The organism is Croceivirga sp. ABH4_376, from assembly GCF_056160685.1.
Genome location: NZ_JBSWXQ010000009.1, coordinates 1 through 57,671, shown reverse-complemented (window position 1 = coordinate 57,671; position 57,671 = coordinate 1). Strand labels below are relative to the sequence as shown.

At 37.0% G+C, this 57,671-nt stretch carries 36 protein-coding genes (1 of these 36 running past the window's edge); 10 read left to right on the top strand and 26 right to left on the bottom strand.

Annotated elements, in window-relative coordinates; translation table 11 throughout:
• The 9 genes from ACXAGS_RS14690 to ACXAGS_RS14650 form a co-directional block, all read right to left on the bottom strand.
• Positions 1 to 205, bottom strand: the start of a protein-coding gene (locus ACXAGS_RS14690; RefSeq protein WP_474907821.1) for an alpha-L-fucosidase. The gene continues 1,211 nt to the left of window position 1, outside the view; 205 of the gene's 1,416 nt are visible here — the first part of the coding sequence; its start codon is at positions 203 to 205; its stop codon lies beyond the left edge, outside the window.
• Positions 206 to 242: 37 nt separating this feature from the next.
• Positions 243 to 3,575 (bottom strand): VCBS repeat-containing protein, encoded by a 3,333-nt coding sequence (locus ACXAGS_RS14685; RefSeq protein WP_474907819.1) that lies wholly within the window; start codon positions 3,573 to 3,575, stop codon positions 243 to 245.
• Between the two features lie 113 nt (positions 3,576 to 3,688).
• Entirely contained in the window at positions 3,689 to 5,197 is a 1,509-nt protein-coding gene (locus ACXAGS_RS14680; protein WP_474907817.1) for a SusD/RagB family nutrient-binding outer membrane lipoprotein, read from the bottom strand.
• A 10-nt stretch (positions 5,198 to 5,207) separates the two neighbouring features.
• The gene (locus ACXAGS_RS14675; RefSeq protein WP_474907816.1) at positions 5,208 to 8,297 is read right to left on the bottom strand and encodes a SusC/RagA family TonB-linked outer membrane protein; all 3,090 of its coding nucleotides are present in this window, start codon (positions 8,295 to 8,297) and stop codon (positions 5,208 to 5,210) included.
• A gap of 273 nt (positions 8,298 to 8,570) precedes the next feature.
• Complete coding sequence (locus tag ACXAGS_RS14670; protein WP_474907815.1) at positions 8,571 to 10,955, bottom strand: glycoside hydrolase family 3 N-terminal domain-containing protein; 2,385 nt, start codon at positions 10,953 to 10,955, stop codon at positions 8,571 to 8,573.
• Positions 10,956 to 10,957: 2 nt separating this feature from the next.
• Positions 10,958 to 13,288 (bottom strand): beta-N-acetylhexosaminidase, encoded by a 2,331-nt coding sequence (locus ACXAGS_RS14665; protein ID WP_474907813.1) that lies wholly within the window; start codon positions 13,286 to 13,288, stop codon positions 10,958 to 10,960.
• Positions 13,289 to 13,309: 21 nt separating this feature from the next.
• Positions 13,310 to 14,434 carry a family 10 glycosylhydrolase gene (locus tag ACXAGS_RS14660; RefSeq protein ID WP_474907811.1) on the bottom strand — a complete coding sequence of 375 codons (1,125 nt, stop codon included), beginning with the start codon at positions 14,432 to 14,434 and terminating at the stop codon, positions 13,310 to 13,312.
• Positions 14,431 to 15,510 (bottom strand): carbohydrate-binding family 9-like protein, encoded by a 1,080-nt coding sequence (locus ACXAGS_RS14655; protein WP_474907809.1) that lies wholly within the window; start codon positions 15,508 to 15,510, stop codon positions 14,431 to 14,433. The genes ACXAGS_RS14660 and ACXAGS_RS14655 overlap by 4 nt, the downstream gene beginning before the upstream one ends.
• Before the next feature lie 25 nt (positions 15,511 to 15,535).
• A complete protein-coding gene (locus ACXAGS_RS14650; RefSeq protein WP_474907807.1) occupies positions 15,536 to 17,794 on the bottom strand; it encodes a GH92 family glycosyl hydrolase in 2,259 nt (752 codons plus the stop codon).
• 416 nt (positions 17,795 to 18,210) lie between these two features.
• Between ACXAGS_RS14650 and ACXAGS_RS14645 the strand changes: the two genes are divergently transcribed.
• Both ACXAGS_RS14645 and ACXAGS_RS14640 read left to right on the top strand, forming a co-directional pair.
• The gene (locus tag ACXAGS_RS14645) at positions 18,211 to 19,023 is read left to right on the top strand and encodes a sensor histidine kinase (RefSeq protein WP_474907805.1); all 813 of its coding nucleotides are present in this window, start codon (positions 18,211 to 18,213) and stop codon (positions 19,021 to 19,023) included.
• Positions 19,013 to 19,711, top strand: a complete 699-nt coding sequence (locus tag ACXAGS_RS14640) for a LytR/AlgR family response regulator transcription factor (protein WP_474907803.1) — start codon at positions 19,013 to 19,015, stop codon at positions 19,709 to 19,711. The genes ACXAGS_RS14645 and ACXAGS_RS14640 overlap by 11 nt, the downstream gene beginning before the upstream one ends.
• 18 nt (positions 19,712 to 19,729) lie before the next feature.
• Here the strand turns inward: ACXAGS_RS14640 and ACXAGS_RS14635 are convergent, their stop codons facing one another.
• Positions 19,730 to 20,713: a sialidase family protein gene (locus ACXAGS_RS14635; RefSeq protein WP_474907801.1), complete on the bottom strand. Its 984-nt coding sequence runs from the start codon at positions 20,711 to 20,713 to the stop codon at positions 19,730 to 19,732.
• A gap of 216 nt (positions 20,714 to 20,929) precedes the next feature.
• Here ACXAGS_RS14635 and ACXAGS_RS14630 point away from each other — a divergent pair, with 216 nt between their 5' ends.
• The gene (locus ACXAGS_RS14630; protein ID WP_474907799.1) at positions 20,930 to 22,954 is read left to right on the top strand and encodes a thioredoxin domain-containing protein; all 2,025 of its coding nucleotides are present in this window, start codon (positions 20,930 to 20,932) and stop codon (positions 22,952 to 22,954) included.
• A 95-nt stretch (positions 22,955 to 23,049) separates the two neighbouring features.
• Here the strand turns inward: ACXAGS_RS14630 and ACXAGS_RS14625 are convergent, their stop codons facing one another.
• The 11 genes from ACXAGS_RS14625 to ACXAGS_RS14575 form a co-directional block, all read right to left on the bottom strand.
• Positions 23,050 to 23,763 (bottom strand): gluconate 2-dehydrogenase subunit 3 family protein, encoded by a 714-nt coding sequence (locus ACXAGS_RS14625; protein ID WP_474907798.1) that lies wholly within the window; start codon positions 23,761 to 23,763, stop codon positions 23,050 to 23,052.
• A gap of 3 nt (positions 23,764 to 23,766) precedes the next feature.
• Complete coding sequence (locus ACXAGS_RS14620; RefSeq protein ID WP_474907796.1) at positions 23,767 to 25,488, bottom strand: GMC family oxidoreductase; 1,722 nt, start codon at positions 25,486 to 25,488, stop codon at positions 23,767 to 23,769.
• Positions 25,489 to 25,719: 231 nt separating this feature from the next.
• Complete coding sequence (locus ACXAGS_RS14615) at positions 25,720 to 27,618, bottom strand: monovalent cation:proton antiporter-2 (CPA2) family protein (RefSeq protein ID WP_474907795.1); 1,899 nt, start codon at positions 27,616 to 27,618, stop codon at positions 25,720 to 25,722.
• A 3-nt stretch (positions 27,619 to 27,621) separates the two neighbouring features.
• Positions 27,622 to 28,215 carry an NAD(P)H-dependent oxidoreductase gene (locus tag ACXAGS_RS14610; RefSeq protein WP_474907793.1) on the bottom strand — a complete coding sequence of 198 codons (594 nt, stop codon included), beginning with the start codon at positions 28,213 to 28,215 and terminating at the stop codon, positions 27,622 to 27,624.
• Positions 28,216 to 28,249: 34 nt separating this feature from the next.
• Positions 28,250 to 28,855: an MCP four helix bundle domain-containing protein gene (locus ACXAGS_RS14605; protein WP_474907792.1), complete on the bottom strand. Its 606-nt coding sequence runs from the start codon at positions 28,853 to 28,855 to the stop codon at positions 28,250 to 28,252.
• A 149-nt stretch (positions 28,856 to 29,004) separates the two neighbouring features.
• The gene (locus ACXAGS_RS14600; protein WP_474907791.1) at positions 29,005 to 30,648 is read right to left on the bottom strand and encodes a RagB/SusD family nutrient uptake outer membrane protein; all 1,644 of its coding nucleotides are present in this window, start codon (positions 30,646 to 30,648) and stop codon (positions 29,005 to 29,007) included.
• 21 nt (positions 30,649 to 30,669) lie between these two features.
• Complete coding sequence (locus ACXAGS_RS14595; protein ID WP_474907790.1) at positions 30,670 to 33,732, bottom strand: SusC/RagA family TonB-linked outer membrane protein; 3,063 nt, start codon at positions 33,730 to 33,732, stop codon at positions 30,670 to 30,672.
• 283 nt (positions 33,733 to 34,015) lie between these two features.
• Complete coding sequence (gene uxuA / locus ACXAGS_RS14590; RefSeq protein ID WP_474907788.1) at positions 34,016 to 35,197, bottom strand: mannonate dehydratase; 1,182 nt, start codon at positions 35,195 to 35,197, stop codon at positions 34,016 to 34,018.
• Positions 35,198 to 35,206: 9 nt separating this feature from the next.
• Positions 35,207 to 36,343, bottom strand: coding sequence for an acyltransferase family protein (locus tag ACXAGS_RS14585; RefSeq protein ID WP_474907787.1), 1,137 nt, complete (start codon positions 36,341 to 36,343; stop codon positions 35,207 to 35,209).
• Positions 36,344 to 36,352: 9 nt separating this feature from the next.
• Positions 36,353 to 37,933, bottom strand: coding sequence for a solute:sodium symporter family transporter (locus tag ACXAGS_RS14580; RefSeq protein WP_474907785.1), 1,581 nt, complete (start codon positions 37,931 to 37,933; stop codon positions 36,353 to 36,355).
• A 93-nt stretch (positions 37,934 to 38,026) separates the two neighbouring features.
• Complete coding sequence (locus ACXAGS_RS14575) at positions 38,027 to 38,899, bottom strand: inositol oxygenase family protein (protein WP_474907783.1); 873 nt, start codon at positions 38,897 to 38,899, stop codon at positions 38,027 to 38,029.
• Positions 38,900 to 39,163: 264 nt separating this feature from the next.
• Here ACXAGS_RS14575 and ACXAGS_RS14570 point away from each other — a divergent pair, with 264 nt between their 5' ends.
• Positions 39,164 to 41,302: an alpha-N-acetylglucosaminidase gene (locus ACXAGS_RS14570; RefSeq protein ID WP_474907781.1), complete on the top strand. Its 2,139-nt coding sequence runs from the start codon at positions 39,164 to 39,166 to the stop codon at positions 41,300 to 41,302.
• A gap of 3 nt (positions 41,303 to 41,305) precedes the next feature.
• Here the strand turns inward: ACXAGS_RS14570 and ACXAGS_RS14565 are convergent, their stop codons facing one another.
• From ACXAGS_RS14565 to ACXAGS_RS14550, 4 genes are all read right to left on the bottom strand, one after another.
• Positions 41,306 to 45,304: a hybrid sensor histidine kinase/response regulator transcription factor gene (locus ACXAGS_RS14565; RefSeq protein WP_474907779.1), complete on the bottom strand. Its 3,999-nt coding sequence runs from the start codon at positions 45,302 to 45,304 to the stop codon at positions 41,306 to 41,308.
• A 110-nt stretch (positions 45,305 to 45,414) separates the two neighbouring features.
• Complete coding sequence (locus ACXAGS_RS14560) at positions 45,415 to 48,387, bottom strand: glycosyl hydrolase 115 family protein (RefSeq protein WP_474907778.1); 2,973 nt, start codon at positions 48,385 to 48,387, stop codon at positions 45,415 to 45,417.
• 3 nt (positions 48,388 to 48,390) lie between these two features.
• A complete protein-coding gene (locus ACXAGS_RS14555; RefSeq protein ID WP_474907776.1) occupies positions 48,391 to 49,914 on the bottom strand; it encodes a glycoside hydrolase family 28 protein in 1,524 nt (507 codons plus the stop codon).
• A 32-nt stretch (positions 49,915 to 49,946) separates the two neighbouring features.
• Positions 49,947 to 52,268, bottom strand: coding sequence for a GH92 family glycosyl hydrolase (locus tag ACXAGS_RS14550; protein WP_474907774.1), 2,322 nt, complete (start codon positions 52,266 to 52,268; stop codon positions 49,947 to 49,949).
• A 235-nt stretch (positions 52,269 to 52,503) separates the two neighbouring features.
• Between ACXAGS_RS14550 and rluF the strand changes: the two genes are divergently transcribed.
• From rluF to ACXAGS_RS14535, 3 genes are all read left to right on the top strand, one after another.
• Positions 52,504 to 53,229 (top strand): 23S rRNA pseudouridine(2604) synthase RluF, encoded by a 726-nt coding sequence (gene rluF / locus ACXAGS_RS14545; RefSeq protein ID WP_474907773.1) that lies wholly within the window; start codon positions 52,504 to 52,506, stop codon positions 53,227 to 53,229.
• Positions 53,230 to 53,324: 95 nt separating this feature from the next.
• A complete protein-coding gene (locus ACXAGS_RS14540; RefSeq protein WP_474907771.1) occupies positions 53,325 to 53,804 on the top strand; it encodes a MarR family transcriptional regulator in 480 nt (159 codons plus the stop codon).
• Positions 53,801 to 54,049, top strand: a complete 249-nt coding sequence (locus tag ACXAGS_RS14535) for a YgjV family protein (RefSeq protein WP_474907770.1) — start codon at positions 53,801 to 53,803, stop codon at positions 54,047 to 54,049. The genes ACXAGS_RS14540 and ACXAGS_RS14535 overlap by 4 nt, the downstream gene beginning before the upstream one ends.
• Before the next feature lie 9 nt (positions 54,050 to 54,058).
• Here the strand turns inward: ACXAGS_RS14535 and ACXAGS_RS14530 are convergent, their stop codons facing one another.
• Positions 54,059 to 54,436 carry a hypothetical protein gene (locus ACXAGS_RS14530; RefSeq protein WP_474907768.1) on the bottom strand — a complete coding sequence of 126 codons (378 nt, stop codon included), beginning with the start codon at positions 54,434 to 54,436 and terminating at the stop codon, positions 54,059 to 54,061.
• A gap of 67 nt (positions 54,437 to 54,503) precedes the next feature.
• Here ACXAGS_RS14530 and xerA point away from each other — a divergent pair, with 67 nt between their 5' ends.
• From xerA to ACXAGS_RS14515, 3 genes are all read left to right on the top strand, one after another.
• Positions 54,504 to 55,631, top strand: coding sequence for a site-specific tyrosine recombinase/integron integrase (xerA, locus tag ACXAGS_RS14525; protein WP_474907767.1), 1,128 nt, complete (start codon positions 54,504 to 54,506; stop codon positions 55,629 to 55,631).
• Between the two features lie 74 nt (positions 55,632 to 55,705).
• Positions 55,706 to 56,500 carry a cation efflux transmembrane domain-containing protein gene (locus ACXAGS_RS14520; protein WP_474907765.1) on the top strand — a complete coding sequence of 265 codons (795 nt, stop codon included), beginning with the start codon at positions 55,706 to 55,708 and terminating at the stop codon, positions 56,498 to 56,500.
• A gap of 162 nt (positions 56,501 to 56,662) precedes the next feature.
• The gene (locus ACXAGS_RS14515; protein ID WP_474907763.1) at positions 56,663 to 57,571 is read left to right on the top strand and encodes a hypothetical protein; all 909 of its coding nucleotides are present in this window, start codon (positions 56,663 to 56,665) and stop codon (positions 57,569 to 57,571) included.
• Positions 57,572 to 57,671: the final 100 nt, after the last annotated feature.

The following is a 57,671-nucleotide window of genomic DNA, read 5'->3' as shown; positions in this document are numbered from 1 at the left end:
GCTGCCAAGATTCTATAATTCCAGGTACGGCGTATACGCCCCAGTGAATTAGTATTCCAAATTTTAAATCCTGCCACTGCTCTAATTTTGCCAAGACCTGGGGGTCTTTTGGTGGAACATAAATAGAGGAGGTTTTGTGGGTGTTGTCTTGTTGGGCCAACATTCCTTTTACCACAAATACTAAAAGGAAAAGTAAGCTTCTCATCTTCATTTTTTGGTTTGGTCTCTTCATCAAATTCTAATTATGATTTTCTTTTAAATATTTGCAGTTTAGCATTGTTGTTAGCAACTAGAATATAGTTTTTACCGTTTATAGTAATGGCTTCTATTTTTTTGGCATCTAAAGGTGCAAAAAAGCCGGATTCCAAATGGGAAACTGCATTAAAACCACCTTTTCCATCACCCAAAAGGCATACACCTATCCCCGCATCGTTACGTGGTGTTTCAATTTCTGAAACGTACAAATTACCTATACCTAAAATATCCAGATTACCGTCTTGGTTAACATCCAATACCTTAAAATCATTTAAGTTACTGGTTTGTGCTCCTCTTGGTAATTCTTTTAAATTGAATTGGCCATTGCCCAAATTTTCTAAATATACAGATGCAAAGGTATTGGCAACATAATGCAATGATTTTTGTAATTTTTCTTCACCATAAATTTGGTCAATTTCCATGGTGGCAAAAATATCATACTTACCAATGTCTTTTTTAAGACCTGGAATTTGTTGTGAAGAACAAGAAAAACCTCGTAATGGAAAATGATTGTCTTCATCATGATAGCCTAATACAATATCAAAACTACCGTTTTGGTCAAAATCATTATAATACACATCAAAAGGTTCTTCTATTGAGGTTTTGTATTTGTAATTTAACCCAAGGTTACCCAATACAAAATCCATATCTCCATCTTGGTCAAAATCTGCTTGCTCTATACTAGACCACCAGCCAACGGTAGCGGTCAAATTTTCATCTTCTACTTTAGAAAACTGCCCAGAATCGTTTTTTAAAATAGTTACCGGCATCCACTCACCTACCAGAATTAAATCTAAATCGCCATCCAAATCGTAATCTGCCCAAGTAGCATCCGTAACCATACCGATATTCTCTAAACTGGGGGCCATTTCTTTTGTTTGGTTTACTAGTTGCCCGTCTATATTTAACAATAGCATACTGCTTGCCGGCATTGGGTATTGTTGTGGCCATAACCTGCCACCCACAAATAGGTCTATATCGCCATCTGCATCAAAATCTGCTGCCTTTACAATACTACCACTGTCCCTACCTATATTTTGAATAGCACCTTTGGAAAAATTACCCGAGCCATCATTTAAATACAATCTATCGGTATAATGAAAGGCATTTACAGGATATTCATTACCGCCACTCACCACATATAAATCTAAAAACCCGTCTTGGTTTATATCTACAAAAGCTGCATCTACATCTTCATAGGCTTTTTCTTTGGCCCAAAAATCTGAGTTAATCGCAGTAAAATTTCCATCTTTTTGTTGTAGCATCAATTTGGCCTCAAAGCCGGTTGCAGCGCCAAAAAACAAATCTTCCAGACCATCACCATTTACATCACCCTTAGCCATTGCCGGACCAAATTGCGACATTTTATGGGGCAAGAGTACTTGATGCGTATAATCGTCAAAATCATTTTCTTGGTGTGTTAAGTCAAGTACATTGGTATCGGTTACGTCCAAAAACCATTTAGCGGTTGCATCGGGTTCTGAAATACCAGTGTTCTGTATGGCTTCTGTCATTTCCAAACTTAATACTTGGTTGGTCTTAACCTTTTTTAGTTTTGTGGTGGTAGCATTAGGCCATACAACCACTAGGCTATCTACCATTTTAGCATCTCCTAAACCAAAGTGGGCGATCGGTTCGCTAGTAGAGTAAATACCCCTAACGTTTGTGGTTTCTACTAACTGCTTACTGCCATTTACATATGCATATAACCGTGTTCCAAAAGTGGTTTTATTTTCTTTATGGTTTAGTTTTACACGCAAATAATTGGTTGTGCCACCTGTTGCATTATTTTGATAAACAAATGCTGGGGAGTTGATGTTATTAACCACCAAATCCAAATCGCCATCGTTATCTAAATCTGCATATGCCGCCCCATTTGAAAAGGATTCTTGATCAAGCCCCCAATCTTCTACTGATTTTGTAAAACTTAAATCGCCATTATTTTTAAAAGCATAATTTTTTAAAGGCTGTGAAGGGATAAGCGGCACTACCTTGTCTACGTCCAAAATTTCCCATATACTTTTTAAATCACCACCATTAGGGTTCTCCTTTACGTAGTTAAAAGTAAGGTCATTGATGTATTTAGCTACTTTTTTATCGGCATCGGTATTTCTAATATCCCGTAGCAAACCGTTGGTTACATAGGTATCCTTTAGACCATCGTTATCAAAATCAGCAATAAGATTAGCCCAACTCCAATCCGTAGTAGCCATACCGGTCATCTGTGCTACATCACTATAAGTTCCGTTTCCATTATTTAAATGAAACGCATTGTACATGTATTGGTAATGACCTCCGTTGTTTACCACATCCCAAAAGGCATCAGGATTCATACCACTCATGTTACTTTTGGACCTAAAATTGTCTTCTGCGGCCATATCCAAGGTAAAAATATCCAATAGACCATCATTATTAATGTCTGCCACATCTACACCCATGCTGTAGAAAGACATATGTTTAACCGAATGGTCTATGGTGTTGGTAAACGTACCATCTTGGTTATTTATAAAAAGCCAATCTGGAGCGTCAAAATCATTGGCTATATAAATATCCGTATAGCCATCATTATTAAAATCTGATGTAGAAACCGCATTTGGATATCCAGACTTAAATACACCTGCTTGTTGGGTAACTTCTTTAAACGATTGGTTACCTAAATTTTTATATAATTTTATATGGTACTCTGGCTTTATAAGCTCTTGACCAGCAAAATCTGAATAACTACCTGGGTTAGGTGGTTGTGTAAGTAATAGTAAGTCTAATAAACCATCTTTGTTATAATCAAAAAAAGTGGCATGTCTGGTACGTTGGGTATCTGCTATACCATATTCTTCTGCACTTTCCGTAAATGTTAAATCGCCATTGTTTATGTACAAAAGGTTTTTACGCAGCGCTGGTTCGTAATCATATAATTCCCTACTAAGGTAAATATCCAAAAAACCATCGTTGTTTACATCCGCAAGGGTAACACCAGATGTCCACCCGCCATCATCTGCTATTTTGGCTGTTTTTGTTATGTCTTTAAATTTAAAATCACCCTCATTAACATACAGCTGGTCTGCCACTAGGTTACCTGCAAAATAAATGTCTTGTAGGCCATCATTATTAAAATCGCCGATACCTACACCAGCACCGCCATAAAAATTATCATATAATAAAATATTGGACGCTTGGGTATCTTTAATTTCGTTGTTAAAAGTTATACCTGTTTGTTTTTTCTTGAGTAAGGTGAATTGTTTTTCTTGACCATTTAATGCAATAGAAATAAAGGAAAGAAAGCCTATTGCCCATTTGGAAGCATGTGTTTTTTGACCAAGCATATGTTTAAAATTAGATAAGAAAAAATACAAAAAACAAAGGAGAGTCTCCCCTCCTTTGCTTGAACTAAACTAACTTAACATTAACTAAAATTCATGAAATCTGAATTACGTTACTATTGATCCCACCACATTCTTGTGGTTAACAAATCAGCACCTTGAGAAGCTATTACAGCATCGTAATTCTCCTTGTTCAAAGCCTGCTCGTTTGTAGGATATATCAATCTCCTTGGTATTGTACCATTTGTTTGGTTACCAGGGTAGTTAACCGGAGTTAGATTTGGAAACCCAGTTCTTCTCCAGTTAGCGTATGTTTCATATTCATTTAAGAATGTTGCTTTGTAATATTCCGTATTGATTTGCTCTAAAGCATTTGCAGCATCAAACGGATTTGCGGATAAATAATCTGCTATTTCAGTTGCATCTATAGCAGCGCCTGCATTATACATTTCTAAGTACTCCATTGCAGCGGTAACACCAGCTTCATAATGTGCAGCTGGATCACCGGCCAATCCCCATCTTACACCTGCTTCTGCCAACATAAACTCTACCTCTGCATAGGTTTGCCAGAACATTGGAGCAGCTTCGCTCATTAAGTATTTGGAGTTAGGCTCAGAATACGTGGCTAAGTCATCTCCACCCTCATAATCTTGAATAGTTGTACCATCCAAACCATTAGGTAGGCCTTTCTGTGCCGCAGGATCGTCATTTACAAAACCAGTATCTTCATCTGGTGGTAATGCTGCATAAACGCGCATTCTAGGGTCGTTTTCCAACAATCCTAAAAAGGTTGTAGAAATACGTGCAGAACGGTCTGCAGTAAATACCTCACCGTTGGCGTTTTGTAAGATACCATTACCATCTTCGTGCTGTACATAAGCAATATCTGCGTTAGATTCCATTACCCCACCGTTAATTGCCTTGGTAGCCCAAGCTTGTGCAGCAGTCTCATCAACCTTAACCATTCTTAGGGCTAAACGAAGCATTAAAGAGTTACCCCATTTTTTCCATTGATCTTGATTACCCAAGAACAATATATCAGAAGTACCAATCTCTGCGGTACCCGTACCCAAAAGGGCTACGGACTCTTCTAACTCTTTAAGCATATCTGCATAGATGTCTTCTTGTGCATCATAACTAGGTCTTGTATTGCCTTCTATAAAAGCTTTACCCGCTTCTGAATAAGGAATATCTCCATACAAATCTGTAAGTCTGTGGTAGATAAATACACGTAGTATTCTTACCATAGCGTATTCAGGAGAACTGGTTAATTCTTCAGTTTCTAATTGAAACTTCATATCTTCTACAGTCTTAACCGCCTGTGGATACATGGCATCCCAAAACGCTGAAGAGTAAGCAGCATTCCAAAAATACTTATCTCCACTCCAATATCCTTGCGTATTGGCCAAGTGCTGCATCATGGTAGAACAGTAAATTAAATTACCCCTCCACGTTTCGTAACGTTGGCCAGATGCAAACAATATTGTATTTGGAAATTTGAATTTTACATCGATTTGTGATGCTTTTGTCGGGTCTTCGTTTAAGTCCTCGAAGCCCTCATCACAGGATACCACCATCGCTAAAGCGAAGAGTGCCAATACCCCTTTGTAAATTAAATTTTTCATATTGATTTTTTTAGAACTTAACATTTAAACTTAGTCCGTAACTTCTTGTAGAAGGTAATCCAAAACGCTCAATACCATTAGCAAAAGTATTGTTGTAAGCGGATTCTGGGTCAATATTTTCCGTTTTACGCATTAAGAAGAATAAATTTCTACCTATTAAGGAAATAGATGCATTCTTAATAAAAGTATTTTCTAGCATGGCAGATGGAAATTGGTAACCAAGACTTACTTGTCTAAACTTGATAAAATCTGCATCTTGCACATTAGCCTCGGCAATACTATACAATCTCTGGTAGTAAATATTTACATTCTCTGCAGGTATAGTAGTGCTAAAAGCATTACCATCTGCATCTACACCAGAAACTGGCAAACCGTTTTCCCTACCAACCAAAGTATTTTTACTTGCTCCGTAGAAATTGGCAAAAGCACTAGTTCCAGAGAAAATGTCGCCTCCAAATTTGGCATCAATCAAGAAAGATAGGTTTACGTTTTTATAACGCAATGTGTTGGTAAGACCCATTATCCAAGGTGCAATTCCATTACCAATAACATCATTATCACCTACAGTTGGGGTACCATCAGAATCGTACTGTATGTTACCCTCTTCATCCCTAACAAAAGTAGATCCGTAAATTGTACCAACTGAGTATGTTTCTAAAGAACCTGATTGAGAGTTTACACCATAAGCTGCATCACCTGGGAAAACAGGATTTCCGTCAGGGGTTGTAATAACCACTTCATTTTTGTTGTAAGTCATGTTATAGCTAAAGTCCCAACTAAAGTTTTCTGAAACTAAGGGCTTTCCTGTTAATAATACTTCCAAACCCTTGTTGGTAAGTTCACCAATGTTAATAATAGAACTATTATAACCAGATGCCTGAGAAATGTTAATATCAACAATTTCATTGGTTATTTTATTGCTATAATAAGCTAGGTCCAAGCCCAGTCTATTATCAAGGAATCGTACATCAAAACCAACTTCATATTCCTTCTTACTACGAGGCTTTAAATTTTCATTAGGTACTTTGCTACTACTAATACTACCAATAGAAACACCAGTACCACGACCATTATAGGTATCGTTGATAGCATAATTAAGGGAAAGCTGATAGGCCTCATTGGCACCCCCACCAACATCTGCAAAACCTGCTCTAACCTTACCAAAGTTAAACCAAGATGGCAACTCAAAGGCATCTGAGAATACAAAACTAGCATTTGCAGATGGGTATAAATAGTTATTTGGCGCGCTTTTACCCGCTTTAGATAAGGTAGAGAACCAGTCATTTCTACCGGTAACCGTTAGGTACAAATAGTTTTTATACGCAAATTCTGAAGAGAAATACAAACCGTTACGCTTAATTCTTGAATCTGAGTAACTGTATTGTCTGTTTGCCACATTAGCAATATCTTCTAAAGAAGGAATCACGAATTCATTACCTACTAATTGAATAAACTCGTTTTTAATAGTATTACTGTTTGCACCCAAAATAGTGGTGTTAGAGAAATTCTCCGTAATATCTTTTTCTACACCTATAATAAAATCCGCATCTACCGTACTTACATTAAAAGTTTGTTCTTGCATACCCCCTAAAGGCTTGTACGCCGTACCAAAGGGCTCTACAGATGTAATTCTAGCCGTATAATTATCTATACCGGCCCTACCCATTAAATACAACCAATCTGTAACTTGGTATCTTAGCGTACTAGAACCGATAAATCTATTTTTTCTACTCTCGTTAGAAAAACGATACGCTGTCCAATATGGGTTTTGTTGAAATGTATTGGATGAAATTCTAAATTCCGTACCATCTTCTGCAATTCCCGGTTGGTAATCCAAAACATTGACATTAGAAGGAGATAATACAACAGAGAAATTACCATTTCCTGGAGAATCTGAAGATCTAGGTCTATTGTTAACCTTTTCTACAACAAATTTACCCGCAACATCCAATGTTAATTTGTCTGCTAAAACAGCACCACCATTTAATGAAAAGGATTTTCTATTTAAACCAGAATTTGGTGTTATATCATTATTGTTTAAGTCTGTAGCAGAAAAACGCAAGTTATAACCCTCATCTGCTTGACTAATAGCAACGGTATTAATCAATGTATTTCCTGTTCTGTAGTAACGACTAACATTATCACCGGTATCTACGTAAGGTCTGTTTACACCATCAAACTGGGTTGCCGTACTAACACTTCCCAATCTAGCCCCCCACGATTGCATACCTGCATCCAAAGCTTCTTGTTGGGTTGTTGGCGCAACACCATTTAAACCTTGACCGTATTGATTTTGAAACTCATATATATTTGTATTTACAGATTCTAACTGAACCGAACTAGACAATTCTACCCCTAAACCTTTTTGTTTTTTACCAGATTTAGTAGTAATTATGATTACCCCGGCAGATGCCCTAGAACCATACAATGCACCAGCTGTACCACCTTTTAATACACTTACACTTTCAATATCATCTGCATTAATACTAGAGATACCATCACCATAATCAGAACCACCCCATCTACTGGCAGAACCTAAGTTTTGGTTGTTAATTGGAATACCATCAACAATATACAAGGGTTGCGATGCACCATTTAAAGAAGAAACACCACGAATAACCACTTTACTGGTACCAGACGGACCTGTTGCAGCACCAGTTACGTTAACACCGGCTACTTGCCCTTGTAATGCATTGATTGCATTTACTTGCTTAACTTCAGATAGCTTTTCACCGCCTACCTCTGTTAAAGAGTAACCTAAGGCCTTGGTTTCTTTTTTGATACCCAAAGCGGTTACTACCACTTCACCAAGTAATTCTGCATCTTCTGCTAGAGTTACATTAAGGCTAGCTCCGCTAACACTTTTTTCAGTGGTTTTAAAACCTAAAGCAGAAAATACCAATACGGCATTATCGCTAGAAACATTAATGGCATAATTACCATCAAAATCTGTAGAAGTACCATTAGAGGTACCCTTTTCTACAACATTGACGCCAGGTAATGGCATACCGGCCTCATCAGATACGGTACCAGTAATTGTCTGGGCTACGGCACCTTGAATACCTAAGCAGGCCAGAGCAATTAGTAGATACTTTGTCATTTGATTCATACTAGTTGTTTTTTCGTTAGTAATTTGAATGAGTCAGTTAATTTGAAGTTAACATCCGACCCTAATTTTCGAATAACTCTAAGGTTTTCGAAACTTTTTCGACCAACAACGAAGCCGAAAAGCTAAATGCGGCATTTTTGGACCACATTACGTTAACGTTTACATAACTTTTAGGATATCACAATTGCCAAAACCCCCGTTAAATAAAAAGCCGAATCAGTTATTGAACTGATTCGGCTTTCTGTTAATTTTTTATAATATTAACTACTCTACCTTAATGGAATTAACAATTTCAAAATCTTGTTCTAGCCTAATATCTTCTGAAGAACCGCCTACCATTACCTTAAATGTTCCTGCTTCTACAACAAAATCCATAGTACTAGTATAAACAGCTAAATCTTCTTGACTCAACCAAAGGGTTAATTGTCTAACCTCTCCCGGTTCTAACGCCACCCTTTTAAACCCTCTTAAATTCAGCAAAGGTTGCACGGTACTTGCTTTTAGGTCTTTTACGTATACTTGCACAACTTCTTCACCAGCTAACTCCCCTGTATTTTGTAGGGTAAGTGTACATTTTATAGCCAACTCCTCTTCTTGTGAAACATCTATTTCTAAATTGGAATATTTAAACTGTGTGTAACTTAGACCATAACCGAACGGCAATAACGGCTTTGCCGTTTCTTCTACATAATCTCTTCTTGCAGGGTTCCAATTATTATAATAAACTGGAAGTTGCCCTACAGACCTAGGTATAGAAACAGGTAATCTACCAGCAGGATTGTAATCTCCAAACAATACATCTGCAATGGCATTACCACCTTGTTCCCCAGGGTACCAAGCATCTAATACAGCTTTGGCGTTCTCCATAGGCCAATTAATCAAAAGTGGCCTACCTTTTATAAAAACCACAACGGTAGGTGTACCCGTTGCCACTACTGCCTGCAGTAATTCATTTTGTTTACCCATTAAATCTAACGTAGCACGGTCATAACCCTCGCCACTTTCCATATCCCCTATAATTTCCTCTTTTTTAGTTTTGGCCACAGTGGCCGCACCTGTTTCTAAATACTCGGTTTTAAAATCTCTTGCGCTAGACCCACCAAGAACCACAACCGCTACTTCGGCGTTTTTTGCTGCTGCTACTGCGGCTTTAATATCCGTTAGTGTGGTATCCCTTACCGCAGTACCTTTTACATACTTAATCTTGGTATTGGGTAATTTGTTTTGTATACCTTCCAAAACGGTAACAATTTGCTCTGGATCTTGTGGTGCCGTATAATCTCCTAATTGATTATAGGTATTGTCTGCATTGGGGCCAATTACGGCGATTGTTTTAAGATTTTTAGACAACGGTAATAGCTGCGCTTCATTCTTAAGCAGTACTATTGATTTTTGGGCAACTTTTCTTGCTAAATGCTTATGATCGGTACTTCTTACGATTTTGTTAGCCTTCTTTACATCCACATAAGGAGTATCAAAAAGACCCATTTCAAATTTTAAACGCAATACCCTAGCTACAGCTTCATCTATACGTTTTGTTGAAACATTGCCTTTTTCAACTTCGTCTATCAATAACTGAAAAGCATTACTGCCCAAATCTACATCTACACCGGAGTTGAGGCTTAAAGCTGCTGCTTCTGCATTACTACTAACAATTTTATGATCACCCAATAACCCCTCTATACTTCCTAAATCTGAAACTACATAACCTTTAAACCCCCATTTATCTTTTAGAACATCTTGTAAGAGGTATTTGTGAGATGTACTTGGTATGCCATCTATAGAACTATAGGCCGTCATAACTGAAAGTGCACCAGTTGCAATAGCTTCTTTAAAAGGAAACAAATATGATTGAAACAATTCCCTTTCACCCAAATGAACGGCAGCCCCGTTATGCCCACCTTCTGATACTCCGTAGGCAGCAAAGTGCTTTAACGTAGATAATACCCTATCCGGATTAGAAATTCCCTCTCCTTGAAAACCTTTAATAACTGCCTTACCCATTTTGGAAACCAGATACGGGTCTTCTCCAAAAGTTTCCTCTACCCTAGACCATCTTGGTTCCCTTGCCAAATCTAAAATGGGACCATAACCTATATGTGCGCCTTGAGCCCTTAACTCTTTGGCGGTGGCTTCTGCCATTTCTTCTAACAAATCTACATCCCAAGTGCTAGCTTGCCCAATGGCCGTAGGGAAAACGGTAGCGCCAATACCCATATGCCCATGCATACTTTCTTCTGCCAAAAAAATAGGTATACCCAAACGTGTTTCTTCTTTGGCATATTTCTGCAGGGCATTAGTTGCCTTAGCGGCCAACGATGGGTTAAGTCCTGTTTTTAATGTTTTCTTTGTCCAAGGATCTGCCCGTAAAAATCCCCAAAGCATCCCAATATGACGCTCTTCAATGTCCGTTCTAAAATGTTCGCTTACCTGTACCTCATCCCCTGTTTTTTCATACATTTTCCAACCTAAGGGAGACAACAATTGACCTACTTTTTCTTCAAGTGTCATTCTTGGTAGTAAATCGTTTACCCGTTCTTCTATGGTTAAAGAGGCATTTTTATAGGGTGCTTTTTTACTTGGTTTATTTTGCCCTTGTATGCCTAGTGTACTAAAGGTTAACAGTAGTATTACAAAATTTTTAATCATAATTACTTTACCAGTATTTCATCTACAAATATGAATGTACCACGACCTTTACTGGATTTTTTTATGGGAGAAATTTCAATTTTCACAATCTTGGCTTCATGTGGCTCAAATGCCAGTTTAAAACCTTCTATGGCAGCATCGCCGTTGACGACCTCTGGTCTTTCTATACTTACCTTATTGGCAAAATGTACACCATCCATAGAAGTACTTACTTTAATTTTGTTGGGAAAATAAATGTCTGCCCCTTGGTTTTCCAACGCGTTAACCACTACGGAACTTATATTTTCCACATCAGGTAATTCCATAGTTAACGTAACCTCTTTGTTGTACCAACCCAACCATTTACCATCACCAAAGTTTTTACTACCCTTGCGAATGTCTATCAAAGTACTTGCACCTTCTCCTTGGTAATTTTTATGCGGATTTGGACTCATGGCCAGTTTTGACCCAAAACCCTTGTGAAAATCGATATAGGTTTTTAGTGCGACACCTTTTTCCTTCCCATCAACAAAAACAACGGCTTTTAAAGAATCTGAAGCTTTAAATTGAAGCGTAGTATCATATACCTTAGAAGATGCGGTTAAAGCCTCTTTACCCAAAGCGTAATAAATAGTAGCATCTGGAAAATCAGTATTTAAATCAATATTTATGGCTTTTGATTCAAAATCTGGTTTGGTTGTAGCGCTAACATTATAAACACTTTCTGCGTAGTTTATGCCCATGGCATCTAAACTTTCTAATAGCGGAACCAATCTAGATGTAAATTCTAGATAATTCTTTTGCTTCCCTGAACTCCATAACGCCTCAGAAAGGGCAACCAGTCTTGGGTATAGCATGTATTCAGATATAGCTTCTGTCTCTATATACTCTGACCATAAATTACCTTGTGCACCCAACACATGTTTTTTCTGCTCAACAGACATAGAATCTACCACTGGGTCAAAATCATATACTTTTTCCAAAGGCGTATACCCTCCAAACGCCTGTGGCTCCCTATCTTGGTCTCCTTGATAAAAGTTTAGATAAACATGAGATTCAGGAGTCATAATTACATCATGACCTTCTTTTGAGGCTTCCCACCCTCCATGAATTCCCCGCCAACTCATTACCGTGGCTTTGGGTGCCAAGCCACCTTCTAAAATCTCATCCCAACCAATTAAGGTTTTTCCTTTGCTATCTATGAAGGTCTCAATACGTTTAATAAAATAGCTTTGTAATTCGGCAACATCTTGCAATCCTTCCTCCGCAATTCGTTTTTTACAATGTGGACATTTGGCCCAATTGGTTTTGGTTGCCTCATCGCCACCAATGTGTATGTATTTAGACGGGAACACCGCCATAACCTCTGTAAGTACGTTTTCTAGAAATTCAAAAGTAGATTCCTTTCCTGCACAATAAATGTCCGTAATAGGCCAAACGCCACCAGAAGGCACACCAATCTCTTGATCAAAACAAGCCAATTCTGGATAGGCCGCAATAGCACTCATTACGTGAGCGGGCATTTCTATTTCAGGAATTACCTGTATACCGTATTTGGCAGCATAAGCAACAACCTCTTTTAACTCTTCTTGCGTATAAAAGCCTCCAAAAGTTGCTTTATCCGTTGGTGAATTAGGTGTACGGGCATTCCAATGTTTTTCTTCTTGGTCTACTCTATAACCCCCAACCTCTGTTAGTCTTGGGTACTGTTTTATCTCCATTCGCCAACCCTGATCATCTACCAAATGCAAATGAAGCGTATTCATTTTTAGAAATGCCAAGCGGTCTATGGTTTTTAATAAGTAAGACTTATCAAAGAAATGCCTAGATACATCTAACATTACCCCTCTCCATTGATATCTGGGTTGATCTTCTATCCGTACTAAGGGAATTGTAAATTCTTGAGCCGAGGCATTAAAATATTGCTTGCCAATTAATTGTTTTAGCGTTTGCTGTGCATGGCTAAAACCTAATTTTGATGCCGCTTCCACGGTTATTTTATCTTCCAAAACCTCTAAAACATACGCTTCTGGAGCTAAGGTATTGTTTAGAACAAAGGCGATATAATTACCTCCGGTAACCTCCTGAACATTTGTTAGGACATTATTGGTGTTCTGTATTTTTTCTTTAAGCTCTAGGTAAGGTTTTTGTTCTGTGAGATGGTTAGCAACCACCCATTGCGTATCCTCATTTAGAAAAAAACCACCTTCATTTATTTTTAAGGAATTGGGTTTTGGTATTAATGCAATATCTTCTTTTGATACAGAAGTTGTATTATTGGTATTACAGGAAAACAACGCTATTGACATTAAAATCAATAGCATTATTCCTGCTTTTGGTTGGTTGGTTTTCATTTTAATTTGTTTGGTTGGGGCTTAATTTTTCTTACTCTCCCTAATGGCCTTAAAGTGGTCTTCTGTTATTGCTGGACCATCAAAAATAGCAACACCTTTGGCACCATTATCCTTGGCCAATTGTATTGCCTTGGCTACATCTTCACCAGACATTTCCGGTACATAAATACCCGTATGTAATTGCGTGTTTTTTGCAGCTAAATCTTGCACACCTTGTTTTGTGGCAAAACCAACCCATTCTACGGGTTCATTGTAAAAGTTATTGTAAATCATAGGTAAAACCACATCTACATTCCATTTATCCCAACGTTGCCTTACCATATGATCGGCCATTTCTGGATAAGGAAAAACCGCAGCGGTTAGAATTTTATTTTTCTTATGTACAATGTCATAAGCATCATTTACTACTGCCCTAATCTTATTTAACCTAAACTGTTTCCACTCTATATCAATTGCAGGATTTTCCATTTCCCTTGGATTTCTACCGTGCTCTTTTTCAAACGCTTCCACACATACATCGCAATAGCAAAAATCATAATCTGGCAGTTCTGTCTCCTGCTTTAAATCATACTTTGGCAACAACCCTACCGGTAAATACACGTCTGGATATCTTATATAGTCTAAATGTACACTAGCAACATCCTCAACATCTGCCAACTCTGACACTAATTTTAGCACGTGATTTCTAGATTCCGTTCTAGTTGGACATAAAAACTCATAATAACCTACATATGGTCTGTTATCATAAGCAGATTTACCACTTCTGCTAACCACATACCATTCTGGGTGTTTATTTACCTCTTTATCTCCTGGTCTGTTCATAGCCATAATCCACGCATGCAACTCTAAGCCTTCTTTCTTTGCCAATGGCGCCAATCTGGCTAAAAGTTTTGCATCTGCATTGGTATTTATTAAAATGGCATCCAATCCATTTTGTTTATACTTTTTAAATTCTTCCGTATAAGATTCGTCTGTACGCTCTGGATCCGCAGTAATCCATGTCCAATACTTAAAGGGCTCTTCTATAATGGATAAATCGGTCGCCTTTTTGGTTTCCGTTATAGGTTTTGCCCCAATATTATCCAAACATGCATAATTGGTCAATACTAAAACAACTGCTAGCAGCGCTAAACTTATTTTTTTCATGAGTCTGTTTTTTTAAGTTGGAAATCGCCATCTTCTTGCACCGTTAAGCGGTTGCCGGTAAATGGACTTACAGCGGTAATAAACCAACCGCCAATAGTATTTGTAAATTCTACCTTAATTGTTTTTCCCAAAATGGTATAAGGTTCTAAATCTAGTGCCATTAAGGAATCAGATGGTTTACCATGTTTTTCTTTGTATGCTTTTTGCGCCCTATATAAACTATACAAATACCATTTAATTTGTTCGTCTTTAGGGATGGTAAAGCTATCCGCCTTTGTTTTTTCTGAAAAATAGGCATACCCCCAATGTTCAGGTTCGTGCATATTTATAACGCCTTGTGGCGACCAAACCCAATTGTATTCCGGCAAAAAATTACCCTTAGCATCTTTTTTACGATAGTATTTACCATCTTTTAAATCAAAGTCCCAATTAACCCGTGAGAAGTTTATACGCCAAAAATCACCAATTGGCAACTTATTACTGCCACTAGGTTCTTTTAAAACAACCCAAGGCATTGCAATTTCTATACTCCAACTTTTATCCGTATCAGATGCATCATTTAAACTACCTTTTACAGATACCGCAGATTGTAAGCCATTTATATCCCAATTATAGATAATTGGACCACCATCACGGTAAGCTTTAACCATTAACAGGTCCCACACCGTATTTAAGGCGTTCATCTCAAATTCCATATAATTTTGAGTGTCCCCATCCGGGTCTATAAATACCTCAAAATCGTTATTATAAAATATAATGGTATCGCGCTGTTTTAATGTTGCCCAAACGTGTGGCTCTTCTAAATGCGCATAGAAATAGAGATTTTCTTCATCCCAAAGCATTTTTAGATTGGTCTTGTACTTTGGTGTCTTATTGCCCTCAATGTCTATAAAATTTGCAGACCACGGTGCATTTTCCCAAGTTTTCTCGTCTGCCTTCCCATCAATTTTAATAGCTCTCTCCGCTTTATGTACCACATAGGTTCTTGGCGTTCTAATATTTTGCGCCAAAGTGTTGGCAACGCCACAAATTAGCAGTAAAATTAAAACAGTAGATTTTATAATATTCACTTTCATATGCTTTACCTGTCTCTTTTATAACTTAATCTAAACCCCACTTATAATTAGGTTCTGGCCCCATTATTAGCGTTAAGGTACCACCGGCTAAAATAGTTTTATGTTCTAATGTAGTGGTGTTAAAGGCTTGGCCATTTAGGGTGGCCGATTGTACGTATTTATTTTCTTTAGAAACCTGTTCTGCAGCAATAGTAAAGGTATTACCACTTGGTAGCTTTATTTCTGATTTTGCAAATAAAGGCCTACCTATTTCATAAGTGGCACTGGCCGGATTCATTGGATAAATACCCATAGCGCTTAATACATACCAAGCAGACATTTGGCCGGCATCTTCATTACCACTAAGTCCGTTGGGTGTAGTATTGTATTGGGTTTTCAAAATAGAATCTACCCAAAATTGCGTTTTCCATGGTTTACCTGCCTTATTGAACATGTAAGCAATGTGGTGACTAGGTTCATTGCCGTGCGCATACTGCCCTATAAGTCCGGTTATATCATTAGAGGCCTCCTCTCCGGTAATTTCCGAAGATTCTGTAAATAGCTGTTCTAACATTTCTGAGAATGGCACTTTACCACCGTGCAACTTTATTAAACCTTCAACATCGTGCGGTACAAACCAACTATGTTGCCAGGCATTACCCTCTGTATAATCTGTATTTTCCATATGTTTGGAATATTTAGGGTCAAACGGAGTTCTAAATTGGCTACCATCATAAGACCTACCGCGCATAAAACGAGTATCTGTATCAAATACTTTTTTATAGGCATTGGAACGCGCTATAAAATATTGGTAATCCTTTTCTTTTCCCAAAGCCTTAGCTAACTGGGCGACACACCAGTCGTTATAGGCGTATTCTAGGGTATACGTAACATTTTCATCTACTTTATCAAAAGGTACGTAACCAACCTCCTTAAAGTACTTAAGACCCCTTTTGTCTTGCATCATGGTCTGCTTCATGGCCTCAAAAGCCAATTCGGCATCGAACCCTTGAATACCTTTAAAATACGCTTCTACTATCACTGGAATAGAATGGTAACCCGTCATGGTATCTGTTTCATTGCCGTATAAGGTCCAAACGGGCAAACTGCCACTTTGCTTATAATATTCTAGCATGGAGTTTATAATATCAGACACTACGGTTGGGTTTACCAAGGTTAGTAGGGGCTGTTCTGCCCTAAAGGTATCCCAAAGAGACAGGGTACTATAAACGTTCCCATTTTTGGCTGTTCCTATGCTATCGTTACTAAATCTGAATTGCCCATTACTATCGCTAAACAACACTGGCGCTACCTGACTATGGTATAAAGCCGAATAAAAAATAGTTTTTAAACTATCTACCGATGTGGTAATCTGAATTTTAGACAATGCCTGTTCCCATTTTTTTTGAGCCTTATTTTTAGCTTCCTTAAATGTTACGTTTTCTGCACCTGCTAAATTTAATTTTGCATTTGCAACGCTAACACTAGAAATGGCCGTTTTAATTTCCAAGGTATCCAAGGTAGTATCAAAAAAGAATTGCGCCGCGCTGACACCTTCAGGTAATGTGTTTTGAACCAATTCTTGTTGGGTATACAGCATAGCATCTTTAATAGGCGCAGAAAACTTTGAAACAAAAAACACTTTTTGATTTTTGGCCCAACCTTTACTATGTCTATAACCAGAAATGGTTACACTATCTTCTACCTTTATTGACGTGTTAATGGGGGTATCCCAATTAATAGCAAAGCCTAAGTCTAAAACAACACTTTTAACTTTTGCTTCTTTGTAACTATATTTTTGAAAGCCCACCCGTTCCGTAGCGGTAAGCGCTACATCTACTTTGCTATCGTCTAAATAAACGGTGTATAATCCCGGAGTTGCCGTTTCATTGGAATGAGAAAAAGAAGATACGTAGGGCTTTAGTTTATTTTCTTTTGGCATGTTTGCCAAATTCAGTGATTTGGTAGCTGGCGCAAAAAGAATATCAGACAAGTCTCCAATACCGGTTCCACTTAAATGCAAATGACTAAAACCGGCCATGATTGAATCGGAAAAATGATAACCAGAGCTCCAATCCCAACCACTGGTACCGTTATCTGGACTTAACTGAATCATTCCAAAAGGCACGGTTGCACCCGGATAAGTATGTCCATGACCTCCTGTTCCTATAAAAGGATCAACGTAGGCCAATGTTGTTTGGGATTGCCCTAAATTATGGGAAGTGTCTTTTTTGTGTTGCTTACACGCAAAAAAAACGAATTGTGTAATTATTAAAAGGCAACAATATTTTTTATCTAAAATCATCTTTATGAAATCCTTTTTGGACTTATAGAATTATAAATTTTTCTATTTTACGGCAGAATTTGGTTATTTATTAGACCAACAACAGTTAACACTAGCTTAACGCGATAAAAATAGTTCCTTACAATTTGAATACATTAAATAAGAATTTAAAAAACCGGCTAGCACTTACCAATGCTACAAATTTTAAAATAAAACCATTTCATCACCTTGTGTTTTGGGCGTTTTATTTTTTATTCAATTTTTTACGTTGGGGTAGTTTTTATAGCGATTATCTGTATTCTTTTAAATCTAACTTATTAGGTTTTCCTATTCATATCATACTCACCTATTTTACTATTTACTATCTAATACCCCGATATATTTTTAGGAAGAAATTTTTAAGTTTTATAGTCTTACTTATTCTATCCATATTCATTATGGTATTTTTTAAGTTTGAGCTAACAAGATTTTTGATTAGCAACAACGTATGGCCAGAGGGCCCAGAAACCTATTACCTTACCTTTGATTATACAATAGTTATGATGTTGGGAGAACTTTATGTTATAACTTTTGTAGCATCTATTAAACTTACTATAGACTGGTTAAGAGAAAGTGGCAGAATAGCAAAACTGGAGAAGGCTCAATTAGAAACAGAATTGAAATTTTTGCGGAACCAGATATCTCCCCACTTTTTCTTTAATACCTTAAACAACATTTACGCGCAAAGCCTTGATAATTCTAAAGACACTCCGGACACCATTTTAAAATTATCAGATTTAATGCGTTATTTAATATACGATGCCAATAAAAAAAAATACCAAAGTCTTAAAAAAGAATTAGAATTTTTAGAAAACTATATAGAGCTAGAACGCATTAGACATACCCAAAATCTAAATCTGGTATACCATGTTGAAGGCAATCCACGAGACAAGAAAATAATTCCGTTATTACTTATAAATTTTGTGGAAAATGCGTTTAAACATGGTGCTAACAAAAGTATAGAAAAGGTTGATATATTAATTGACTTAATTATAAAAGAAGATTGGTTAACTTTTAAAATCAACAACACCAAGCCTGCTGAAAAATTTACTAGCGTATCTAGAAAAGATAAGGGTGGCGTAGGTTTAACCAATGTTAAAAAAAGATTGGAACTACGGTATGCCGAAAATGAATATGATTTAAATATTACCGAAACCAAAACTAACTTTCAAGTAGAATTAAACTTAAAATTGATGCCAGATGAAGCTTAAATGTGTGATTATTGACGATGAACCCTTGGCCATTAACGTGATTAAAAAACATGTAGACCAAATAGAGGAGCTAGAAACCGTAGCTACATTTACCAATGCCGTAGATAGTTTAAAATTTTTACATGACAACCAACCAGATTTAATCTTTCTAGACGTAAATATGCCAGTTCTAGATGGTTTTAAATTTCTAGAAAGTCTAAACCAAAAACCTATAGTTATTATTACCTCTGCCCATGCGGAACATGCCATTAAAGGTTTTGAATTAGAGGTATTGGATTACTTATTAAAGCCCATTTCTTTTCCAAGGTTTCTTAAATCCGTAAATAAGGCTATAAGTATTAAAAGAAAAGAACAAGAAGAAAAAACTAGTAGTAGCGAACATATTTTTGTTAAGGTGGATAAAAAGAAAATGAAAAAAATCTACTTTGAAGAAATCATCTATGTGGAAAGCCTTAAAGACTACATAAAGATTATTACCAAAAATGGGAACTATGTAGTGCACAGCACGCTTAGTAGTTTTACAGACCAATTACCAGCAGACCAGTTTATACGCATTCACCGATCCATAACCGTATCTATAGACAAAATAGATACCGTAGAAGGCAATAGTCTAGAAATTGGTGGGCAGCGTTTTACTATTGGTAGAAGCTATATAGACAGTGCTAAAGAAAAGATTTTTAATTCTTAATATTTTAGACTTTCCTTGCTAATCCTCTACTTCTAACTTAACATATTTAATCTTTTTCCTATCATAAGTGTACACCAGATGGATGAATCCATCTTGATCCTGTACTATAGCCGGATAACTGTATTCGCCCTTTTGGTGGTTTTCTAATGATGCTATGGATTTCCATTGCATTCCATCTTGGCTATACCCAAGATTAAGTTTGCTCCTACCATCCCACCATTGGTCTCCACTTAATGCAGGATTATAAACAAGTAAATGGTTGCCGTTTTTCATGGTAACGGCATCTATACCACTATTAGGATTTTCTAAATCCATAACCTTTGCCTTACTCCAAGTAACACCTTTATCTTCACTTTTGGAGTAGACCACTTTATCTTGATTACTTCTGAACAAAGCTAAAATAGATTGGTCCTCTAGGGTAAGTAACGTAGGTTGAATTAATTTGTGCTTTTTCTTTTGTGGAATCTTTACTTTTTGCCAAGTTTTTCCACTGTCAATACTTCGCTCCATATGGGCCAACCAAATTTCTCCATTTTCCAGTTCTACACTAGACGGACTTAGAATACTTCCATTTTTTAAAACCAAAGGTTTATTCTTAATTGGGCCTAAAACACCATTAGGAAGTTTTTTAGCATCACTCCAAGATTTCCCATTATCCTTGCTCGTTTTATACATTCCCCACCAAGTAGATGGCGAGGGGCCAACTTTGTAGTAGAGATACAATAAACCGTTGGGATTTTTAAATAAAACTGGATTCCATGTTGGATATCGTTTACCTGTTTCTGTAACCCCATTGGCCACCAATTTTGGATAAGACCAAGCCCCCTCTTTTTTAATGCTCGTATAAATAGCAACATCCTCATGGCGTTCATGTGTACCTGCAAACCAAGAAGCCAATATGCTGCCATCTTCCAACACAACTATTGTTGGCGCATGACATGCTTTAAATGGACCTTTATCAAAAATAAATTCTTCTACTTTAATGTTTGCTTCTTGTGCCACCAAAAACGGCATCGAAAAAAGCAAACAAACACACTGTAAAAAGGAGCTATATTTCATAACCCAACTAGATATACCTAATTAATCAATATCCAAAAATTTTTCGCTAAACAACTTATAGCAAGCATTAACCGTAACGGTAAAAAAGAAATTCTTTTTTTACCCATAGCAACAGCATTTTTTCAATTAAATTAGAAAACAATTACTTGCATAACGCGAATGAGATTTTTGAGATTCAGCATTGTTTATTTTTGCTTTTGCTATTTTTTAACTGCACAACAAAAACCAAACGCTCTTTTAGAAGAAACCAGTCCATACTTACAATCGCACGCATATAATCCCGTAAACTGGTATCCTTGGCGTTCTACTTTTTTAGAGAAAGCCCAAGACGAAAACAAACTTCTAATTATAAGTATTGGCTATGCAAGTTGCCATTGGTGCCATGTAATGGCTCAAGAGTCTTTTGAAGACGAAACCGTAGCTAAAGTGATGAATTCCAGTTTTATAAATATTAAAGTTGACCGTGAAGAACGCCCGGATATTGACCAAATATATATGCGTGCCCTACAATTGATAAAAGGAGAAGGTGGCTGGCCTTTAAATGTAGTTGCATTACCAGATGGCAGACCAATTTATGCGGGTACTTACCATAGTAAAACACAATGGATATCGGTTTTAAAACAACTTGAAGAACTTTATAAAAAGCAACCTGAAAAAGCCATTGTATTTGCTGATAAAATTACAAAAGGTATTAAGGAGCTTAATTTAATATCCCCTAAAGAATCTATAGACCTCAGCACTAACGACCTAAAGAAAATTCAACAAAAACTATATCAGAAGTGGGATACAATCTATGGCGGATTAATAGGTACAGAAAAATTTATGTTACCTCAAAACCTTCTATACAACCTAAAATATGCAAGCCTAAGCAAGGATAGTGCAACCTTAGCCCACAACAAGCGTACCCTAAACAATATACTCTTTAACGGTGTGTTAGACGCTGTAGATGGTGGTTTTTACCGCTATAGTACCGATAGAGAATGGCAAGTTCCTCATTTTGAAAAAATGTTATACGACAACGCCCAGATGCTTAGTGTATACGCAGAGGCTTACAACCAATATAAGGATTTGGCCTACAAAGAAGCCATTACCCAAACTATTGACTTTCTAGATAATAATATGAGGCACAATAACGGTGGTTATATAGCTTCTTTACACGCAGACAGCAATGGCATGGAAGGTGGCTATTACGTATATACCGAGGAAGAAATAAAAGCTATAGCCCAAGAAAAACAAGCTTTATTCAAAAAGGTTTATAATCCCATACCGTTTGAAAAATCCTTCTACATTATCACCAAAAATAAATTAGCTCTAAAAAAACATAAGGCCCAGACCGCGGAATGGAACAAAGCGCTTGTAAAAATTAGAAGAAGCAAGCAAATGCCCTTAAAAGACGCAAAAATTATTACCAGCTGGAATGCCCTTTTGGTAAAAGGATATGTGGATGCCTATAGGGCGTTAGCAAATGAATCGTATTTAAAAAAAGCTGAAAACCTATTTGAATATCTTATCAAAAATCAATTTAACAAAGAAGCATTAGTACATCTAAAAAGTAAAAACGGAAATCATGTAAATGCTTTTGTAGAAGACTATGCCTACTTGGCAGATGCTGCAACCGCATTATACCTTGCCACCCAAAATGAAGCTTATCAAGTATATGCATTACGATTTTTAGATGCTTCCAAGGCGTTGTTTTATGATGAAAAGGAAGGATTATTTAAATATTCAAGTAATAACCAATTGGTTTCAAAAATTTATAAGACCAATGATGATGTTTTACCCAGTCCTACTTTAGTTTTAGCCGATAATTATTTTAAATGGGGACATATACTATACCAGAAAGCGTATTTACAAATGGCCGAACAGATTTTTAAAAACACCTACAACTTATATCAAAACCAACCGGAACATTATCCTAGCATTGGTGCTCTGGCCCTTAATTACGTTTATCCCTTCTATGAGGTTGCCATAGTAGGCCCTAAGGCCGCAACACTTGCCACAAAATTTAGACGTTTAAAGCCTATTAACGGAATAATTGTATACAGCACTAGTGCAAATGAACTACCGCTGTTCAAGGGCCGTTATGAACCCAACCAGACTTATATCTACGTTTGCCAAAACAATAGTTGCAAACTACCAGTAGAGACTGTAGAAGAGGCCTTGTTACAAATGAATTTTAATTAAATAAGAAAAGCTATTGCACATTGGTCTGTACAATAGCTCTCTCAATAGTCAACTAAAAGGTTGGTTGTTGGTTAAGTAGTTGTCTGTTTTGTTGACTATGTTAATAAGTTGCCTTCGTCGTCCCACTGGGCAATTTCGTTTCGTTTACTCTGATCCACACATTTAGCAAGCCATTCTTCATCATAAGCCACGCCATGCTGGTCCAAAACATCTTGCGGTACCCCATCCCAAACATTTGGTGAATTACCCTTATAACCCAATTCTTCTATACCTAATTTAGAAGTGTAAAAACCGGTCATGGTTAAATTACGAACAAGACTAAAAAAGTTAACCGCAAATGGTCTATCCTTTTGGGGTGTTTCTGGATCGTAATACGCTATTTCGTCCAAAATTTCTTTTTGTTGGCTTTCTTGTAAGCTATCGAAGTTGGTATTAAACCGTGTATTGGCTTCATGATCTAGCCACATTAAACCACCCCTAAGGTCTAATTGCAAATCTGGAATATCTTTAGCCATAAATTCTATAAAAGATACCACATCTGCATCTGACGCACCCTTGTAAGTTTCACTGGAAGGTAAAATTAAATCGCAAAGCACGGTCATGGTTTCCATTTCGTGTGTATTAAAGAATTGATCGTCATGCAATTCTTGTACAAGTTCATTTTCGCTAGCGGTTCGCCACTTTACCATAGAACTTTCTACAACATCTGGAGCTATTTCCGTATCCGTACCTGGTTTGCAGCCGTGCAATGCCAAGCCTCCAGCTACACCTCCAAAAACTATAGATTTTAAACTTTTTCTCCTATCCATGTCTTAGAAGTTTTGCTTTTTAAATTGTTCTACAATATAGTCAGAAGCCCTCCAAGAAAGTGCCAAGATTGTCCATGTACAGTTCTTGTCTGCCTGAGACACAAAAGACCCAGCATCTACAATAAAAACATTGTCCACATCATGCAACTGTTGAAATTTGTTGGTTACAGAAGTCTTAGGGTCATCTCCCATTCGGGTAGTTCCAACCTCATGGATTATACGTCCTGGGGCATGCAACCCGTAATCTACGTCCTTACCGGGTTTTTCTCCCAATAATTCCCCACCCATATTGGTCAAGATTTCTTCAAATGTATCTTGCATGTGTTTGGCTTGGTTACGCTCCAAATCGGACCATTTATAGTTAAATTTCAAAACTGGAATACCCCATTCGTCCACTACGGTTTCATCTATCTCGCAGTAATTGTCTTTACGCGCTATAGATTCTCCCCGGCCTGCCATACCTACTACGGCTCCATAATATTTTTTTACATCACTCCTAAGTACATCGCCATAGCCACCAACTTTAGTTCCAAAGAATTTGTTGAACTCGTTGGCATTAAAGCCAAAACCGTAACTAGGCATTCCCATACCACCCCACACTTCTATGTGGTAACCTCTTGGGAAATCTAATTTAGAATTATCTCCCCACCAAGGTGAATAGACATGCATACCACCCACACCATCTTCATTATAGGAAACCTTACGGTTCATCAAATCTGGAATAAAAGCAGCACGATCGGCACCAGTAGAATCATGTAAATATTTGCCAACATGATCACTGCTATTACCTAAACCATTTGGATGTTGTTTGCTTTTAGAATTTAATAGAATACGTGCAGAGCTACAGGCAGAAGCCCCCAGTACTACCACTTTACCCTTTAATTTATATTCTGTTCTATCTTCTTTATTAATGTAAGAAACTCCGGTTGCCTTACCTTCTTCATCTGTGGTAACGGTACGCACCACACAATTAACAAAAAGGTCTACCTGACCCCCATTTTTTTGAGCTGGAAATATTAAGCAAGTACCGGCAGAAAAATCTGCATAAACTTGGCACGCCCTAGAACATTGTCCGCAGTAAAAACAAACACCGCGCTCATTATTGATACGCTTGGTTAGCATAGACATTCTAGAAGGATAAACCGGAATATTGGTTTTACGGGCCCCTTTTATGTAAAAAAGCTCGTGTAATCTTGGTTTAGGCGGAGGTAAGAAAAACCCATCTGGATCATTCCTAAGCCCCTCATTGGTGCCAAAAACACCAATTAGTTTATCTACCTTGTCATAGTAAGGTTTTACATCCTCATAGCCAATTGGCCAATCGTCCCCGTAACCATCTATACTTTTATGTTTAAAATCGTCTGGACCAAAACGCAACGAAATTCTACCCCAATGATTGGTTCTACCCCCAAGCATATGAGACCTAAACCAATCAAATTTAGTGCCTTCTGCACGGGTATACGGTTCTCCTTCTATTTCCCACCCACCATAAGCCGCATCAAAATCACCAAAGGGCCTAACGGTAGATGCACCTCTTCTAGGCGATTCATATGGCCATCTTAATTGGGTACGTTGTTCTGGGTCTGCAGGGTCAAAAAAGGGACCTGCCTCTACTACTGCTACTTTTAAGCCAGCTTCGGATAGCACTTTTGTGGCCATACCACCACCAGCTCCTGACCCTACTATGATTACATCATAGATAGTAGCATTTTCTTTTATTTGCATGCAATATGCGTTAGTTTATTAGTCTTATCGTTGAATATCAATCGCATAAAAATTATGATTTTATAATTAAAAATAACTTTATACTTCAACTATTCAACAACATGACCTTAATTATCTACATTCTTCCCGAATTTTGTTTAAATTTTTAGATAAACAACAATTTTAAAAAGCTAAACAACAGTGAATCAATTATTAACTACAAAACCATTAACCTTTTCCCTTCTTTTTTGTTTAGGTCTTCTTTAGGCGCTGTTTGGCCAGCGCTGCGGAACGCATTTCATCACTATCCCAAAGTTTATCATGTGATAGAATACCCCGGGTAAAATCTTGTTCCAAGAGTTTTTCTTGTTGTTCTAACTCCCTTCTGGCTTTAGAAATATAAGCGTCTCTATCTTTTGGCCTTTCTGCCATATTTTTAAGACCCTGCTCGTCGTACCTAATAAAATTTTGTGCCTGCCTATAAACAGAATACCTTCTAAAACCTAAATGGGTTAATGCATCACTGGCTAATTTTACCGAAGTATCTAACGATTCACGATAAATATCCTTTACTCCAGCATCCATCAATTCGAAAGCATCATAGCGGTTTCTAGCCCTTACCAGTAATTTTAACTGCGGATATTTTTCTTTTACAATCTTTACCAAATGGTTGGTAGTCTCTGTACTGCCAATGGCACAAATAAGCAGTTTAGCATCTGCAATACCTGCAGCTTCTAAAAGCTCCATACGTGTGGCATCTCCATAATAAACTTGAAATCCCATTCTTCTTAAAAAATCAACTCGAGTAGAGTCATGGTCTAAAATAGTAGCTTCAATACCATGAGCGCGTAAAAAGCGACCAACGGTGCTACCAAAATGTCCAAACCCCACCAGAATTACTTTGTGCGTTTTGGCAATATGGTCCATCGGTCTATTCTCTTGACGTTTAGTACCAATTTTAGGTAATAAAAATCGCTCATTTAGTAAACTTAAAATAGGAGTTAACGCCATGCTTAGGGCAGTAATAACCAACATCATATCCAAATTAAACTGGTTTATGATGTTTAGTTGAAAGGCGAAAGAAAATAACACAAAAGCAAACTCACCAATTTGAGCTAGACCGATCATAAGCAATAAACGTTGGTCCGTTTTTATTTTAAATACTTTGGCTACACCATAAATTACCAAAGCTTTTAAGGCAATAACGGCGATGACCAAACCAATAATCATAATAGGGTTCTCTGCAATAACCTGAAAGTTGATAGATGCACCAACAGTAATAAAGAACAGACCTAGCAATAGACCTTTAAATGGTTCTAAATTACTTTCTAATTCATGTTTAAATTCGCTAGTAGCTAAAACCACTCCACCTAAAAAAGCACCTAATGCGGGACTTAGACCAACCATTTCCATTAAAAAAGAGATACCTAGAACAATAAACAGTGCCGATGCCGTAAGTAACTCTCTAATTCTTGCCTGTGCCACCAAACGTAATAGCGGAACAATCAAATACCTACCCGCCAGTACAATTGCTACAATGGATAATAGGATAGCAGCTGCCTGCCAGCCCAGGGATAGGCTATCTAAGAAGTGAAAATTATCTGTGGTATGAGATGTTGTGTTGTTTTCCCCTCCAGAAGATAATAATGGTAAAACCGCCAACATGGGAATAACAATAATATCTTGGAACAACAAAATGGAAAAAGACGAAGTACCGTAGGTACTATCCATTAAGTTTTTTTCTTTTAGGGTTTGTAAAGTAATGGCCGTAGAAGATAACGCTACCGCCATGGCTATGGTAATAGCAACATTTGTTTCAAAACCTATATAATAGAATAGCAAGTAGCCTAATACCAAGGTTATCCCTACTTGAAGCCCCCCTAAGCCTACTATTCGTTTTCGCATTTGCCAAAAGGTCTTTGGTTCTATTTCCAAACCAATTAGAAATAGCATCATTACAACACCAAATTCTGCAAAATGCAATATATCTTCTCCTTCTTCTCCTACAAAACCTAATAAAAAGGGCCCTATGAGTACACCCGCTAGTAAATAACCTATTACAGAACTAAGACCAAAACGCTTTGCCAACGGAACACAGATTAGTGCCCCAAGTAAAAAAACTATGGCTTGAAATAAAATACTAGTTGTCATTGGCTATTGATTTGGTAGTGTTATTTCGCTAAGAAAGTTGTTGGTTTTAAAATACGCTAGATCTGGGGCTCGCATCATTTCTTTTAATAAGGCCCTATATTTTTCTCCATAAGCGTCAAGGTTAATTTCTTCTACCCTATGCGTACCCATTACAGTAAATGGCGATAAGTAATCCATACCGCATAAAATTGCTGTTTGTTCAAAAGGTCTAAGAAACTCTGCTACCGAATAATGGTTAGAGCCAGAAGAACAATATAACTCCTTAGAGCCTCCTGTTGTTATGACATTAAAACAGGTTTTGTTCCATAATGTACGTCCTTTAGGGCCGTAAGCCCAGTTGTATTCTAATACTACATCAATCCATTGCTTTAACAAAGGCGGGCAGCTGTACCAATAAAAGGGGTGTTGCCAAACAATGATATCATGCAAGGCAAGAATGTTTTTTTCTTCGTTTACGTGAATATTAAAATCAGGATAGAGCTCATACAAGTCTCTGAAAGTTACCCCTTCCAGGTCTCTTATTGCATTAATTAATGCTAGATTGGCTTTGGATTGTTCCAATTTAGGATGCGCAAAGAGCACAAGTATTTTTCTCATACCATTAGTTTTGCACCTAAATTAAGAAAAGCGTCTAAGAAACCCTTAGGTTGTCCTTATCCTCTTTTTTAGGATTATACATAATAATTACCTGAATGATTACGGCAAGAATAATTAATAGATAAATCTCTATTTTGGTGAACAAGTCTACCGTATTTAGTGCTTTTCTACTGATAGACACTTGCCTATTCCCTTCTTCTAATTGAATATTGGCCAATTGATTAAGGCTACGCTCCAATACCGAAAGTTGTTTTAAATAAGCTGCATTATCTACCTCCATAACTTTCTCGTTCTTTTCTAAGGCAAAAAGATTTTCCAATTCGGTTTTAAAGTCGGTATAAATTACGCCTTCCTCTCTGGTAAGCTTGGTTTTGTCAAAGCGGTCTACCAATAAGTTGAGTTCTTTTTGTTGGCCGGCCAACTCCGTTGTGGCAAAAGGCTTAGCAGTTACAGCATTTAGCTTTTTCTCTTGCAAAACCTTATACATATTAAAAATAAGATTTTTAGCCACTAGCCGGTCTTCATAAATGGTGGCTACAGACTCTTTTACCAAAGAAAAACTATTACGGTCTACCAAATTGGTGGCAACAATTACAAAGAAAATCAGCAGGATACCCAGTATCCATTTTAGCTTGGTCAAAAAATTCATTTTAGGTCTAATTAATTTAAGTCTGTAACTAAATATACCAATTAAAAATTAGTCCTAAAAAGAAAAACTCCGTTGCTAACACAACGGAGTTTTACAAATTAAAAATGATTAAACTAAACTAACTCTAACTGTACTAAATTTTATTCGTATCCTGGATTCTGGGTAATACTACCTCCAGAATTATCTATTTCTGCTTGTGGAATAGGTCTTAGCAAATGCTTTTGTTCCAAAGCTCCGTTTAATGCCGCATGCGGATTGTTGGCTAAGGTTCTCTCTATTAACTTACCGGTTCGCTTTAAATCCATCCATCTATTTGCTTCTCCGGCAAGTTCTCTTGCCCTTTCATCCAAAATATAGTCTAAATCTACTTCTGCAGCTGTTACCGCTGTAGTTAACCCTGCTCTAGAACGTAATGTAGTTAACAAGGTTGCAGCGCTTGCGGCATCGTTTAATTGCAAATAAGCTTCCGCGGCAATTAAGTACGCCTCACCAGATCGCATAACCACCATATCTCTTTCTCCTTGAGAAGATTGATCAGGTTGTGTAAAAGGAACGCCCGGATCATCAAACTTTTTAAACATTGGGTAGTGTACTACGGTAACACCGTTGTTTTCAAAATAAGTCCCTGGGTTAATTACTTTATATGGTACCGCATCCATTTCTGCCTGTGTCCAAGCTACCTTAGGAAAATAAATAGCAGTATCGCCAGCCATTACGTTAACGGTAGCACCATTAACGGTAGACTCGTAATCTTCATCTGCAACAATTACCCTACGGAACGAAGCGTCTGCGCGTTCGTCATCATCTTCAAATAAAGAGTAGAAAAATTCTGTTGGCGCCGCACCAAGTCCTTTTTGATATTTGTCTCCACGAAGAAGCCCTGGGTAATCAAAATAACGGAACTTATACAACATGTGCCTAGAATTACCCCAACCTCTACTTACCGAGTTTGAACCAAACAAATAGGAAAACACAACTTCTGAGTTACGCTGATTTTCTTCGCTTACCAAAGACTCAAAAGAATCTACTAATGGATGATTAGCAATAACCGTTTCAGAAAGACTTACAGCAGTTTGAAAATCAGAGGACGACCCAAATGATTTATACCCTCTTGTCAATAACACTCTAGCCGTAAATTGTCTAACAGCATCTTTGGTTAACCTACCAAACGTATCCGTAGTTTCAGGAAGATCAGCTAAAGCTTCGTTCAAATCTTGAACTATTTGCGCGTACACTTCTTCCTCTGAAGCTCTTGGATAACTAATCTCTGCGGTTGTTACCTGACTGGTAATTATTGGAACACCTCCAAAGTTTTCTACCAATTTAAAATAAGCCAAAGCTCTAAAAAATTTGGCTTCTGCAACCCCATTAGACAACTCTGCTTGTGGCACATCTTCTGCAATTGACGCAGCCTCAATGGCCACATTGGCCGCTGCTATAACCCTGTATTGATTACCCCAATATACATCTACAGGCCAGTTTCTACCGGTAAGATTTACATAATCGTTAATCTCATCTGTACCTGTTAAAGCCGTACCCCTAGTAACGATATCCGTACCTAGATCTTCTAGAACATAATACATATCTCCCGTATATCTAGTAGTAGTTTCTCTAGCTCTTTCGTAAACAGAAGCTACTAACTGGTCAAATATTGCTGGATCTGTTGCTACATTATCCAAACCTAGCGCCTCATTATTCTCTTCTTCCAAGTAATCTTCACAGCCCATTGTAAATAGTCCTAAGACCAATGAGGCGGCTATAATTTTATATCGATTTAATTTCATTTTTTCAGTTTTATTCGTTTGTTAGAAACTTACGTTGATACCTGTTATGATGGAACGTGACAAGAATGCCGCTCCCCAATGGTTTCTACCGGCATTTTCTGGGTCCCAGCCATCGTAATCCGTGAATATAAATGGATTCTGCGCTGTAACGTAAAATCTTAATTTATCTAAACCTAAAGTGTTCAAAGCGTTGTCTGGCAATTTATAACCTAACGTAATGAAGCCTACTTTGGTAAACGAGATATCTCTGTATTTAATGGCATTTTGGAACGTACCACCATTACCTGGCTGGTACCAGTTGTTGGTTGGATTCTGAGGTGTCCAGTAATTTACGTTATAACCATTAAAAGTTCTGGTTGGTTCACTATCCCAAGGAAATGAGAACGCATTATGAAAGTTACTCATCATACTATTTCCCTGACTTGTGCTTATCAAAAAGGTAAAATCAAAATCTTTATAGTTCAACGTACTGGTAACACTACCTGTCCATTTAGGAACTACATTTCCAATGATAGTTCTGTCACCGTCTGGTGTAATCTGGCCATCTCCATTGATGTCCCTAACTTTTACCTGTCCAGGTCTTTGGTTATAGGTTGCTGCTTCTGCGGCTTCATCTAATTGCCAAATACCGTCGTACTCATAATCATAGATAGAACCTATGGATTCCCCTACCCTATGAATTAAATTGGTTCCGTTTACATTGAAAATAATCTCATCCAAATCGCCATACAACCTGTCAAGAGTATTTTTGTTACGCGCAAAGTTAAAATTGGTAGTCCAGGTTAGGTTCTCATTATCAATATTAACCGTATTTAAACCAATTTCTATACCCTTGTTGGTAGACTCACCCACATTATCAAATGTTCCTGAGAAACCGGTAACATCTGGCAGTGGTGAAAAGAAAATGATATCTGAGTTTTTTCTGTTATACACATCAACAGAACCGTAGATACGGTTTTGTAAAAATCCAAAATCTATACCTACGTTAATTTCCGTAGTGCGCTCCCAAGTTAGGTCTTCATTAGCCAAACCACCTATGTAAGCCGTGGAAACTGCTGCGTCTCCTAAATTGGTGGCACTAGAAGACAACAGGGACTGAGAGGCCAGTGGGGCCAACCCGCCACCTTGACCATTATTACCTGTTTGCCCGTAGCTTAACCTAAGTTTAGCATTGGATATTACATTTTGATCCTTAAGGAAATTTTCTTCCATCATTTTCCAAGCAAAAGCTGCCGAAGGGAAAAAGGCCCATTTATTTTCTTTAGATAAAATAGAAGCACCATCATAACGACCGGTTACCGTAAACAAATATTTATTGTCTAAAGTATAGTTGATTCTACCCGTATAAGACTCTAAAGTTTGTTTGGAAAAACCACTTGATAAATCCCTAATATCTAAACCTGCATCTAAATTGTAAAATGAAAATTCATCTGTAGTAAAATTTCTTACCTGAGAATAATACCCTTCTCTACGCTCCAGGAATCTAGAAACAACTCCGGTAACATTTAAAGAATGAATGTCTTTAGACCAGTTCCAGTTTAAAATATTATCCCATGTGTAAGAGAAGTAATTGGTATTATCCACTACCGCTCTCCTGTTAGATGGGTTGCCACTAACACTTTTAGAAAGTAATCCCCTATACTCTCCATATCTTTGATACTTAATATTAGGTGAGAATTTAGTAGTAAAACTTAAACCATTAACTGGGGACAATTTTAAGGAGATATCTCCTAAATACTGTAGAAAACGAGTTTCTCTTGTAATATTTTGGGTATCGAACAATGGGTTTGTTATCTGTGTTTCTTTTTGCGTAGGAAAAAATCGTAAACTACCATCTTCATTATAAGGCCTACCAATTGGTTTTAAACGATAAGCACTTCTAAAAGCCTCCCAGCTACCGGTATTTTGCACCACGCTGGTTACGTAATTGTTAACACTAACATTTAACCAATCTGTTAAATCACTAGACAGGCTACCCCTAATATTGTATCTGTTGTAATCTTCGCCTTCTACGGTACCTTCATCTAAAGTATACCCTAGACCTACGGCATAGGTAGTGTTTTCATTACCACCGCTCATATCTATGGTATGGTTACTTTGCAAACCACTCTTTAACAATAGATCTACCCAATCCGTATCTACACCATCTGCAACGTTTTGCAACTCCTCACTATCCAAATAATTGGATAAATCTACCTGCTCTCTTCTAAAACTTAAATCGCCATTGGTCTGTGCAAACTCATTACCAACCACCACATCTTTTAAGAATTCTATATAGCCAGGACCATCATATACAGAAGGTAAATTATAAGCTTGTTTAAAACCAATGTAGTTGTTGTAGTTAACACGCATTTTACCTTGCTTACCTCTCTTGGTCTCAATGATAACTACCCCGTTACTACCTCTAGAACCATAAATAGCCGTGGCAGAAGCATCTTTTAGAATATCCATTTTATCAATATCCGCTGGATTTAAAAAGGAAATATCGTCTACAAAAATTCCATCAACGATAAACAATGGGTTTTGACCCGGATTAAAACCACCTTGATTGGCTGTCTGATTGGAATTAATGGTACTGGCACCACGAATTCGAATGTTAAATCCGCCCGCGCCAGGTTTATTATCCGTACGTTGAATTACAACACCGGGAGCCTGCCCTTGTAATGCAGAAACTGCATCTACTTTGTTGGCCTGTTCTATTTGCTCACTGCCTACGGAAGCCACAGAACCAGTTAGGTCTGCCCTTTTAACTTCTCCATATCCAATTACAACAACCTCATCTAATTTACTTACATCTTCTATTAATTGTACGTTAATCGTATTCTGGCTGCCAACGGTAATGTCCTTGGAGCTAAAACCTATATAAGAATAGGTAAGTACAACTGCGTCTCCAGAAACATTAATAGTATAGTTACCATCAAAATCTGTTTGCGCACCAGTATTAGTTCCTTTTTGGACAACGGTTGCACCAGGCAACGGAGCACCGGTATCATCCGTAACCGTTCCGGAAATTGTGCGGTCTTGCCCATAAGATAACAGACAAGTACCAAACGCCAAGAGTAGCGTTAAAATTGATTTAAGCATAATTTATTGTTTAGTTAAATTTCAGTTATTGCATAAAATTAGGAGAGGACCGTTGTACTTACCATGGACGTATTTTTCAAATACATGGATATATCTTCAAAAGCCCGTGAATACTGGACTAAAGACAATATTTATTAAGAAAAAACTGCATTGATTTTATATTGAAGATTACAAAATAGGCTAGATATCCATACTTTGAGTTGTTAATTTCACGAAAACGATTTAGAAATAAAAAAAACGGGCAAGACCCGTTTTATTATTTCTTCTCAAAATACTTTTCTATTTAAATACTACGCTCTATACCCAACATTAAACCCCTAAGTTCTGCTAATCCCCTTAATCTACCAATGGCAGAATAGCCAGGATTGGTATGCTTTTTTAAATCGTCTAGCATTTGATGCCCATGATCTGGCCGCATTGGCATTTGATAGTCTTGTCTACCCATCTTTTTTCTATTGGCTTGTTCTACCAACAAGGCTTTCATTACCGCATACATATCTACATCTCCATTTAGATGGTCTGCTTCAAAAAAACTACCCCATTGGTTTCTTTTTGTGCTCCTTAAATGAACAAAATTTATTCTATCACCTAGACGATGCACCATTCCTTCCAAATCATTCTCTTTGATTACTCCGTAAGAACCGGTACAAAAACATAGGCCGTTATTTGGGCTATCTACTGCCCCCAAAAGTTGCTGCGCATCTTTTTCCGTACTTACCACCCTTGGCAATCCAAGAATTGGATACGGAGGATCATCTGGGTGTATGGCCATATTTACCCCAGAATTTTCTGCAACAGGAATTATTTCCGTTAAAAACTTATACAAATTTTCCCTTAATTTTTTATCGTCTATTTGGGCATAACCATTGAGCACTTCTTGAAATTGTTCTAGCGTATACCCCTCTTCTGCCCCTGGTAAACCCGCAATAATATTATTGGTTAACGCTTTTATGGCCTCCTTGGATAGGGAATTATAAACAGATTTTGCCCTAGAAATTTGCTCCTTGGTGTATACCGCTTTAGCATCTAGACGTTTTAAAATATAAAGTTCAAATGCGGCAAATTGATCCGCATCAAAACGTAATGCTTTTGAACCATCTGGCATCTCAAAAGCTAAATCGGTCCTAGTCCAGTCTAGAACGGGCATAAAATTGTAGCAGATGGTTTTTATACCACACTCCCCCAAATTTTTTATGCTCTCTTGGTAATTGGCAATATAGGTTTTGTACGCTCCAGTCCGCTTTTTAATATCTTCATGCACGGGTACACTTTCTACAACGGACCATTTTAAGCCGGCATCCTCAATTATCTTTTTACGTTCAAAAATTGCATCTTTAGACCAAACTTCTCCATTTGGAATTTGATGTAAAGCGGTAACAATACCGCTGGCTCCTGCCATCTTTATATCTGATAGGGACACTAAATCGTTTGGTCCATACCACCTCCAAGTTTCTTCTAAAGCCATGCTAGCTATTTAAATTTTTATATAAATTTTCTTTTTATGAAGCCATAACCCAACCAACCAGCACAACAACATAAACAGAATACCTGTTACCAAAGCACCAAAAGAACCAGGAAAAAGCTGTTGTACCACCACCTCACTAAACCATTCAAATGCATCATAATTCTCAGTCACCGGTATTAGCCTTAAGGTAATGAAAACCAATTCTGAAAATAGGTAAATAAAAAGTGGGTTTTTACCAAAAACATCAAAGAAGTAAACACCAAATTTTACTTTCTTAATTTCGATGGCGTATACTAGGGTAGCCAAAACAAACAAATCTAACGCTATGGTATGGAGTGTAAAACTACTGGTCCATAATTTCTTAGAAATTGGGAAAATAAGATTCCACCATTGCCCCAAAGAATAGATTAGAAAACCAGCCACCATTAAAACAGCTATTGATTTAAAAGTATTCCCGTTTTTTTTAAGATAAACACCAGCAAAATATCCACCTAAAACATTTACTATAGCTGGTAACGTGCTTAATAAGCCTTCTGGATCAAACGGTACACTATCTTTTTTGTAAACATGCCCTTCGCCTAAAAGAAAAAGGTCTAGTCTAGTAATTGCGTTGCTGCCCATTTCCAATACACCTCCATTGCCATCAAACCAGTACAACAAACACCAATACAATAGTAAAATAAGTGCTGAAATTAAGCCGACAATTTTGTTGTTTAAGTGATAGATAAGAACTGAAGCGAAAAAATAACATAAGGCTATACGTTGCAAAACGCCCATAATACGGGTTTCACCAATGGGTTTTAACGAAACATCTTGCCCTGACCATTCAAAAAAAGGAAACCAATACATAAGATATCCTAAAAGAAAAATAATAATGGTACGCCTAATTACTTTCTTATAAAATCTAGATGCTGGCGTTGCTTTTAATTTAGCCATGGAAAAACTCATGGCATTACCCATAGCAAATAAAAATGAAGGGAACACCAAATCTGCCAAGGTAAAACCTAACCAGTTTGCGTGCGATAGATAGGGATAAATATCGGCTCCGGTACCTGGGGAGTTTACCAAAATCATTAAACAGATGGTTAAGCCCCTAAATACGTCTAAGGCCAAAAACCGGTTTGTTTTATTTATACTAGTAGACATATACTGATTTTAAAGTTGACCCATAAAAATATAAATGACCAGGGTGATTGCACAAAGTACAATACCCATTGGCTTGGCATATTTCCATGTTTCTAGCTTTTCTTGGCTATTTTCAAGCGTTGCATTATTATAATTAATTCTTGGGTAGAAATAAGAAACCCTAAACATAATTGCAAAATTCAATAGAAACTCAATACCCCATAAGTGTACAAAATGGATACCGGTATCAAACACAAAAGTGGTTAATATGTAGAACAAAAGACCTACAAATAGCGCCACTTTAGCACCCAAGGCAGAAACTGATTTAAAGAAAAAACCTGCTAATAAAATGGAGGCTATAGGTATAAAAAAGATACCGTTTAATTGCTGTAATAACTGATACAAACCATCTGGTGCATTGGCCACAAAAGGTGCAACAAAGATTGAAAAAATGGCCAAGATAATGGATGTGGTTTTACCAACACGTACTAATTTGGCATCGCTACTAGATTTGTCTATATGCTTCTTGAAAATATCTACGGAGAATATGGTAGCGGCACTATTAAGCACACTATTAAACGTACTTAAAACCGCCCCTAGAACTACAGCTGCAAAAATACCCACCAAACCTACTGGCAATACACGCTTTATCAATTCAGGATAAATCATATCCTGATCGGCATACATACTATCCCCTAGATAATAAAAAGCGATGACACCGGGCAAAATAATAACTATTGGGATTATAATTTTTAGAACCCCAGTAAACAATAGCCCTTTTTGTGCTTCTTTTAAGTTTTTAGCACCTAATGCTCGCTGTATTATGGTTTGGTTCATACCCCAGAAATACAATTGGTTTATCATTAAGCCCGTAAATAATACTTCAAAAGGCAAAACGGAATCTTTAGTTCCTATTACGTTAAATTTTTCGGGGCTATTCTCATACACCTTTTGTAATCCTACTAATGGGTTTCCCTCTCCAATGGCTAATAGCGCAAAAATAGGAATGGCTGCACCACCGATTAACAAACCATAACCATTAATAGTGTCTGATATTGCAACCGCTTTTAATCCACCTAAAATTGCATAAAGCGCTCCCAAACTACCAATTACCACAACAGTTACCCATAAACTCTCTTGTTTTGGTAAATCTAAAACCTCAGAAACATTAAAAATACTCTCTAGATTAATTGCCCCCGTGTAGAGTACAATGGGTAAAATAGTAACCACAAAAGAAACCATTAGAAAAAAGGCTACCAAGGTTCTTGTGGTTCCATCGAACCGTTTTTCTAAGTATTCTGGAATGGTGGTTAACCCCATCCTTAAATATTTGGGTATAAAATATAGGGCCGCTATTACCAAAGCTATGGCAGAAGTTACCTCCCATGCTATGATAATGAACCCGTTTTTATAGGAAGAACCGTTCATGCCAATTAAATGTTCCGTAGAAATATTGGTTAAAAGCATAGAGCCGGCTATGACCACCCCGGTTAAACTCTTACCGCCTAAAAAATAGCCGTCTTTTGTCTTTAAGGACTCCTTTCTAAGTTTAAACCAACTAAAAAATGCAACAAATAAGGTAAAAGCAAGAAATGAAAGTAACGTATACATATATCTTTAAAATTGGACAAGCAACCTCCTTTCTAAATCCTTAATAGATTTGGAATAAAGGTTTTACAAGATTTAAATGTGATTAATTACTTTCTAAAACTTGATTTTTTCAGGTAAATACTTAGCAGCCAATTCTTTGTAATATGGCATTAAGGCTGCTACATCTGGCTTAACAGGTGCTTTGGTATACAAATCATACGGATTAAACTTCTTTACCCACTCAAACATCTCCTTATCCTTTTCGTTCATTAAATGAGTGTATGCGTTTTCCTTATGCTGGGCATAAAAAGAATGATACCTAATTATATACAATGCTGGTTCTGGCAAGTAGTCTTTCATAACATGGTATAAATATTCGTCATGGCCCCAGCTCATTTTTACCTTTTCCAAGCCGCAATTGGCATCGTAAACACCATATTTGGTATTAAATTTATCGTTAGTGGTATCTGGGTTTAACTGGAAAAACTCTGGATACACTATGTTTTCAGAAAAAGCACACCCAACTGGATAAGTATCCCCAACTACCGCCCATTGCGGCTCTCCAAACAAGCATAATATTTTACCTAAATCATGTAAAAATCCGGTAAGAACAAACCAATCTGGGTGCCCGTCTGCACGTATTGCCTCAGAGGTTTGCAACAAGTGTTGCGTTTGGTCTAAGTCAATATCCGGATCACTATCATCTACCAGCGTATTTAAAAACTCTACCGCCTCCCAAACACTCATTTCGCGCTTCTGTAGTTTTAAAAACTCTTCTTCTTTTGCGCAAACAAAATCATAGGTTTGGTACGTATGGTTTTCTTTGTAAAATTCCCTAACAATAGCTACCCTATCAGAATCCACATAATTTCTAAATTCTTCTTTTTCCTTTACTGGTTCGTCTGGATTAGGATATCTTCTTTTTAAATCATCTTCCCAATCATCCTCAATACTCAGTAAATTTTTATGGTTCTTTAGGTCTTTCATAAATTGTCAATTTAAAATTCAGTCGTTATCAGTTGCAATGCTCAAGATACATCTTGCTCTCATGTTCAGAATGGATGTATTTTTCAAATACATGGATAATTAGGGCTTGTTTTATTTAAATATAGATAAAAATCAACCTAAAACCATAAAGACCAGATAGTTAATTAAATATTTTACTTGGTGAAAATCCCAATCCTTTAAATCATCTATATACTTGATTTATATTTACATGGATACATCCCTGCAATGTAGTTTCTTTATTCTATGAAAAACAGTACTTCTTATTACAGCTACTTAACTATTATAGGCATAACCTTATTACTGAATGCGTGTACTACTAAAAATGAGCTACCCGTATCTTCAGAACAAGACGTTTTAGTACAACTATTGGGTAAAAGAGGTAACGAATTTATTTTCACCCTAGATAGCCTTTCTACTACAAAAGGAGATTATTTTGAAGTAGACGCCAAACCAAATGAAGTACATGTAAAAGCATCTTCTAAAATTGCCCTTACTTACGGAGCTTACTATTATTTAAAACAAATTGGGGCCGCATTTAATAGCTGGGAAGGCATGGCCTTAAACTTACCCACTAAATGGCCGCAAAGAAAACTTAAAAAACAAACGCCATTTAAGTTTAGAAAATATTTGAATGTGGTTACCTATGGGTATACCACACCTTGGTGGGACTGGGAAAGATGGAACCAAGAAATTAATTGGATGGCCTTACATGGTATTAATATGCCTACCGCTATGGAAGGGCAAGAATATATTTGGCAAAAATTATGGAAAGAATACGGGGTAACACAGGCCGAACTAGACAAACACTTTACCGGACCTGCTTTTTTACCTTGGCAACGTATGGGCAATATTAATGGACATGCAGGACCTTTGCCCCAAGAATGGATCAACAAAAAAGCCAAATTACAGAAAAAGATTTTAGCAAAATTGCGTGGTTTGGGAATGAAACCAGTGGTACCTGCCTTTAGTGGTTACATACCTGCTGCCTTGGCCAAGAAGTTTCCCAATGCCAAAATAAGTGAACTAAACGGTTGGTCTGGAGGCGGCTTTGATAGCACTTATCTACTAGACCCCAAAGACCCATTGTTTAAGGAAATTGGCAAGCGTTTTATAGAGCTTTATAACGAAGAATATGGTAAGGCCGAATACTATTTAGCTGATAGTTTTAATGAGATTACACCGCCCGTTAGTACAGAAAACAAGCTTGAAGAACTAGCTGCCTACGGTGAAGTAATTTATGAAACCTTGAACGAAGCCGCTCCTGGTGCTACATGGGTAATGCAAGGTTGGCTATTTGGGCACGATGCAGACTTTTGGGAAAAAGAAGCCGTAATTGCCTTTTTAAGTAAAGTACCCAACGATAAATTAATTATCCAAGATTTTGGAAACGATAGATATAAAGTTTGGGAAAAACAAGATGCCTTCTATGGCAAACAATGGACTTACGGTTATGTCCATAATTATGGTGGATCTAATCCTATTTATGGTGATTTTGATTTTTATAAAGAAGAAATTAATTATCTGCTAGCGCATGATAAAAGCACTCAAGTATTGGGTTATGGTGTAATGCCAGAAGGTTTACATCAAAATTCTATGGTTTATGAGTATTTGTATGATTTACCTTGGGATACCAAAATACCCGTTGAAGATTGGCTAAAAACCAACATTAAAGCTAGATATGGCCAAGATTTTACCAAAGAAACGCTAACTGCCTGGATAAAGCTAGACAGTGCTGTTTATAGTACTAAATATTGGACACCCCGTTGGTGGAACAATCAAGCAGGGGCCTATCTACTCTTTAAACAACCTTCTAAAGAAATAACAGCTTTTAAAGGGCACCCCAGTAACCTTAAATTGCTTGAAGAAGCGAATATTTTGCTTGAAAAAAATAAAGGTAACAACCCGCTAATACAAGAAGATTTTATAGCGCACAAAAGGCATGAACTTTCTCTAAAAATAGATACCCTACTACAACAGGCTACATACGCCTATATAAATAACGATTTTGAAAAAGGAGACAGTTTAAAATTACAATTCCATACTTTAATAGACACCACGGAACAACTATTAGAAAATAGCAAACTAGACCGTTTGGATTATTGGGTGCAAGAAGCTACAGATTATGGGGACACCCCGGAAACTAAAGCGTTTTATAAAAAAAACGCACGTTTACTAATTAACCAATGGGGTGGTGTGGGTAATTTAAACAATTATGCCTCTAGAGCTTGGAAAGATCAATACCAAATACTCTATAAATCAAGATGGGATATTTATTTGGGTTCCCTTAGGGTTAATGCCGAATTAGGTAGTGAATTAAACAAAGAGAGAATAGAGCAGAACATTAAGGAATGGGATGAATTATGGTTAGACTATCCGCATTGATATTTATGTTAACAATTTACTAGGTGGAAAGCCAAACTGCTTTTTAAAACATCTACTAAAATACAAGGGGTCTTTAAAGCCGGTTGTGTAGGCAACTTCAGAAACGTTATATTTTCTAGATTTTAGTAATTGTGCTGATTTTTTAAGCCTAACCGTACGGATAAACTCATTTGGAGATAAATCTGTAAGCTCCTTAATTTTTCTGTATAATTTAGAAGAACTTACCCCCATTTCTTTACACAGATAGGTTGTTGTTAATTCAGAATTGCCCATTTGATCCGTAATAATTTGGGTTGCCTTTTGCATAAACTCTTCATCAATGGGCGAATGTGTTAGCAAACTTACTTCGCTCTCTACCTCATCAGAAAATTTAGCTTTTAGCTCTAAACGATTCTTTATCATGTTGTCTACAACCGTGCGCAATAAAGCAGGATCAAAAGGTTTTACAATATACCCATCCGCACCTGCACCATACCCCTTTACCTTGTCTTCATTTTCAGATAATGCCGTTAACAGAATTACCGGTATATGGCTTATTTCTTCATCTTGCTTTAGCGCCTTACAAAACTCAATCCCGGTTAATATGGGCATCATTACATCCGCAATACAAAGAATGGGCTTTATTTTTCTACATAGATTTAAGCCTTCTTCCCCGTTTTCTGCCATGTACACCTTATAAAAATCAGATAGGTAATCTACAAGGTACTTGCGTAACTCTACATTATCTTCTACAACAAGTATTTTTTGTTTTACTTGCGTATTGTTTTGGGCTTTTTTAGCATTTACTTCTGGGATAACGACCGGTCTTTCCTGTTTAGTGGCAACTACATATTCAAACACTTCATCTTCGGAATAATTATCCCTACTTATGGGTAATTCTACCGTAAAAGAACTTCCTTTGCCCAACTCACTATTTACATTTATGGTTCCCTTGTGTAAACCAATTAAAGACTTTACCAGGGACAAGCCAATTCCAGAACCGGTATTGTAATCTTTATTGTTGGTAGCTTGGTAAAAACGACCAAATATCTTATCCAAACTTTTGGCGGGTATACCTATACCATCATCAGAAATTTCTACCACAAGGGTGTTTTCATCGTTTTCTTTGGTTCGCAAGAACAAATCTACCGTGCCATATGCTTCGGTAAATTTTAGTGCATTAGATAATAAGTTATAAACAATTTTATCATACTTATCGGAATCTATCCAGCCCGTAATTTCTTCTTCCTCTACTATAAAATTGTAGGTAACGTTCTTTTTAAAAGCGAGTTCTTTAAAAGATTCGAATATATGTTTGGTATACAGCACCACATCGGTTTGGGATACTTTAAGTTTTAGTTCTCCTGTTTGGGCTTTTCTAAAATCCAGAACTTGATTTACTAGGTTTAGGAGCCTACTGGCATTTTGATAGATTAAATTGTATCTACTTTTTTGGTAATCCGTTGCCCCTTCATTGTGTTCCAACAATTGTTTGGATGGTCCTAATATTAAGGTTAAAGGCGTACGCAATTCGTGCGAAATGTTGGTGAAAAACCGTAGTTTTTCATTATTCAGTTTAACATCGTGCTCACGGTTCACCTTTTCGGTTAACAAATCTGCTTTAAGTTTACTTCTATGCTTTAACTCCCTTCTAATTAAAAAAGTAGCAATTGCCAAAAATGCAAGTAACAAGGCTAAAGCCTGAGGTGTTAACCAGAAAGGAGGTGAAATTTTTATAGTATAATCGCGAGGCGTACTCCAAACCCCAAAATTGTTTGTTGCCCTAACTTTGAAGGTATATGTATTTGGAAATAAATTAGTGTATTGTACCGTACGTGAATTGCTATTTACCGTTATCCACTCTTCATTAAACCCTTCTAATTTATATTGATAACGGTTTAACTTAGGGTTTGTGTAAGAAGGGGTAGAAAACTGAACGGAAAAGTCTCTATTGTCATACGTAAGATGAACGGTTTCTCCAAGGTTTATATCTTCTTTTAACGGTATTTGATCGTTAATTTCTTGTTGGGGAAATACCTCCTTATTCTTTACACGTAAATCCGTTATAAACGGTCTAGGACTCCATTGGTTTTCTTTTATATGATGGGTATCAAAATGAACTATCCCGTTCTTACCCGCTAAATAAATAGTTCTACCATCAACATTTAAAAAACCACTAGAACTGAAAACATCTAACCGGTTACCGGAGTTTACTTGAAAGGTTTTTAGGTCGTTATTTTGCGGATTTAATCTAGCAATATTATTATTATTAATGTTTAACCAAAGGTTGCCCATGCGATCGGTCTCTAAATCTGTAATCCACTTACCAACTAGTTCTTTTGGTTCTTTTACGTTTACAAATTGTTCCGTTTGTACATCAAAATAGCTTAAACCTACACGTGTTGCTATCCAAACTTTGTTTTGATTATCTACCAATACATCGCCTACATTGTCTTCAAAAACCAACTTATCGCCATCTTGGGGCTTGGTTTTATAGGTCTTAATAGCACCTGTGGCTACTGCATAGCTTACAATACCCGTTTCCGTAGCCATCCAAACCACACCCTTTTTATCTTTATCCAGTGCGTTTATCTTAAACCCTGGCACTAAATGTTTATTGCCCTTTACAACTGTGTTGGTTTTAAGGTCAAGCACTTTTGCTCCGTCCCCAAAAGAGCCAATTAGCAACTGCTCGCCGTTAATTTCTTGAAAAGCGAAAATGGGAAAATTACCAAAACCTAAATCGAGTTCCTTATGCTTTTTAGTTGCCAAATTATAGTGCAGTATTTTTCCGTTCCATAAACCGCAATAAATAGAATTACCATCTACAGAATAAATACTTGCAATGTCCTCGTTTTGATCGTATAGGGGTACAAATCTATCTTTATCACTTATAAACAAACCGTTATGGCGCGTGGCCACTACTACTTGATTGTTGGTAGTCTTAGCAAAGCCTCTAATTCTAGGTGCTTTATTGCCAATGTATTTTGAAATATCCTTGTTAATTTTAAACTGATTTTGAAAAGGATCATATTTATCCAATCCATCTTCCGTACCAATCCACAATACGCCAGAATCGTCTAAATAGAGCGAGGAAACCAAATTGTCTATTAAACTAGTATCATCAGACAACACAGAGTAATACCAAGTATAATCTCCATTAGGGATATCTTCTAAATTTTCACATTCTAACAAACCACCAAGGGTACCCACCCAATACGAACCATCTTGGGTTTGGGCTACCGATAAAAAATAAGGACCAAGACTTCTTCTTCTGGTTTCGTCTGCTATAAAAAGATTTACAAACTGGTCCGTTTCTGTATCCAATTTATAAAGTCCAGCCCTGGTACCTACAAAAATGTTTTGCTTTAAATCTTCATAAATAAAGTTTATATAAGGGTTTTTCTGATTGGTCTGGGGTATTGCCAATTCAAAAGTTTGTTTCTGCATTACCCTTCCATTGGCATCTATACGTAATTTGGCTATGCCTACATTATCATAGCTGCCCACCCAAATATTACCCGCTTTATCCTCAAATATTTCCTTTACATAATTAAAACCTGGTAATTCTATTTTTTTAAAACTATTGGTGTCTGGCAAAAACCAGTACAAACCTTTGTTTTTAGTGCCCACCCAAACAGTACCTTTACGGTCTACTAAAACCGAACGTACTTCTTCGTCTGGTAAACTCTCCGGATTATCTTCTTGGGTTAAAAAAGTGGTGAAGGTATAGGTATCCATCTCAAAACGGGTTAAGCCCTTACGGGTACCTATCCATAAGATATTATTGGTTTTATCTAATTCTAAAGCCGTAATATCATCATTATTTATATAATTGCCTTGCTCAGATGTACTTGTAAAAGACTTAAACTCATAACCATCAAAACGGTTTAAACCTGCAAAAGTTCCAAACCATAAAAAACCATTATTATCCTGAACAATATGCCTTATGGAATTATGTGATAATCCGTTGTTTTCATTATAATGTTCTAACTTTATTTCTTGTGCAAAAAGATGCTGCATCAAGAAAAAGCAGGTAATAAGCAATAGACCGCTCCATGTTAACTTATAGTTTGAAAACTGCATTATTCCAAATAGGTTTATTCTTTTAATACGAATGGAAATATACTCTTTTAGTTATTAATTTTTGTTTCGGGCGGAAAATCATAACTCTCCTTTTTGCCTCCTAAGTCTATTAAAATTTGGTCTAGATACAAGCCTTCATCCAACATCCAAATTTTCAAGGTATGTTTTCCTGCCTGTTTAACTAATTGTTTTTGGTAGGCAATGGCTTTATTTTTTAGCACGTTCTGCTTCCAAGTATCACTTCTGCCAATAGTTTCAAAATCTAAAATTACCGGTGCGGCATCATCAATTACAATAGCACATTTTACACCTCTACCTTCATGTATTGGGTGCGTGGGTAAGGCAGAAACGGATACCGTAGCCTCACCTAGATTAAAGCTATAAAAATCATAAGTTAACAGGGGTAAACCCGCTAAATCTTTAGTATTTACGTTGTCTATTCCGTTGGTAGATAAACCAACTCCTATAAGTTCTTTACTGTAGCCTAAACCAGGAATAGTAACCCAAGAACCGTTATCCGTATCTGTTTTGGAAGAAAAATTAGCTGCTTTCATGGAAACATACCCTTTATCTTCTACAAAACCTTGAAAATCCTTTAAGGCCTTAAATTTTGGGTTAAAAGCAGAAACTCCAATAGTGTAAGTGGTGTCTTTTGTCTTAATTTCCAAAGCACTATTGGTCTTATAGCTCGGTGGTATTAATTGATAATCGTGCCCTAGAGGTGCCTCTTTTGCATCTTTCCCCCTTGGTACATTTGCCCAATCTATGGTTACCCATAATCGTTCTTGCTTTTTACCAAACTCATTTTTAAGTGTTCCTTCCGTAGTACTCACTTTAATCCATTCTGCCAAGGGATTTATACTCCAACTTTGCGGCTGGTCTCCTTTTAAAAATAAATCGATAAAATAACTATTATTGGTATACCGATTAAAAACAGGTAGCACATCTGCAAAGCTGTTAACCGTTTTGTTGTTTACAGGCATATCATACCCCTCTAGGATTATACCAACACCAGATGTGTTTTCTGCTGGAATGGCGTATTGACTAGGTTTGTCGTAAACCGGTAAATACCTGGGAGACATGCTCATTATATACTTCCACTTACCTTGTAACAATTCATTATTGAAAAAATTTGTTTCTGCCACAATGCGTTCATAGGCCTTATGGGCCATTACCGCATAATCGTTGGCGCTTTGCCTATTTTGCTTAGCATAAAACTCATTTTTATACGTATACAACCATTTCTGGTTCATCTTTACAGAAGCCATAACCGGATAATAAACCAATTGATAAAATGAGTTTTTGTTTTCTTTTTCAATGGCTTTGTATAGACTTTCTACTTTCTCCTCTATACTTTTAAATGCGTCTAGGCGTTTACCTACCTCATCGCCGTATTGGTATTGGCTAAATTGGTTCGTTTTTGGTTTTGTGGTAGGCTCTGTTTGACTCCAAGCCATAAATTCAGGTCTTCTTTTAAAAGACAAATGCCTTTCTTCCTCTAGAACCGTATACGCCTCTAACCCAACTTTATCGCCATACAAAGCTTGTAACCATTTAATATTATAATTCTTAACGTCTGTAGCATTCTTAAAGTTTTCTATGTTCCAAGCCATGTCCATAAACAATTCTAAATTGTATTCATGTGGCTTAATATCCCCCACGTTCAGTATCCATATATCTTTGGCATTAAAGAAGTAGGCTTTTTTCAATTCGGACCACATATGTAACGGATGTGTTGAATTTAACCAAAGATAATCGTGCGGTCTACCCCAATAAGAAGTATGGTAATATACTCCAGCCCCACCTATACGTTGTTGTTCTTCTGGAGTGCTTAATTGCCTTATGTATCCATAATTATCATCTGTCCAAATAAGGGTAATGTCCTCTGGTACTTCCAAACCATTTTGATAGCTGGTTAGTACTTCTTTGTACGGAATAAAAGCTTGAGGAATTTTATGGGCCGCCTTTTTTTGCGCCTTTTCTAAAATATTTCGTTGATCTCTAATAATATTTTCTAGCAATTTTACCTGTCCTTCAACATCATAATCGCCTAAAATCATAGGCGAATCATGCTCTCCACGCATTCCGGTGGTATATATACCCTCATAATTTGCGGTTTCTTTGGCTCTTTTGGTAAATAGTTCTTTAATAGGTTCCGCGTTGGTATCATACCTATATTCACCCATGGTTTTTTTATTCCATTCCATATTAATATTACTCAACATAGGTTCTGCATGCGAACTACCTACAACAATAGCATATTGGTCTGCTACCACTTTGTTTTCTGGATAGGAATAAAAAGGCTGTGTACTGCTATGCATGGCTGGCCACACGGTATTGGCTTTTAGCCGCAACATTAATTCAAATATTTTGGCATACGTTTTAGGACCTATATCCCCGGTTTCCGGTTCAAATGTTTTAGCTGCCCAAGGTTGTAAGCCCCAATCTTCGTCGTTTAAAAAAATACCACGGTATTTTACAGAGGGCGACTCAGAAATAGGCAGTGTAATTTGTAAGGAGATGTGTTCTTGTTTGGCTGGCACGGCATCTGCCCACCATTCCCACGCAGAAACACCTATTTCTTTAGAAAGCTGCAAAAGCCCATAAGCGGTGCCCCTGCGGTCGCTACCCACTACCACTAAAGCTTGGTTTATATTTTTATGTGGATTGTCCACTAGAAAATAACCGTATCTTTCCCAACTGCCTACAAATGCTTCAACATTAATTTTATTTGCTTTAACCAACTGGTCTATAAATTTACTGCTACCTAGGGTGCCCGCAAGTATAACCTTAGATTGAGTGTTTTTAGGCGAATGCGAAATTTCAGCCTTCTTACCGGTAACAGAAAACACATCTTTTGCCAATAATTGCGCTGCAATATGTACCACTTCTGCATCTTTGGCATCCGTAATTATAGTAGGCGCCACATCGGTTACCAAATCAAAACTTATGGGAGCACTGGATTGTGCATAAAAACTGCATACCAAAAAATTAAAGAAAACTAGGCTTAAATATCTCATAACTTAATAGGTTTTAACCCGTTTTTTTAATTCGTCTTCAATTTGTACGTCTTTTACTTCCTTTAAGATAAATTCTTCGGATTTAGGATTTTGTAAGTTCACCTTTTTTATTTGTAGATTGCTTACTTGGTCAAAAACCATAGCAGGGCGGTATTCTTTATCCTTTAATTTAAAAGTAATATTCTTCATTTGAAGACCCGTTACGTGTCTAACATACAAACCGTAGGCCGGTAGCTCGCCAAACATAGAAAACTCAGGGTAACCCTTAACCTCTTCCGGTACTTGAGATAACCTACTTAATGGTACATAACCCATAGCTTTAGAAGACCTACCAGGATAGGTAATTGTAATATTTTTTAAACGCACGTCTTCTACCTGCGCACCAGGAATACCAGTTATAGAAGAAGGAAACGGGTTATGGAAAAAATTAACCTCAGGGCCACGAACGTCATAAGCTAAATCTGGTCTTCCAAAGGGTATTTCCACATCAATATTGCTAATACTTACGTTACGGACCACTCCTGGTTTTTCTCCAGACCTATGACCTAACCGAATAAAAATTGCATTACCGGTATTTTTAGCAACAATATTAGAGACATTAATATTTTCTATAATACCACCATCTACGGATTCTATAGCAATGGCAGAACGAAAAGTATCATAAACCTGAATACTATCTATGGTTACATTTTTAAAACCACCTAAAGAAGCGGTACCAAATTTAATAGCACTTGCACTTGATCTAATGGTGCAGTTTTTAATGGTGATATTATCATTATGATGAGTGGCAGAATGCGATTTTAAACAAATACCATCATCTGCTGTATTTAAATTACAGTTTTGGACCGTAACGTTTTTAGAATCTACTATATCAAACCCATCGTTATTCCAATAGGCCCTATTAAAAATAGTTACCCCGTCATACAAGACATCTTCACATTGATCAATGGTCTGTAACCAACTTGCGGAATTTTTTAAGGTAATACCAGAAACGGTATAGCCTTTACATTGGTAGAAGTTTATTAGTTCCGGACGCGCCAGTTCATTTGGTCGCATTCTACGGGTATTATACTTAGGATCTATACGTTCCCCAATATGATGCAAGCTATCTACCGCCAAGGCCAATTGCCTACCTTGTCCGTCTATTGTTCCATTACCACTAATAGCAAAATTGGCAGCTCTCTTGGCTAATAACAAAGCTAAATTACCTTTGTCTATTTTTCTGTATTGGTAAATATCCGTACTGCCCAGCAAGGTAGTACCGTCTGCAAGGTATAATTCCACATTATTTTTTAGTTCTAAACTACCAGACAAATAGGTTCCTTTAGGCAATAGTACCCTAGCACCTTCTTTTCTTTTAGTGGCTTTGTCTATGGCACTTTGTATGGCCGCCGTACTTAAAGCCACACCACTACTATCTGCCCCAAAATCTAGAACATCATAGGTTTTACGTTTTTTTTGGGCCGTAACCAGGGTAGTAATAAGCAAAACCCCTAAAAAGGCAATCGCTTTTAGATTTGAATACATTTGCGTTTGTTTTTAGTTATACCGCCTTTACGTTAAGGCAATGGGTTATATGTTTTTGTCATCTGTAACTCCAGCACTCCACCAGTAACCAAACGGTTATGGTCTATAGTAAAATTAGCAAGGTTGGTTCCATTAAAAGTTGCCGAGTTTACAAAGTAATTACCGGCTGCAGCACCGTTTGCTTTTATGATAATGGCCGATCCAGGATAATAATCTGGATTTAAACTGATTTTTACCTCGTCAAAAATTGGACTACCAATTTGATAAACAGGATTAGACTCTGTACCGCCGTTCATTTGAAAAAGCCCTATTTTTAATAATACATTTAAACTGCCCATTAGACCTTGGTCTTCGTCCCCGCAATAACCCGTTGCAGGTGAAAGTCCGCTAAATGCCTGTTCTACAACCTTTCTAGACCAAAATTGGGTTAAATCTGGTCTTCCCAATTGGTGAAAAACAAAAGCGGTTTGTATAGAGGGTTGGTTACCAAAATTAACTGGTATTCTGCTAAATTCCGGATGCAGCTCCTTATCATGTGAATTTCCAGAGGTAAACTTTAATTTTTCTGCGTCTTTAAACTGGTTTTCTAACTTGGCAACAGCAGCTTCCTTACCGCCCATTAAGCTAGCTAATCCTTCCAAATCGTGCGGAACAAACCAAGTTGCTTGTGCGCTATTAGATTCTACAAAACCATTTTCATACTGATAAGGATCAAAATCTAACTTCCAGTCGCCAGAGGCCGTTTTGGGCACCATCCAACCAAAGCCTTTGTGAAATACATTCTTATAGTTATTGGCGCGGTTTTGAAACAATGCAGCATCTTCCTCTTTACCTAGTTTTTTCGCCAACTGTGCCAAGGTCCAATCTTGGTAGCTGTACTCTAAGGTTTGCCCGGTACCATCTAAATGAATACCATGACCAAGCTCTTCTTTAGGTAGCGGGAACGGCGTGTAACCTTTGGTTAAATAATGCTGAAAACCACCACCAAGATGGGTTTGGTGTTCATAACCTGCCTTGGCCATTAATCCTGTTTGGGTATGGTTTTTCTTTAAGGCCTCGTAAATAAACTCCAAACTATCTTTTACAATACCTTTTTGGATGGCACTTACTAAAAATGGTGTTGAGGATGCACCTGTCATCACATAAGTATAATTACCACCAGACGGACCCCTTGGCACTAAACCGCCATCTTTATAATACTGCATTAAAGATTGTGAAAATTCGTTCATAACCTCAGGATAAACTAAACCCCAAAGCGTATTTAATGTCCATTGCGCACCCCAGAAGGAATCAGAATTGTAATGGTTAAACAAGGGTTTACCTGTATCATCTAGAGGTAACTGGCCAATTCTAAAGTTGCTACCGGTATTATCAGGATAGGCTCCATTGGCATCAGAAATAATACGTCTTCCCTGTAAGGCGTGCCACAAATCTGTATAGAATCTACGCTGTGCCTGTTGGGTATTGCCGGTAACTTGAATACGAGACAACATTTGGTTCCATTCTTCCTTAGAATCCGCAACAACTTGGTCAAAATTCCAATGGTCTAACTCCTGTTTTAAATTATTAGATGCATTTTCTACTGAGGTATAAGAAAGTGCAACCTTCATTAAAACCGGTTTTGTAGTATTGGATAGGGTTAGCACATAATTGTTAGATAAATCATCTTTTGCAAAATGGGTAACCGGCGTATCCATTTCAATTTTAAAATAGGCCGTAAACGGTTTTGGCCTTCTAATAGTGGGTTGCATTATAAAAGAACCGGAAAAACTAGTTTCACTTTCTTGAACAACCTTTCCATTAGCTATTTCACATGGCCCTAACATGCCTTCTAAATCTAGGACCAATTGGTTTTCTTTGGTGTTATCAAATTGGTATTTATGAAAGCCTACCCGTTTGCTACTGGTTAATTCTACCGTACTATTATACCTATCCAACACCACCTTATGGTAACCGGGTGCTATAACTTCTTTGTCGTGACTAAAACTAGAATGGTAATTGTTATAATTAAACTTTGCTTCTTTTTCTTTTGAAATAGGCATAACTGTTAAACCAGCCATTTGCCATGCATGAATATGACTAAAACCACGTATGGTATCTGTCTTGTACCGGTAGCCACTACCCCAAGCCCCGTCTACCTCTGTATCTGGGTTTAGGTTTACCATACCAAATGGCCTACAAGCGCTACTAAAGAAGAACCATCTGGAATTTTCAGTATCCAATTGATTGTAAACCAAATCTACCGGGTTAGGTTTAGATTTGACCTTAGACGTATTTTCTACTTTTTGGTTGCTACAAGACCCTAGCGTTACGGCTACTAAAAGGGAGGCTGCCCATTGTTTAATTATTCTCAATCCGTTTTTATTTATTCAGTCGTTAAAAGCATCTAAGCTATATGAAATACTACGATTAAAGGCTTACCTGCTAAAATACTGGAAGGTTTTAGCTAGCTTATGGACAGTTTGTGCAGAAATATGGATGTTTTGTACAGTGGTGCTAACCTGACTATGATAAATCACTTTAATCTTAAGGAACAAAACGGTTTAAAACCGGTAGTATCCTTATTTTTGCCTTATTAAAAAAACCCAATTGGTACGCATAAACAAGTATTTTAGTGAAATTGGTTATTGCTCTAGAAGAGAAGCAGACAAACTAGTTGCCCAAAACCGGGTAACCATTAACGGAGTATTGGCCCAGATGGGCAGCAAAGTTTCACCAACCGATGAGATTAGGTTAGATGGCAAACTAATTTCTGCTAAAAACAACAAGCCCAAACCGGTGTATTTGCTTTTGAACAAGCCTAGGGGTATTGTTTGCACAACGGATACAAAAAGAGAAAAAAACAATATAGTAGATTTTATTAACTACCCAGAACGCATTTTCCCTATTGGTAGACTAGACAAGGATAGCCAGGGCCTAATATTGTTAACCAATGACGGTGATATTGTAAATAAGATTTTAAGAGCCCGTAACAACCACGAGAAAGAGTATTTGGTAACCGTAAAAGAACCTATTACCACAAAATTTATACAGCGTATGGGCAATGGTGTACCTATTTTAGATACCGTAACCAATAAATGCCACGTAGAACAGGTAGATACCCATCAATTTAAAATTATACTTACCCAAGGCCTAAACCGACAAATACGCCGTATGTGCGAATATTTGGGCAATAAGGTAACCCGTCTTAAACGTTACCGTATTATGAATATTCATTTAGATGTACCAGTTGGTAAATGGCGACATCTTACTGATAAAGAATTAAGAGATTTAAATAAACTACTAACCCACTCTACCAAAACAAATACCCCTTAGTCAAAAAATTAATCAGTATTACAAAATTTTTATTCAATTTATGTAACCAGTTACTTATAAAGCATATATTTGCGTAACCAGTTACACATTATAGTATGGATGATTTTTTATTGACATTGGATATTGAAGGAATTACTAGTAGGTTAAAGCGATTAAGTGATGAGCTATTATACAGCACTCGCGATTTATATGATGAGTTGGATATTGCCATTGAGCCCAACTGGAACTTGATTATACGGTTATTGCAAAAGAACCAACAAATGACCTTAATGGAAATTGCGGACCAAATACATTTTTCGCATCCGGCTGTGGTAAAAATTATTAAAAAAATGAAAAAAAGAGGATTTGTAAAAACCAGACCAGACCAAACAGATGGCCGTAAGCAACTTTTACTCTTAACCCCAAAGGCCATAAATCAACTACCGCAATTAGAACAGCTGTGGCAAACCCAGATAGCGGTATTGACCCAATTATTAGCTAATAGTCCGCATTTTTTATCAGAATTAGGCAACATAGAAGAAAAATTAAAAAAACAAGATTATAAACAACGTGTATTAACCCAATTAGAGCAATGACAGTTATAGTAGAAACCATTGGTTATATTGCCATTGTAGCTGGTTTTTTTGCCGCTACCAAAAAGGAAATGGCGCATTTTAGAGTATGGCACTTAGTATCTAGTGCGTTTTACGTAGTGTATGGTGTGTTTTTGGCCTCTGGCCCCTTGGTAATTTCTGGTATTATCTTCTGTATTATACATATTTACCATTTGTATAAAACACGCTTGCCCAAGAATAAAAAATTTAAAGGTAGCGGGTGTTAATTTTAGCTATTAGGTTTTGTCCATAAACGGTTGCCAAGTTATTAATACAAACTTTTGTACACCGTTTATGGTCTTTGCCAAAAAACCATACTCATACACAAAAAAGTAAATTTCGCCCTTACTATTTTTCCAATAATGGGTGTGGTATCTTGGGTTAAACCCTTCCTTTTTTAATTCGGTTTGCCTAATTGTGGTATAACCAGACCTATTGTAACGTTTTAGAATTTTTCGGTTAACCTTTAACTGTTTATCCACCTTAAAAAAATAGACTTCTTCTGTTTGTCTTTTTTCGTATTGGCTGCTAGATTTACATTTGGCACTACAGTACTTTTTATCTATACGTCCTTTAATTAGTTCGCCACAAACCGGGCAACACCTTGTTTCCATCAAAATTATCTGAATATTATACGTTTAAAATACCACTTATAATTCTTTTTTAAGCTAGGATTGTAAAATGATTACTTCTAAATCCATCACTTTACATCATTTGATGATTGCCAACAAACGCATGATTGGTATTCAATTTAGCCCCGATAAACTAATACAGGACCTATTAAAAGATTTACCACAATGCAAGTGGAGCACCAAATACCGTATGGCCTATGTGCCCAATAGCAAAACCAATCTAAACCGAATATATCGCACTTTTAAAGGGGTGGCATGGATTAATTACAATAAATTTTTAACCAACAGGCCTATAAACACGCATAACCAAGAGGTAGATGCCAACTGGTTTAGAACGCGCCAGTTACCGCCTGGATACCGGCGGTGTCCAGAGCCTTATTTACAACGCTTAGAGCTAAAACGTTACGCTAAAAACACGGTGAAAGTGTATGTGCAGTTTTTTGAACAGTTTATAAATCGATATCCGGAAAAAGAACTGGAAACCCTGAACGAGAGCGACATACGAGAATACTTAAGAAGTTTAATTAACCGAAACTGTTCTAACTCTTACGTAAACCAGGCCATAAATGCCATTAAGTTTTATTACGAAGGTGTTTTGGGTATGCCTAACCGATTTTATGAACTGGAACGGCCTAGAAAAGAAAGCCAATTACCCAAAGTTATCTCTAAAGGAGAGGTGTTACGTATTATTAACCATACCAATAACCTAAAACACCAATGTATAGTGCAATTGTTGTATTCTTCTGGGCTAAGGCGAAGTGAATTAGTCCGCCTAAAACTAGAAGATATAGACAGCAAGCGTATGGTAATACATATAAAACAAGCCAAGGGAAAAAAAGATAGAATTACCATATTGAGTTTAAACGTTCTGGAGAATTTAAGACGATATTATAAAGAGTGGCAACCTACCACCTATTTGTTTGAAAGTAGGAACAATGAACCCTATAGCGCCGTAAGCGTATTAAAAATAGTAAAAGACGCCGCTAATAGAGCCGGTATACGCACAACGGTTACCCCGCACGTGCTTAGGCATAGCTTTGCCACACATTTGCTAGAATCTGGCACCGATATACGGCAAATACAAGTTTTATTAGGCCATGGAAGTACCAAAACCACAGAAATATACACGCATGTAGCCAACCACACTTTTACGGCAATAAAAAATCCATTAGATTAGTATTCACAAAAAAGAAATATCCGTCATATGACGGATATCCAATTGTTGTGGTTAATGCGAAAAACCGAAATTGAATGAATAAAACGATATTTGAAATTACCAAAATGGATTGTCCTTCTGAGGAAAATCTAATCAGAATGAAATTGGACGGAATTTCGAGTATTGCGAATTTGGACTTTGATATTCCAAACCGAAGACTGACTGTTTTTCACAGCGGACAAACCGACCAAATCGAAAACTCTGTTATCGAACTGAATTTAGGCGGAAAAAAAATATCGACTGAACAAACCGACCAAACTGAATTTAAAGAAAATGCAAACCAAAAAAAGCTACTTTGGTCTGTACTTGCCATAAATTTTGCCTTCTTCATAATTGAAATGACAACAGGTTTGATTTCAAAATCAATGGGATTGGTTGCCGACAGCTTGGATATGCTTGCAGACAGTTTCGTTTACGGAATTAGCTTGTTTGCAGTTGGCGGAACCTTGATTAGAAAAAAGCGGATTGCCAAAATTGCGGGATATTTTCAAATAACGCTTGCGATAGTTGGATTTGTAGAAGTATTAAGAAGATTTTTCGGTGCTGAGAAACTTCCCGACTTTTCAACAATGATTATCGTTTCGATTTTTGCACTTATTGCAAACGGAATTTGCCTTTACATCTTACAAAAATCTAAGAGCAAAAACGAGGCACATATGAAGGCAAGTATGATTTTCACCTCGAATGACGTGATTATCAATTTGGGAGTAATAATCGCAGGAATTTTGGTCAATTGGTTAAGTTCAAACAAGCCTGATTTGATTATCGGAACAATCGTTTTTGCTTTGGTAATCCAAGGTGCATTTCGGATTTTGAAATTAAGTAAATGAAAAAAGCACTAACCACAACATTGTATAAAAATAATAGCGGTTTAATCATTAAAACGAAAGTGAATTTTATAAATCAAACGACAGTAACATACCGAAAAGTAAGTGCATAAAATCCGCTACTATTCTTATACGTTACCGTTACAAACCATTTAAAACAAAAAAATGCCCAAGATTATTATTCTAGCCTTTTTGGCATCTATTTTTTGTGTTTCCTGTTCAACAACGGACAGCTCGGAATCACCTACAGATGAAGAAAACAGTATGGAAAACAATGATGATGGAGAAATTGGTCAAGAGGAACCTTCAATCCCAAATCTTCTTAAAGCAACGGAAACTACCTTTTTCGATAACCAATTGGACAGGATTAGAGCTATTTACTTCGAAAGCAATAAAAGGATTTTGGACAGTATTTTTAATGAAAACAATGAGTTTTCTCTTAAAACAGTTTATAGCTATAATTCGAATGGACTTTTAGAAAAGATAACGTCTTTTGGAATTGACGGTTCAATTTCATCAGAAAACTCGATAGAATATGAAAACGAAAGGATAACCAAAATAATTTGGAGTGAAAATACTTTACAAGGTATTGTTAGCGCTACCGATGATATAACATACGAAGAAAACTTCATTATAGTCCAAAGAACAGATGACAATGGCAACACGACTTACTCCGTTGAATACTCATTGAATGAAGAAGGACTTATTTTTAAACAGGAAAATGGACAAACTACAATTGAAATTAGTTATGACGAAAGCCTCCCTACTTCAAAAAACACTGCCACTGGAAACAATACTGAAACTATAACCTATAATTATCTTGACAGTCCTAATCCGAAAGGACCTTGGAGTAATTTTTGGAAAAATCAATTTGGTAGTATTAATAATCAACTACTCTTTAATTTTGATGGTGGACTTTTTTCCATCGAAAGAAACACCGACTTGGATAAATATTTGACTGGATATTCAAACTCTTTGCTTACGTATGAGTTCAATGATGATGACTTGCCAATTTCAATTGTAAAGGAAAGTGGTAATTTGAGAACCGAACAAAATCTTGACTACGAAGAATAAACGGTTTGTAACAAAGAACTGAGGTGAAAAACAAGCTTTTTTAGCTTAAAATTGACACAAAGTTCTCATCATAGGGAAGTCCATTTTTTACAACGCCAAA

Coding starts and splice junctions, on each gene's coding strand:
- ACXAGS_RS14685 (WP_474907819.1), bottom strand. CDS start 3,575: ATGCTTGGTCAAAAAACACATGCTTCCAAATGGGCAATAGGCTTTCTT.
- ACXAGS_RS14680 (WP_474907817.1), bottom strand. CDS start 5,197: ATGAAAAATTTAATTTACAAAGGGGTATTGGCACTCTTCGCTTTAGCG.
- ACXAGS_RS14675 (WP_474907816.1), bottom strand. CDS start 8,297: ATGACAAAGTATCTACTAATTGCTCTGGCCTGCTTAGGTATTCAAGGT.
- ACXAGS_RS14670 (WP_474907815.1), bottom strand. CDS start 10,955: ATGATTAAAAATTTTGTAATACTACTGTTAACCTTTAGTACACTAGGC.
- ACXAGS_RS14665 (WP_474907813.1), bottom strand. CDS start 13,288: ATGAAAACCAACCAACCAAAAGCAGGAATAATGCTATTGATTTTAATG.
- ACXAGS_RS14660 (WP_474907811.1), bottom strand. CDS start 14,434: ATGAAAAAAATAAGTTTAGCGCTGCTAGCAGTTGTTTTAGTATTGACC.
- ACXAGS_RS14655 (WP_474907809.1), bottom strand. CDS start 15,510: ATGAAAGTGAATATTATAAAATCTACTGTTTTAATTTTACTGCTAATT.
- ACXAGS_RS14650 (WP_474907807.1), bottom strand. CDS start 17,794: ATGATTTTAGATAAAAAATATTGTTGCCTTTTAATAATTACACAATTC.
- ACXAGS_RS14645 (WP_474907805.1), top strand. CDS start 18,211: ATGGTATTTTTTAAGTTTGAGCTAACAAGATTTTTGATTAGCAACAAC.
- ACXAGS_RS14640 (WP_474907803.1), top strand. CDS start 19,013: ATGAAGCTTAAATGTGTGATTATTGACGATGAACCCTTGGCCATTAAC.
- ACXAGS_RS14630 (WP_474907799.1), top strand. CDS start 20,930: ATGAGATTTTTGAGATTCAGCATTGTTTATTTTTGCTTTTGCTATTTT.
- ACXAGS_RS14625 (WP_474907798.1), bottom strand. CDS start 23,763: ATGGATAGGAGAAAAAGTTTAAAATCTATAGTTTTTGGAGGTGTAGCT.
- ACXAGS_RS14620 (WP_474907796.1), bottom strand. CDS start 25,488: ATGCAAATAAAAGAAAATGCTACTATCTATGATGTAATCATAGTAGGG.
- ACXAGS_RS14615 (WP_474907795.1), bottom strand. CDS start 27,618: ATGACAACTAGTATTTTATTTCAAGCCATAGTTTTTTTACTTGGGGCA.
- ACXAGS_RS14610 (WP_474907793.1), bottom strand. CDS start 28,215: ATGAGAAAAATACTTGTGCTCTTTGCGCATCCTAAATTGGAACAATCC.
- ACXAGS_RS14600 (WP_474907791.1), bottom strand. CDS start 30,648: ATGAAATTAAATCGATATAAAATTATAGCCGCCTCATTGGTCTTAGGA.
- ACXAGS_RS14595 (WP_474907790.1), bottom strand. CDS start 33,732: ATGCTTAAATCAATTTTAACGCTACTCTTGGCGTTTGGTACTTGTCTG.
- uxuA (WP_474907788.1), bottom strand. CDS start 35,197: ATGGCTTTAGAAGAAACTTGGAGGTGGTATGGACCAAACGATTTAGTG.
- ACXAGS_RS14585 (WP_474907787.1), bottom strand. CDS start 36,343: ATGTCTACTAGTATAAATAAAACAAACCGGTTTTTGGCCTTAGACGTA.
- ACXAGS_RS14580 (WP_474907785.1), bottom strand. CDS start 37,933: ATGTATACGTTACTTTCATTTCTTGCTTTTACCTTATTTGTTGCATTT.
- ACXAGS_RS14575 (WP_474907783.1), bottom strand. CDS start 38,899: ATGAAAGACCTAAAGAACCATAAAAATTTACTGAGTATTGAGGATGAT.
- ACXAGS_RS14570 (WP_474907781.1), top strand. CDS start 39,164: ATGAAAAACAGTACTTCTTATTACAGCTACTTAACTATTATAGGCATA.
- ACXAGS_RS14565 (WP_474907779.1), bottom strand. CDS start 45,304: ATGCAGCATCTTTTTGCACAAGAAATAAAGTTAGAACATTATAATGAA.
- ACXAGS_RS14560 (WP_474907778.1), bottom strand. CDS start 48,387: ATGAGATATTTAAGCCTAGTTTTCTTTAATTTTTTGGTATGCAGTTTT.
- ACXAGS_RS14555 (WP_474907776.1), bottom strand. CDS start 49,914: ATGTATTCAAATCTAAAAGCGATTGCCTTTTTAGGGGTTTTGCTTATT.
- ACXAGS_RS14540 (WP_474907771.1), top strand. CDS start 53,325: ATGGATGATTTTTTATTGACATTGGATATTGAAGGAATTACTAGTAGG.
- ACXAGS_RS14535 (WP_474907770.1), top strand. CDS start 53,801: ATGACAGTTATAGTAGAAACCATTGGTTATATTGCCATTGTAGCTGGT.
- ACXAGS_RS14530 (WP_474907768.1), bottom strand. CDS start 54,436: ATGGAAACAAGGTGTTGCCCGGTTTGTGGCGAACTAATTAAAGGACGT.
- xerA (WP_474907767.1), top strand. CDS start 54,504: ATGATTACTTCTAAATCCATCACTTTACATCATTTGATGATTGCCAAC.
- ACXAGS_RS14520 (WP_474907765.1), top strand. CDS start 55,706: ATGAATAAAACGATATTTGAAATTACCAAAATGGATTGTCCTTCTGAG.
- ACXAGS_RS14515 (WP_474907763.1), top strand. CDS start 56,663: ATGCCCAAGATTATTATTCTAGCCTTTTTGGCATCTATTTTTTGTGTT.